Origin of the sequence: Thermanaerosceptrum fracticalcis (assembly GCF_000746025.2) — a bacterium.
Lineage (GTDB): Bacteria > Bacillota > Peptococcia > DRI-13 > DRI-13 > Thermanaerosceptrum > Thermanaerosceptrum fracticalcis.
This window is the reverse complement of the sequence record NZ_CP045798.1, coordinates 885,510-943,180: the sequence shown is the minus strand read 5'-3', so window position 1 is coordinate 943,180 and position 57,671 is coordinate 885,510. Positions and strand designations below refer to the sequence as shown.

The following is a 57,671-nucleotide window of genomic DNA, read 5'->3' as shown; positions in this document are numbered from 1 at the left end:
TTAACTGGTTTGAAACCATTGGGGGTCCAAGTTAATGATGATCTTCTGTCCATTATCGAAACAGCACAACCCGATGTCATTATCGACTTTACCCATAAAGAAGCTGCCAAAAAGAATATTACCCTTGCCTTAAAGCAGGGTATTGCTGTTGTGGTGGGGACCACTGGATTTTCTAAAGAAGAAATGAGTGAGATTGACAGCTTGGCTCAAGCCAGCAGTACAGGGGCTTTTTTGGCACCTAATTTCTCCCTGGGTGCTGTCATTATGATGAAATGGGCGAGAGATGCTGCCAGGTATTTCTCCCAGGCTGAAATTATTGAATATCACAATGACAAAAAAGTTGATAGCCCCTCGGGCACAGCCATTGCTACAGCTTGTGCCATGAGATATACCAATTCTCCCATATGCGAAACCGTGCAAATGGATAACTGCAGCCGGGGTGGACAATTTTACGGTGTAAACATTCATAGTGTCCGTTTAAAGAGCCTGGTGGCCCATCAAGAAGTATTATTTGCCGGTATAGGTGAACTCTTGACTATACGTCACGATTCATTTTCGAGAGAGTCCTTTATTCCTGGCATTCTTTTGGCCGTCAGAAAGGTGAAATGCCTGAGGGGGCTGAAAATCGGGCTGGAAAATATCCTGGATTAATTGCTTTTACGCGACGGCTCCTCATCGATGAGAAGTTTAGCAATATCGAATAATTCATATTGTTATTTATAACCATAATATTTATTGATGTTCACGTGGCGTAGACAATTGTCCTTGACGTATACACGAAGGGTGATACAATAGTAGTTAAATATCAAAACCTATATAAGATTTGCCAGGAGCCGGACTTCGGCATACGTCAATCTTTCGGGAAAGCTTCAAAAATACTTAATAAATGGAGGTATGCAAAAATGAAGAAATTGAACATAGCAGTTGTTGGCGCCACCGGTGCTGTAGGTACTGAAATATTAAAAATTTTAGAAACAAGACCTTATATACAACATATAAAATTGTTCGCTACAGAGCGTTCTAAAGGCACAAGAATTCGCTTTCAAGGCAAAGAACATCAGGTTGAAACTATCAACAGCCAGGCTTTTAAGGGAGTGGACGTGGCACTGTTCGCCGGCGGGAAAGCCAGTCAGGAGTACGCCACTGAAGCCCTCCGGCAAGGTGCAGTAGTCATCGACAATAGCAGCACCTACCGTTTACATGATGATGTTCCCCTGGTGATACCTGAAGTAAATCCCCATGCTCTAAATAACCACAAAGGGCTTATTGCCAATCCTAATTGCTCAACGATTATTATGTGCATGGCCCTAAAACCCATCCATAATATCTCACCGATAAAACGCATCATTGTCTCCACTTATCAGGCAGTTTCCGGAGCAGGAAAAGAAGCCATTGATGAATTATATGAACAGATAAATGATTCCTCCAACATTCAGCCCAAAGTATTTCCCCATCAAATCGCTTATAATTTGATCCCTCATATTGATGTCTTCCAGGATAATGGCTTCACCAAAGAGGAAATGAAAATGGTAAAAGAAACCCATAAAATTTTCGATGACAAAAACATTGCCATCACGGCCACAACCGTACGGGTTCCGGTCATTAGAAGCCACTCTGAATCTATTTATATTGAAACAGAGGAAAAAATACCGCTGCCCCTTGTGCGAAAAGTTCTGGCGGATAGTCCAGGTGTCATCCTAATGGATGAACCTGATAAGAACATCTATCCCATGCCCCTTAAGGCTTCAGACCACGATGAAGTATTTGTGGGCCGCCTAAGAGAGGATATCTATAATCCCCGGGGCTTAAACATGTGGGTTGTGGGTGATCAACTGCGCAAAGGGGCAGCCACCAATGCAGTACAAATTCTTGATGAGTTGCTAAAACGAAACCTGCTTTACAGCAGCCATTACCTCTGCGGATAATATATTTGATTATACGCTGAAAGAGATGCTATGAGCCTGTGCTTACAGCATCTCTTTTGCTTTTTGCACCACAGGCACAAGTGCAACTAAGGCTTCCAACAGCGTTACACTTGTTGGAAGTCAAGTTTTCTTTGTATGAGAAGGAATTATTTGGGTGATAATAGAAAGGAAGATAGTTGCACGGTGTCTCTTGTACCCGCGTCTAAAATATCTTATAATACACATGTAAGATAGGGGACGGTTTGGTTTATCTTATGAATGATAAAACCTTCTGTATGGGACGGATAGGAGAAGGTTTTTTTTTATGCAATAGCAAAAAGGAGGTCTGCAATGCCAGAAAACGACAATAAGCTTCTCTTGATACCACTGGGTGGTTTGGGAGAAATAGGTAATAACATGATGGTCCTGCGTTACAACAACGAAATCATCGTTGTGGACGCCGGTCTCATGTTTCCGGAAGATGAAATGCTGGGAATTGATATCGTCATTCCCGATACCACTTATCTCATAGAAAATAAAGAAATGATAAAAGCAATCATCTTAACTCACGGACATGAAGACCATATCGGAGCCATGCCCTATGTCTTAAAAGAGATAAATGTTCCTGTGTACGGAACAAAACTAACTTTAGGCCTGTTACAGGCCAAATTAAAAGAAAACAATGTAGCAAATGCAAAACTTATCCCTATTCGTCCCAGGGAATCTGTAAAATTAGGTGCGTACTTTACCGCCGAATTTTTTAAGGTAAGCCACAGTATACCTGACGCCATTGGCTCCGCTTTTTACACACCAGAAGGTATAGTACTGCACACCGGTGATTTTAAATTAGACCAAACTCCCGTCGATGGTGCTGTCACCGACTTCACACGTATCGCCGAATTAAGCCAAAAAGGAATTCTAGTCATGCTATCCGACAGTACCAACGTGGAAAGACCCGGCTTTACCATGTCCGAACGTGTCGTTGGGCAAACTTTTGAAGAAACTTTTCGCCAGGCAAAAGAAAGAATTATCGTTGCCACTTTTGCCTCCAATGTCCACCGTATCCAACAAGCCATTAATGCAGCTTACAAGTACAACAAAAAAATTGCCATCGCCGGACGAAGCATGGTAAACGTGGTCAGCATTGCCCAGGAAACAGGTTATCTGGATATTCCCGACGATACCTTAATTGAGCTGGATGATATTTCTTCCTATCCGCGCAATAGAGTTGTGGTCCTCACCACGGGAAGCCAAGGGGAGCCCATGTCGGCCCTGACACGTATAGCTATGTCTGACCACCGCAGGGTGGAAATCGTACCCGGTGACACCGTGATCATCTCGGCCACTCCCATACCTGGTAATGAAAAACTGGTGGCCAGAACAATTAACCAGCTTTTCCGCCAGGGTGCGGAAGTTATTTATGAATCAGTAAGCGGGATCCATGTTTCAGGTCACGCCAGCCAGGAAGAATTAAAATTAATGCTAAACTTTGTAAAACCTAAATTCTTTGTTCCTGTTCACGGCGAGTACCGTCATCTTGTTAAACATTCCCATTTGGCCCAGGCCGTAGGTATTCCCAAAGAAAACATCTTTGTGGTTGAAAACGGCCAGGTTCTGGAATTTGCCCAGCAAAAAGGAACAATTGCCGGCAGAGTGACAGCAGGGAGAGTTTTGATTGACGGGCTGGGAGTTGGCGACGTTGGCAACATTGTGTTACGTGACAGAAAACAGCTTTCCCAGGACGGTATTTTGATTGTCGTTGTCACAATCAATAAGGAAGAAAATCTGGTTGTCGCCGGTCCTGATATTGTCTCCCGGGGTTTTGTCTATGTAAGAGAATCGGAAGAATTAATGGAAGAAGCCAAAGAAAAAGTTAAAGGTGTACTGGACAAGTGTTTTGAAAAACGGATAACCGACTGGACCACCTTGAAGTCACAAATCCGAGATACTTTAGGTAAATATCTCTACGAGAAAATGAGACGTCGCCCTATGATCATCCCTATCATCATGGAAGTTTAGGAAGATGCGTCCTCCGGGACGCATCTTTTCTTTTATTAATACACATCCTAGTTTTAGCCTATGTAAGGAGTGTGATCCTTTTTGGTAAAATATCACCCGTTAAAACCTGGAAAGATCGGCGACGATGCACCTGGCGGTCTGGCCAATGAGAATAATACCAGACCAAGCGCCGTAACGGAGGCTAGAATCGAAAACAAAGAAATTCAAAGTATAAAAGAGCTTGGCGTAACTCAGGTGCCGGAATCCCCGGCTACCAACATTCATTGTCTCACCATTGTAGGCCAGGTAGAAGGGCACATGATTCTGCCGCCGCAAAATAAAACCACCAAATATGAACACGTTATACCCCAGTTAGTTGCTGTCGAACAAAACCCGCAAATAGACGGCATGTTAATTATCCTCAATACGGTAGGCGGGGATGTAGAAGCAGGTTTGGCCATCGCCGAGATGATTGACGGTTTATCGAAGCCCACGGTTACCATTGTCCTGGGAGGCGGACACAGTATTGGTGTACCTATTGCCGTTTCGGCAGATTATTCTTTCATTGCCGAAACTGCTACCATGACCATTCATCCTATCCGTCTTACCGGTTTAGTCATTGGCGTACCCCAGACTTATGAGTACTTAGACAAAATGCAGGATCGTGTTATTAAATTTATTGAGAAGCACTCCAAGATAAGTGACAGCAAAATACGCGAGCTGATGTTTCGTACTGGTGAACTGGCCCGGGACATCGGTACGGTTCTGGTAGGTAAAGACGCCGTGGAGGTAGGATTGATTAATGAGGTGGGCAGTTTATCCCAGGCTGTGAAAAAGTTAAATGAATTGATTAAGGAGAAAAATCAAAGGAGACAGTTGCAATGATTCTCTATACGCCTGTGCCTCCGGAGGTTATCTGGCAATCCGTTAATGAAGAAACTCAGCCAAGATTAGAAGAAGTAGTAATAGATCAAATACAGGTACAAGTGTCAAGAACTAAGAACAATGAAATCATGATTGAAAGAATTTTAAGCACTGATCCACAAGTATATCTGGATAAACGTTTCCAACCCGGCATGTCAGTGTTTGTTGAACCAGTGATTAAAAAGTAAGATTTTAAAAAACCTCGCTTGAGGTTTTTTCTTTCTTTGTAGAAATTAGTTCATAGTACGCAATTTCTAAAGCAATTTCCGGAAAATCCATTGCTCAGGAACATGGGTAATAGTACACTTATATATAGAGGTGAAAATATGCCAAAAGCCAAGACATTAAAAGAAGAAATCAAACAGGAATTATGGGGGATCACGCTTTTAACTTTTAGTTTTTTTATAGCTTTCTGTTTATGGCAGGGGCTTTCTAATAATACAACCAGTACCATCGGCGCCATAGGAAATTTTATTTTTAGGGTTATTACCACCTTCCTGGGTTCAGGAAAGTATCTTCTACCTTTAGTTCTCTTTATCATGGGTATCTCTAAAATATGGTACAGGACAGCCTGGGATAAATTATTTATCATATCCTGGGTTTCCCTGCTTTTAACTCTCCTTACCTTTTTACATATTAATTTGCCTGTGGAAAAACACACTTTTTCCGTCAGTTGGGAAGGAGCAGGTGGGGGAATTACCGGTTATTTTTTCGCCAAACTAACACTGGCCCTTTTTGGGAAAGGCGGTTCCTATATTTTTCTGGGGACGTGCATGCTCATCTCCGTGATGGGCATTGCCAAAAAAACTCTGGGGGAACTGGTCAGGCAGTTTTCAGCTTTTTTTAGCCATTTTGGCGCCAACACAAGACAGGCGCTGATTGATTTTATTTTCGAAAAAGTAGAGGAAGAAAAAGGGGAACAGAAAAAAAACATTAAAGCCGGCCCTTCCTTAGCTCAGGAAAATCCCCTGCCTAATCCCGTTATCATCGATCATATCGAGAATAACCAAGTATTTCAGGGCGTCTCCCCATCCTCGCCGGCCCTGGTAAAGGTTATACCTAAACCAGTGAAAGGGAAAGACATTTTACCCAAACCCGTTGAGCATAAAGTAGTTACTCACCGTGAGAATGACGATTTTAAACTCCCCCCCATAGATTTATTGCAAATTCCCACAAAAATAAAAAGCCAGCGCTTGAATAAAGATATTACGGATAACGTGCGTATTTTGGAAGAAACCCTCGAAAACTTTGGTGTAAAGGCACGTGTTACCCAGGTAAGCCGGGGGCCGGCCATTACACGTTACGAAATCCAACCACCGCCCGGCGTGAAAGTAAGCCGTATTGTCAATCTAGCCGACGATATTGCCCTTTCTTTAGCGGCACCACAGGTCCGTATTGAAGCCCCCATACCCGGAAAGGCCGCTGTCGGGATTGAAGTACCCAACGAGGAAATCGCCACCGTTAGCCTGCGGGAAGTATTAGAAACCACTCTTTTTCAAGACTCCCAATCAAAACTTACCGTAGCCCTTGGTAAAGATATTGCCGGCAATCCTATCGTTGCCGATCTTGGGAAAATGCCCCATCTCCTCATTGCGGGCGCTACCGGTTCAGGAAAAAGTGTCTGTATGAACGCCCTCATTGCCAGCATTTTATTTAAATCTAAGCCTGATGAAGTGAAGTTGTTAATGATCGACCCCAAAGTCGTAGAGCTTTCCACTTTTAACGGTATACCACATTTAATATCTCCGGTGGTTACCGATCCAAAGAAAGCCGCCACTGCCCTGCGCTGGGCCGTTCATGAAATGGAAAACAGGTACGAACTTTTTGCGGGCCTGGGTGTTAAGGATATTACCCGCTATAACCTGGTGAAAAAAGAAGAAGACCCCACATCAACATCTCCTGCATTACCCTATGTTGTCGTTCTCATTGACGAATTGGCTGACCTGATGATGGTAGCCCCTGCCGATGTAGAAGATGCCATTTGCCGTTTGGCCCAGATGGCCAGAGCCGCAGGCATACATCTGGTTGTTGCTACACAAAGACCCTCCGTTGACGTCATCACCGGTGTGATTAAAGCCAATATTCCATCTCGTATCGCCTTTGCCGTCTCATCCCAGACAGATTCACGAACCATACTGGACATGGGGGGAGCAGAACGCCTGCTGGGACGGGGTGATATGTTGTTTTATCCTACAGGTATGGCCAAGCCCATCCGTGTACAGGGTGTCTATGTCTCTGATCAGGAGATTGAATCCCTGGTAGAATATCTAAAAATACAGAAGAACCCGGAATATTTAGCAGAGCCCTGGCAGAATTCAGAAAACGAAATAACGGAAATGACTGAGGAAGATGAATTACTGGCTGAAGCTGCCAAAATATTTATCGAAAGCGGACAAGCATCCATTTCCCTGCTGCAGCGCCGCCTGAGAATTGGTTATACTAGAGCTGCCCGCATTATTGACCAGTTGGAAGAAAGAGGAATTGTTGGCGGGTATGAAGGCAGCAAACCCAGGGCCGTCCGGATGACGTGGGAGGAATACGAAAAAACCTTTGGCATATAATGCCACCTGCGCCAGCATTATGAACTTGCTCAGTTCACCTTCAAATGATTATACTGAAATTTAGAGATTGCCTTTGCTAAGGTTGTCTTAAAGAGGGACGAGGTTTTTCATGGAAAACTTAATAAATATAGAGGAAGCGTTAGGTTTAGACAATGTCCTTTTTATCGACCTGCGTTCGCCTTGTGAATACGAGGAGGCCCATATACCGGGAGCTCTCAATTTACCACTGATGGAAGATGACGAGCGGGCCATGGTAGGTACCATCTATAAGCAAGAATCACCGGAAAAAGCTGTAGATAGGGGTTTTGCCATTATTGCTCCTAAGCTGCCCCGTTTAACCCAGCAACTGAAACAGTTGACAAAGGAGAGAACACTGGTTTTGTACTGCTGGCGAGGCGGTATGCGCAGCAAGTCTCTTTGCCAGGTACTCCATATCCTGGGTATCAAACATTATCGCCTGATCGGCGGTTATAAAGCCTTTCGTCATTATGTCAATGATTTCTTTGCCAAACCTTTCGAAAAAGAAATTGTGGTTTTACATGGCCTTACCGGAGTAGGTAAGACAGAAATCTTACAACATCTCATTGACGCCAGCCTTCCCGCTATTGACCTGGAAGGTTTGGCCAATAACCGAGGGTCTGTTTTCGGACATATCGGTATGAGAAGACCACCCAGCCAAAAACAATTTGAGGGTATGCTTTTTTGCACCTGCCGGAAACTACAAGGCTTTCCACGTATAGCTGTAGAATGCGAGAGCCGGCGCATAGGATCTATTTTCATACCCTTAAGTTTCTTTCAGGCTATGCAAAAGGGCCGTAAAGTTTTAATTTATGATTCCTTAGAAAATCGGATTACCCGTTTAATCAACACTTATCTTGACGAGAAAAGTACCTTTAACGAAGAGCAGTTAGCTGCGGCCATCAACAATTTAAGAAAAAGACTAGGGTCTGCTAAAGTTGAACAATTATTGGCTCTTTTAAAAACTAAGGATTATCACGATGTGGTAGAGGCCTTACTTCTGGATTATTATGATCCTCTGTACAAATATCCGGACCAACCTTCGGAAGCTTATGAGTTAAATCTTAATGCTGCTTACCCAGAAATGGTCCTGGAGAAACTTAAAGAGTTCCTTATAAGATGAAAAAGTGAAGGAGGTGACCTATGAGTCTGATTGGTGAATCTTTACGTAAAGCCCGCCTGGAAAAAGGTTTGTCCTTGGAAGTCATTGAAAAGGATACTAAAATCCGCCGGCGTTATCTAGAGGCACTGGAAAATGAGCACTGGGATGTCATACCTGGCCGGGTCTACTTGAGAGGATTCTTGAAAACCTACAGCCGTTATCTTGGTCTCGATGATGTGAGCCTCCTTGCAGCCCTCAATGACGTCATAACTCACCAGGAAATGCCTGAAAAGGAACCACATTTACAAAAAATAGATTTACCAACGCGGCCGCCCCGCAGGCTTGGTATGATCTTGGGGCTTTTAGCCATAGCTTTATTATTGGGTTCACAATATTTATATGAGCACTACTTCACTGCCAAACCGTCGGTTATTAACACACCGGGTGTAAAACCACCTGAAGTAAACACACCCGGGGAAAATAATCCTAATAACTCTCCCAACAATGAAAACCCGTCTCCTTCCAACGGAGATTCACAATTACCTCCCCCATTACAAGAGGATATTAACTTAACACTTACAATAGTCGATGCTACATGCTGGGTACAAGTCAAGGATGATAAAAATATAATTTTTGAAGGAACCATGAAAAAAGGTGAGGAAAAATCTTTTACCGCCAAAAATAAAATAACCTTTATTTTAGGCAATGCAGGTGTGGTTAATGTAAAAATTAACAGCTCCCAATTGGGAATACTGGGTAACAAAGGTAAAGTCATAAATAAAACATATATTTTGGAAGACAATGAACTTAAGGAAATAAAAGTTTAAAGGACTTTTTAACAACATAGTGCTCTCATTGGCGACTGAAAACCCTTTTTAGGAAGGCTCCGGTCGCCTTTAGTTTGTTTTCCTTTTCTTGTTTTATGTCGCTCCATTTATATGTAGAAAAATAGGTATTTAAATTATTTGTTAAAGTGGTAAGATAAGAAAAGGTTAAATAGTTACTAGTTACCAGTTCCTAGTTACTAGTAGTTTTCAGAGGGACTTGGGAAGTCAGAAATCGAAAAGGGCAGGAATGTCCCAATATATGGTGTGGTGATAGTAGTGGCGGTTCCTTTTTTACCCATTTCCAGAGAAGATATGGAGCAACTGAACTGGAATTATCTTGATTTTTTAATTATAACGGGTGATGCTTATGTTGATCACCCCAGTTTTGGTACAGCCATCATCGGGCGTTATTTGGAGTATCTGGGGTTTAAAGTAGGTATTATCCCCCAGCCCGACTGGCGTGATCCCCAGTCCCTGCTGAAATTGGGTACTCCAGGTTTAGGCGTCCTAATCACGGCGGGTAATCTTGATTCTATGCTCAACCATTATACATCCCGGAAGAAAAAAAGATCCCGGGATCTTTATTCTCCCGGAGGTCAAAGGGGTTTACGCCCCGACAGGGCAACCATTGTTTATACCAACCTGGCCAGGCAGGTATTCAGGAGTAAACCAATTATTATCGGCGGTATAGAAGCATCCCTTCGTCGTTTTGCCCATTATGATTACTGGGATAATAAGGTAAGACGTTCCATTCTTTTTGACAGTAAGGCAGACCTTTTAGTTTATGGGATGGCCGAATATCAGATTAAACACATTGCCGAGGGTCTAAAGGAAGGCAAAACCTGGTCAGAATTAACTGCTTTACCCGGAATATGCTATATTTCCGAGAATAAGCCTGAAAAATATTTGGAAATGCCCTCCTTTGAGGAGTGTACAGCTTCCAAAGAAGCCTTTGCCCAGGCCTTTAAAATCTCCTATTTGGAGCAAGATCCTATTCGCGGCAGAGGTTTGGCCCAGTTCCACCAGGACAACAGGTACTTAATACAGAATCCTCCAGCGCCACCCTTGACCCAGGAAGAAATGGACAGGATTTATAACCTTCCCTACAGCAGAACATACCACCCGATCTATAAAAACACTCCCGTACCGGCTTTGGAAGAGATTAAATTCAGCATCACCAGTCATCGTGGCTGTTTTGGGGCTTGTGCCTTCTGTGCCCTGCATTTTCACCAGGGGCGGATTATTCAAAACAGGTCCCACCAGTCTATCTTGCAGGAAGCCCATGAGATGACCTTGGCCCCGGATTTCAAAGGATATATCCATGATGTGGGGGGGCCTACGGCCAACTTTCGTCAACCGTCCTGCAAGAAACAGTTAAAGTATGGTACCTGCCGCGACAGGCAGTGTTTAGTTCCCAAACCCTGTCCCCAGTTGGAAGTGGACCATACGGATTATTTGCACTTGTTACGATCACTTAGGAAAATACCCAAAATAAAGAAGGTCTTTGTGCGCTCAGGTCTCCGCTATGATTATTTATTGTTGGATAAAAAGTCCCCTTTTTTGCTGGAATTATGTGAACATCATATCAGCGGACAGTTGAAAGTAGCACCGGAACATGCCGCACCCAAGGTGACATCCATTATGGGAAAATCCCCCATCACCGTTTTTGACCAGTTTCATCAGGCCTATCATGCCACAAATAAACGGCTCAAGAAAAAACAGTATCTCATCCCGTACTTCATGTCCGGGCATCCCGGTACAACATTGACAGATGCCATCTATTTAGCCGAGTACCTGCGGGATTTTGGTTTTCAGCCTGATCAGGTCCAGGAGTTTATCCCTACTCCCGGCAGCCTGTCTACCTGTATGTATTACACCGGTCTTGATCCCTTTACCTATCAGAAGGTTCACGTGCCTGATCCAGAAGAAAGAATTCTGCAAAGGGCACTCTTACAGTATAAAAAGCCCGAGAATTATCCTCTTGTCCTGTCTGCTCTAAAAAAAGCGGGACGACAGGATTTAATCGGTACCGGAAAAGAGTGCCTCATTCCGCCGCCACGCAATGTTAATAACCGGACGGTCAATTTAACTAAATCGACGTCGGGTATAAATAAAAAGCGGTACTAGTTATTTTTTGACAGGGGAGAGAATCCTAAGATATACTTAAACAATATGCAAAATCGGAGGCTAGCTATGTCCTATCTTGTAAAAATCGTAACCTTAGGCTGTCCCAAAAATACAGTAGACAGCGAACAAATCCTGGGACAGCTTTTTCGCCATGGCCATCAACCGGTAGATGACCCTTCAAAAGCTGATGTTATTGTGATTAATACCTGCGGTTTTATTGAAAGCGCCAAACGGGAATCTATCGAAACCATTCTTGAACTGGCCCAGCAGAAAATTGAGGGAAAATGCCAGTACCTCATTGTTACAGGCTGCCTGGTGCAAAAATATGCCGATGAACTAAAGGCAGAACTTCCGGAAGTTGATTTGTTTTTAGGAACAGGGGATATTCACTTGTTGCCGCAACTCCTGGCTTCTCTAAAACCTGGTGTCCGTATAGCCCAGGTGGGTGACCCTGACAATTATCTTTTTGATGATGAAATTCCCCTGGTCCCCGGCCATATTAAACACTATGCCTATGTGAAGATTGCGGAAGGGTGTAACAATTGCTGTACTTACTGTGTCATCCCGTCCATGCGGGGAAAATACCGCAGCCGTTCCCTGGAGTCCATTGTTCATGAGGTTTCTAAACTTACTGAAAATGGTGTCAAAGAAGCTATTTTAGTAGCACAAGATATCACTTTGTACGGTTATGACAAATATGGCAAGTATATGCTGCCTGCCCTCCTGCAAGAATTGGTTAAGTTAAAAAATCTGCAGTGGATAAGGCTTCTTTATTGCTATCCTAACCGCCTTACCGATGAACTGCTTTTAACCATAAAAGAAGAACACAAAATCTGCCGATACCTGGACATTCCTTTACAACACATTTCAGACCCCGTGTTAAAGGCCATGGGACGCCCCATGGGCAAACAAGACACCATAGATTTACTGAAAAAAATCCGTAAGTTGCTGCCCGGTGTCACACTTCGTTCTACTTTTATCATTGGTTTCCCCGGGGAGAGTGAGGAGGATTTTGCACAGTTACTGGCTTTTCTGGAAGATATGCAGTTTGAAAGGGCCGGCTTTTTTACTTACTCACCTGAACCCGGTACAAAAGCTGCCGGTCTGCCGTTGCAAATTCCCGAGGAAGTCAAGGAACGGCGCTTACAACAGGCCTTAGCCGTACAGGAAAAAATACTTGCCGCCAAACAAGCCCAACAAGTAGGAATGATTATCCCTGTGATTGTTGATGGACCAAGCCCAGAATATGAGGGGTTATGGGAGGGACGCACTCAGGGAGACGCACCTGAAATAGACGGGGTCGTTTATATTAAACCTGCACCAAATCTTAGACAAGGTGATATAATAAATATCAAGATTACTCACAGCCAAGATTTTGCCTTAATGGGAGAGGTCAACGATGAACCTGGCCAATAAGCTAACTTTATCCCGGATATTTCTTATCCCGGTCTTCATGCTGGTCTTATTAATCCGCATTCCCTTTGGTGAATATATGGCCGCGCTCATCTTCATCATTGCGGCCAGTACTGACGGTTTAGACGGTTACATTGCCCGCAAACGTAAACAGATAACAAATTTGGGGAAACTAATGGACCCTCTGGCTGATAAATTATTAATCTCGGCAGCCTTAATTTCTTTAGTGGAACTGGGGAAAATCTCCGGATGGATTGCTGTAGTAATTATTGGCCGGGAATTTTTCGTTACAGGACTGCGCGCCATTGCTGCCGCCGAAGGTGTAGTGATTGCTGCGAGTCCACTGGGGAAAATTAAAACAATTAGCCAAATTGTAGCGATTTCGGCTATCCTTCTCAACAATTTTCCTTTAAGCCTGATCACAGATCTTCCTTTTGGCGAATATGCCATGTATGTCGCAGTTTTCTTTACCATCTGGTCAGGCGTTGATTATTATTTGAAAGCCCGTAAAAGTTCGAGGCTGAAGTTGGAATGACGACTGTTATCAGAATCATCGCTACCGGCTTTGGCACCGGATATTCCCCGTGGCTTCCCGGGACCGCAGGTAGTACCCTTGCTGCCGTTATCGCCTGGTTTATACCTCTTAACATCTGGCATATTGTTTTTTTATGCCTGGCCGGCATCTTTATCTGTGCAAAAGGGGAAATTCTCTTAAATGAGCATGATAGCCCCCATATTGTTTTTGATGAATTCTGCGGCATCTTTATTGCCACCTGGGGTTTAAGTTCACTACCAAGCTTTTTCTTGGCGTTTATCCTTTTTCGTTTTTTTGACATGGTAAAACCTTACCCCATTTCTAAATTACAGGAACTCCCAGGCGGGTGGGGGGTTATGGCTGATGACCTGGCCGCCGGTTTAATTGCCCGCTTTCTTGTTCATTTGTCTATCATATTTTTTTAACGAAGTAAGCCCTGCTTTTATGCAGGGCTTACTCTCTTTCCAGCCTTTCTCTAAGGAGGAAATAGTACTTTTGTGCTATAATAATCAAGAAGAGAGGAGGTAAGTCATGTCACAAAAATTACTGCGTTTCTTTACTACCATATTGATCGGCTTTATAACCCTTGCTGTGTTAGTCGGTGGGACTTACTTCTATAATAAATTAGTCTTTACCGAACCTCTGGAAGCGGCTGTGACCAAGCTGCCTTCGGTCAGTGCTTTTAAATTCGAACAGGTCAACTCCCGCTCAAAAATTACAGTACAGTTTAAAGACTCCCAGAGATTGCGAGACAGTTTTTATCAGCTCCTGGACCAAATGGAGAAACAATCTCCTAAAAACCTGGCTCACCTCACCGTAGAGATCGCCAATACGCCTAATGCTGCTCTGGAGAAGTTTTTGACGGACAGCCGTTTACCCATTTTTGAAGCACTAAGTACGGGAAAATTTACGGAACTCCCTAACCATTTGACATCTTTAGCCCAAAAAAACTCAGTGACCTATATGTTAGACCTTGATAACAACTTTATTTTTCTAACTGCAAAAGATGAGCAGCAAACTGCTCATATTATCATTAATAGGGGAAGTTCACCCATACAGATTATTAATACCATGGGAGGGAACTATTTATAATGAAAAAAGAAATACTATTCGGAATACTGGCAGGGTTCCTCTCCTTCCTGGTATATCTGGGATATGATATCACACCTGTCATCATCCTGGGAGCCCTGGGCTTTATGCTTTATATCGTGATGCAGAAAAAAGGACTTCTCAAATTAGATTCCTATCAAAAAGTCATCCAAAATAAAGCATTTCATTTTGAAGATATTGGCGGGCAGGAGACTGCCAAGCAAGAACTTAAAGAAGCTTTAGAATTCCTTATTAAAGCTGATAAAGTGAACCGCATGGGAATTAGACCCCTTAAAGGCATCCTCTTAACAGGCCCGCCCGGTACCGGTAAAACACTGTTGGCCCGGGCGGCCGCCGGTTATTCCGATGCTGTCTTCCTGGCCACTTCAGGAAGTGAGTTTATCGAAATGTATGCCGGTGTAGGTGCGCAAAGAGTAAGAGGCTTGTTCCAGTCAGCCAGGGAGATGGCCAAAAAGCAAAAGAAAAATAGGGCCATCATCTTTATTGATGAAATAGACGTTCTAGGTGGTAAAAGAGGAAGTCATTCCAGCCACTTGGAATATGACCAGACCCTCAACCAGCTCCTGGTAGAAATGGATGGTCTCGGGTATGACCAGGAAGTCCAGATTCTTTTGATCGCCGCTACCAACAGGCCTGATTTGTTAGACCCGGCTCTTTTACGCCCTGGCCGTTTTGACAGGCAGGTGAAAGTTGATTTACCCGATAAAGAGGGACGTTTGGCTATTCTTAAACTCCACTGCCGCAATAAACCCCTGGCCGATGATGTCTGTATCGAGGAAATTGCCAACGGCACCTTCGGTTTTTCCGGGGCCCATCTGGAAAATGTAACCAACGAAGCAGCTATCCTGGCCCTGCGGGATAAGAGTCCTTTTATTAAGCAGACACATCTGAGAGAAGCCGTGGACAAAGTGATTCTCGGCGAAAAACTGGGTAACCGGGCAAGCAGCACTACCTTGCACAGAGTGGCCATTCACGAAGCAGGGCATGCTTTAATGAGTGAATTCTTAAAACCCGGCTCGGTAGACCAGGTAACAGTAACCTCTCGCGGCAATGCACTGGGTTATGTTCGTCATACCCAGGAAGAAGACGAACCTCTTTATACAAAAACAGCACTGGAAAACCAGATCATGATTCTCCTGGCCGGGGCCCTGAGCGAAGAAATTCATTTAGGCGAAAAAAGTACAGGGGCCACCAATGACTTTCAACGGGCTCTGGAATTAACGCAAAAAATTGTTTCCAGTGGCTTATCAAGGCTTGGTGTAGTATCCCCGGATCATTTACCGGAAAATGAATTCTATCAAGTTTGCCAGGAAATCCTGCGCCAACAGGAAAATAATGTATTAGAAATACTGAATGAAAATAAAGAGATGATTTTATGCATAGTGAAACACCTCAAAGAGAAAGAAAAAATCTCAGGAACTGAACTGCGTTCCCTGATACAGCAAGGAACTAAGAGCACAGCTATGTCCGCATAGCGGTGCTCTTTTTATTTAAAAAAATGATTGAAATTGCGAAAACAATCAAATATAATCATAATTAAGCAAAAACGTTCAGGAATAATTAATGAAACACTCAAATATACGCAAGTAGCCGTGTACCAACTGGCTAATTATTAGTTTCCAATGCTCAAGGAAAGGGGGTGTCATATTGTACGGTGAAGAGCGAAAGGAAAAAATTTTAGACTACGTTCAAAGTCACGGCAGAGCTTCGGTACAGGAATTGAGTGAAATTTTCCAGGCGTCCGAGTCAACGATTCGCCGGGATCTTAAAGAACTGGAAGATGTAAAACTGTTAAAGCGGACACATGGTGGCGCTATATCTTTACGCAGTGTGAAATTTGAACCTACCTTTGGTGAAAAGAAGGTTGCTTATTTAAAAGAAAAACGGGCCATCGCCCAAAAAACTGTTGAACTGATTGAAGAAGGAGACACCATTTTTATTGATGCCGGTACAACAACTTTTGAGCTGGTTAAAGAATTAAAATCATTTTCCAAATTAACGGTTGTCACCAACGCTTTCAATCATGTGCAAAAACTGTTAACTTATCCGGGAATTGAAGTGTTGGTAACAGGAGGGATGCTCAGAAAAGAGACACTTGCCATGGTAGGGCCCATGGCGGAACAATCCCTAAGCATGATTCGCGTTGACAAAGCTTTTTTAGCTACCAACGGATTAGATGTGGAGGAAGGATTGACAACACCCAATTTAACAGAAGCAGCCATCAAGCGGCGGATGATCAAATCGGCAAAACAAGTCATCTTATTAGCAGACCATAGTAAAGTTGGGAAAGTATCTTTTGCTAAAATAGCTGATCTGGCTGAAATCGACCAAATTGTGATGGATGATGCAGTCGATGAAAGTATCGTTGCTAAACTGGAAACAATAGGTGTCAGAGTACACATTGTCCACCCCTAGGAGGAAGCTATGCAGTCCAAAGTTGTAACAGTCACACTAAACCCTGCCTTGGATAAAACGATCACCATTCCCCGTTTGGAAGTTGGCGGCCTGAATCGCGTCATGCAAACACGATTAGATCCCGGGGGAAAAGGCATTAACGTGGCCAAGGTGCTGCAAAAATTTTCTGTTGATGTAATTGCCACAGGATTTATTGGTCGTTACCAAGGGGAAGTTGTTCAAAGGGCTTTAAAGGATATGGGGATAAAAACAGGGTTTGTCAAGGTCCGAGGCGTTACGCGTACCAATTTAAAAATTGTTGATAATGAAAGAAAAGTGACAACGGAAATTAATGAGCCGGGTTTTGAAGTACTCCCCGAAGATTTAGTAAAGTTAGGCCACAAACTGTCTTACTTTTTACAGCATACTTCCGTGCTGGTGCTGGGAGGAAGTTTGCCCCAGGGGGTTTCAGAGGATATATATTATCACTATATCGAGCTGGCCAAAAAGCAGAATGTTAAGACTATTCTTGATGCTGAAGGTCTGGCCTTAAAAGAAGGCATTAAAGCCCGGCCCTTTGCGGTAAAGCCCAATATCCACGAGCTTGAACAGTTAGCAGAAAGTCCACTCTCAACAGAAAAGGATATAATTGCCGCCGGGCGGGAGCTGCTCAAAAAAGGTGTTACAGTTGTAGTTATTTCTATGGGAAGTCGAGGAGCCATTGTTCTGAGCAATGATGAAGTTTACCTGGTAACACCTTTCCCCATTATTCCCAATAGCACTGTGGGAGCGGGAGATTCAATGGTAGCTGCTATGGCTTATGCCTTTCTGGAAAATAAACCGCTGCATGAAGTGGCACGTTGGGCTGCTGCTGCAGGTACGGTGACGGCTTCCAAACCGGGAACGGAAGTTTGTTCCCTGGCTGAAGTACAGGGGTTATTACATGAAGTACGTGTTGTACGTATCTAGCTTAAAATTGCAAGCTTGTAAGTAAGGGAGGAAAGAAACATGAAAAAAATTTTAGCTGTTACCGCGTGCCCTACTGGTATCGCCCATACCTATATGGCTGCCGAAGCGATTAAAAAAGCAGCTGAGGGGAAAAATGTTGAGGTGAAGGTTGAAACCCGCGGCGCTGTTGGTGTTGAAAATGCTTTAACAACAGAGGAAATCGCCGAGGCCCATGCTATCATTATTGCCGCAGATACCGATGTTGATGAGGGGCGTTTCCATGGAAAACCTGTAATTAAGGCGTCCGTCAACGAGGCTATTAAAAATCCCGGTAAATTATTGGATGAGGCGGTAAACACAAAGCCAACAGCCCAGGATTACATTGCGCAGGTGCAAAAAACAAAAGCGGAGCGCAGTGCCCAGCGTACAGGTATTTACAAGCATTTGATGAACGGCGTTTCCTTTATGATTCCTTTGGTAGTTGCCGGCGGTCTGATTATTGCTATCTCTTTTATCTTTGGGATTGAAGCATTTAAACAACAAGGTACTTTAGCTGCCGCTTTAATGGACATCGGAGGCGGTGCAGCTTTTGCCTTGATGGTGCCGATTCTGGCCGGTTTCATTGCTTACTCCATTGCCGAAAAACCCGGTCTTGCACCTGGATTAGTAGGCGGCATGCTGGCCTCAAAAATTGGTGCCGGTTTTCTTGGTGGGATTTTGGCCGGTTTTATCGCCGGTTATATCGCCAAATGGCTGAAAGATTCCATTAAGCTTCCCAAAAACCTGGAGGGTTTAAAACCCATCTTAATCATACCTTTCCTAGCAACATTAGTAACTGGTTTACTGATGGTTTACGTTGTTGGTAACCCTGTGAAAGTTATCATGGATGCTCTGACCAATTGGCTGTCGGGCTTAAGTAGCACTAATGCCGTTGTTCTTGGTCTGATTTTAGGGGCCATGATGGCCTTTGATATGGGCGGCCCGGTAAACAAAGCTGCCTACACTTTTGGTGTTGGACTTTTAGGAAATGGAATTTATGAACCAATGGCTGCCGTCATGGCTGCCGGTATGACACCGCCTTTAGGTTTGTGGCTGGCAACGCTGCTTGCTCCCAAGAAATATACTGTGGAAGAAAGAGAAGCGGGGAAAGCAGCCGCTGTCCTTGGGATCTCCTTTATCACAGAAGGAGCCATACCCTTTGCTGCTGCCGACCCGTTCCGTGTGATTCCGGCTATCATGACCGGTTCCGCAGTAACAGGAGCACTTTCCATGTTATTCAAAGCAACTTTACGTGCTCCCCATGGTGGCATTTTTGTCTTACCCATTCCAAATGCTGTAGGCAATTTATTCATGTACACCATTGCCATAATCGCAGGAACCGTGATTACTGCCCTAATGGTCAACTTGCTCAAACACAGTAAAGCTGTGGCTGAAAAATAAAATTTTAAACGAAAGGATATACCCCATGAAGCTGGCGAAAATCATTAACAAGGACAGAATCCAGTTATCCCTTGAAGTTCAAACTAAAGAAGAATGCATTGAAAAAATGGTCGAACAAATGGTGAAAACCGGTGTTGTTACCAATAAAGAAGCTTATGTGCAGGCGGTGAAAAAACGTGAACAAGAGGGAACCACCGCTGTGGGATTTGGGGTTGCTATTCCACATGGTAAATCCTGGGGGGTAGTAGCGCCGGCCTTAGGATTTGCTAAGCTGGCCCGGCCTATCGATTGGCAGTCTCTTGACGGCGGACCTGTTTCCGTGGTGTTTTTAATTGCTGTTCCGGAAGAACAGGCGGAAAATGAGCACCTGCAGATTTTAGCTGCGATAGCCCGTAAACTTATGCACGAAAAATTTCGCAACCAGTTACAGGAAGCTAAGTCGCCGGAAGACGTTATGCAGGTTTTGGAAACAGTTTAAGGGAGGTCTTATTAGTGGTCAGAAAAGAGCTAACTATTGCAAATGAAACCGGCCTGCATGCCAGGCCCGCGCAGCTATTCGTGCAAAAAGCCAGCGAATTCGAAGCGGAAATTAAAGTAAAAAAAGAAGACGGAGCCGAAGCAAACGCGAAAAGCATCCTGGGAGTGATGGCTCTGGCTTTGACCTGCGGCACGAAAATTACTATCGAGGCTGACGGAAAGGATGCAGGAAAGGCTGTACAAGCACTGGTGGAATTGGTAGAACAAAGGTTTGGTGAATCCTAATGGCGGGTATAACCCTCAGGGGTACAGGCGTATCGGAAGGGATACGTTTAGGCAAAGTCCTTCTTTACAAGCCCTTTGATAATCAAATGAGGTCTGTACGTGAAACAATAGCGGCAGCCGAAATCAATTTTGAGCTTGGGCGACTGCAGCTGGCTAAAGAGAAATCCTACCAGGAACTGGCTGAACTTATTGAGCTGACAAGAAGAGAGCTTGGCAAAGATAAAGCTGCTATTTTGATAGCACAGCAAGCTTTTCTAAATGACCCGGCTTTTTGTCCTGAAATGGAAAAAAAGATTCAGCAACAAAGATATCCCGCTGAAAAAGCAGTAAATGAAGTGGTCGAACAGTTTGCCAGCTTATTTGCAGGAATGAACGATGAATATTTACGGGAAAGGGCGGCAGATGTGCGGGATGTAGGGAAGCGGCTTATTTCCCATCTTCAGGGAAAAAAAGGCTTACAGCTGGCCGACATCCAAGAAGAAGTTATTTTGGCAGCTGAGGATTTGGCTCCTTCCGATACTGTGCAATTAAACAAAAAATACGTTTTAGGTTTTGTCACCAAAACAGGTGGTAAGACCTCCCATACCGCCATCTTGTCCCGTTCCCTTGGCATTCCTGCTGTGGTCGGTTTGGGTGAAAACTTTGACCAAATTACTGACGGAGTTTTTTTGATTATTGACGGCGGCACGGGAGAGTGCATCGTTAATCCCCATGAAGAAATTATTAAAGAATATAAGGCGAAAAGAAAAAGAGAAGAGGAAGCTTTATGTGAACTTGAACAGTTTACGTTTAAGCCCGCAGTAACAACTGACGGGTTCCGGGTGGAAATTGCCGCCAACATCGGAACCCCGGCCGAGGCGAAAACAGCCCTGGAACACGGCGCTGAGGGTATTGGTTTATACCGCACAGAATTTTTATTTATGAATGAAACCCAAATGCCCTCGGAAGAAAAGCAATTCCAGGCCTATAAAGAGGTCGTTTCCACTATGGGAGGTAAACCAGTTATCATCCGTACGCTGGATATTGGAGGAGATAAAGAACTTCCCTACCTCTCCTTGCCGAAAGAAATGAATCCCTTTCTCGGCTACCGGGCCATCCGCCTTAGTCTTGACCGGAAGGAACTGCTTATTACCCAGTTGCGGGCTATTTTGCGGGCCAGCAGCTACGGCAAAGTAAAAATCATGTTTCCAATGATTTCGAGTTTGGAAGAATGGAGACAGGCTAAAGCCATCTTTGAAGAAGTCAAGAATCAGCTGGCAAAAGAAGGAATCCTTTTTGACTCTTCCGTTGAGGTAGGGATTATGGTGGAAGTACCTTCCACAGCCATTTTGGCTGACCAATTTGCCAAAGAAGTTGATTTCTTCAGTATCGGGACAAATGATCTGGTGCAATATACGCTGGCTGTTGACCGCATGAATGAAAAAGTTGGCTATTTATACGACCACTTTCACCCGGCGGTCATCCGGCTCGTCAAACAGGTTATCGAGGCCTCTCACCAGGAAGGGAAGTGGACCGGAATGTGCGGCGGAATGGTGGGAGATCCGCTGGCAGCTCCTTTGCTCATAGGGTTGGGCCTTGATGAATGGAGTATGGTGGCGGGAGCCATAAAAAAAGTGAAGCAGATTATTATCCAGAGTAAACGCGAGGAATGCGAGAAACTGATAGAAGGGATTCTTGAACTGGGTACAACGGGTGAAGTTCGTCAGAGGCTGGAAGAATTTTTAAAGGGGCTTTTTTAGCCTCTTTTTTTTAACCAAATTTGCAAATACTTCAAAAACAACAGTCCTTTTTTATTACCCTGAATAACTACTTAGAATATGGACCTGCCATAGCCGTTCCATATGGGAGCATAGCTAAACAGACTTGGTGAAGTGGGGTTGAAAGGCGTCTTAACTTAATATTGTCTGGCAACATTGATTTATAGAGTAATTTTGGTTACAATGAAGCAAGCAAGAGAAGGCGGGAGAGTAATGATCTTATGAATGGGGAAATTATTTCTATAGGAACAGAATTGTTACTGGGTCAAATAATTAATACTAATACCAGGTATCTTTCAGAGAAATTAGCCGGCCTGGGAATTAATGTTTATTATCACACCTCTGTCGGCGATAATAAAAAACGGATTATGGATGCCTTAACCATAGCCCGTTCCCGTGCACAGCTGATTATTCTGACGGGGGGGCTTGGCCCTACGGATGACGATCTCACCAAAGAAACTTTGGCGGAATTTCTAAATTTATCCCTGGAGATAAATCCGGAGGAATTAGCTAAACTGAAGGAATTTTTTGCCAGAAGAAACAGTGAAATGACAGAGAATAACATCAAACAGGCGGCGTTTGTGCCGGGTGCAACCATTTTAGTCAATGACAGGGGAACAGCCCCGGGTATGGCCCTGCAGCATGAAGGGTGTGCTTATCTTATCCTTCCCGGTCCCCCGGTGGAGATGGAACATATGTTTTCCCAATACGCTGTTCCCTGGCTTCGAGAAAATGTGATTCCTCCGGGGACTAAAGGTTTGTTTTCTCATGTCTTGAAATTTGTGGGTATTGGGGAATCCAAATTGGAATGGATGCTCAAAGACCTTTTTGTCCGGCAAACCGAACCCACTTTGGCCTTACTTGCCAAAAGCGGTGAAGTTCACCTGCGTTTAACGGCCCGGGCCCGGGACAAGGAGGAGTTTCTCCAAATCATCTTCCCGTTAGTGAGAGAAATTCGAGAACGTGTAGGGGAATATTTATTTGCCACAGATGAGGTATCACTGGTGGACAGCATTGCAGAAGAGCTAAAGGCGCAGAACTTGACTGTCAGTACCGCCGAATCATGTACCGGCGGCATGCTGAGTCAGGTTTTAACCTCGGTACCGGGTTCATCCCTTTATTTTCTCGGTTCCATTACAGCTTACAGCAATGACATTAAGACGAAAATATTAGGGGTTCCGGAAGAGGTTATTGCCGCTCACGGCGCGGTAAGCCAGGAGACCGCAAGTTTTATGGCCAATAGAATCAGAGAACTTACCGGAAGTATGCTGGGCATTGGCATTACCGGCATTGCCGGACCCGGAGGAGGCAGCAGCGACAAACCTGTGGGTTTAGTTTACATAGCCCTTGCTGCCTCCGATCTTCACTGGTCCTCCGGTTATCACTTTACCGGAGACAGGGATACCATTCGCCAGCGGGCTACTATAACTGCCCTCAATCTCATCCGTAAATATTTAGGTGTCAGTAAAAGATGACAAAAACAATGATTTATGTTAAGGTTGTCCTCTTATCTTTATTCCTTGCCTTATTATTCATTTCCGTTTTTGGTTCCATGTCCTTTCACCTGAAAGCTTTGGAATGGCGTATTTCTTTACAGGTACTGGACCATGGTCTAACAGAATTCAGGCTCCCTCCCGTGGGTACCATCTCAGCCAAAACCCATCTCAGCCCCTTAAAAATTAGTCTGGAATTGCTTAATATTGACCTGGACAGCTTACAGCAACTGCTTTCCGCCCGAGTGGGGTCAAAACAGTTATGGACAGAGCTTAGGTCGGAAGCCATAAGAATAGGTATTCTTTATATACTGCGTCTCTCAATTCTGGCCATCTTAGGCGGCATCATAGGTGCCATCCTCATTACGGGTAAACAGGTTAAACCGGCGCTCTTAGGAACTGTAGCCAGTTTGCTCCTTTGTTTTACCCTCCTGGGTTTAACTTATGCCACTTATGATAAGGAAAAGTTTCGTTCCCCCGAATTCCAGGGGGCTTTGAAAGCAGCTCCCTGGGCTGTGAACATGGTGGAAACGGCCCTGCACAAGTTTAATCTTTTAGGTGAACAAATGAAGATCATGGCCGCCAATCTTAACAGTCTCTACGAAAGAATTAATGAAGTCAGTCCTGTCTTAGAAAAAGAGGACGATCTTCTGGTTCTTCATGTCAGTGATATGCATAACAACCCTGTGGCCCACCAATTTTTACAGCAGATCGTCACCAGTTTTTCGGTGGATATGGTCATTGATACGGGTGATATCACAGATTTTGGCACCCCCGTAGAAGGCCTTTTACTCAAAGGATTGATGGATTTTAAAATCCCCTATGTATTTATTCCGGGTAACCATGATTCACCGGACATTGTGAAACAACTTTCCCGCTATCCTCAAGTACAGGTTCTTACGGGTGGGATCGTAGACGTACAGGGCTTACGTATCCTGGCCATGGCTGACCCCTCCTCAACTTCCAGGAAAATCGCACCCTCCGACAATGAAGTGGTAGAGCGGTATAGGGCCAAGTTACTACAGTTATGGAACGAAGCGGTGAAAAAGCCCCATCTCATTGCTGTGCATAATTTTAATATTACCGAACCTTTGCTGGGACAAACCCCTTTGATTTTATTCGGACACACCCACCAGTATTCCATTAGCCAGGAGAAAGGAACGGTTCTGATCAACGCGGGGACCACAGGGGCGGCCGGTTTAAGAGGGTTGCAGGCCACCAAAGAAATACCCTATTCTGTGGTGCTCTTACATTTTCGGAGAAACTCCCAAAATGAACCGGAACTGGTGGCTGCCGATACGATCCGGGTGTACAACCTGGAACGGGGCTTTACCCTGGAAAGGAAACTATTTAAGACAAGTGGAGTGAATACGGGAAAAATATAATTATTATTATCGTTTTTGAAAGGAGTCTTTTCATGCAAGAGAAATTCGGACAGCTTTCTTTATCAAGGAAGGTGGTGGCTGCCCTTTCCGATATGGGTTTTGAGGAACCTACCCCCATACAGGCCCAGGCTATTCCCCTGGTTATGGAAAACCAAGACGTTATTGGCCAGGCCCAAACTGGAACCGGTAAAACCGCAGCCTTCGGTATCCCTATTGTAGAAAAAATCAATCCCAAATGGTTTGCGGTACAGGCTTTAATCTTAACACCCACCCGGGAGTTAGCCATCCAGGTAGCAGGAGAAATCGCCAGTATCGGCAAACATAAACAGGTGAAGGTCTTACCCATTTACGGGGGCCAGTCCATAGAGCGCCAGATACGTTCCCTGCGTTTTGGCGTCCACGTAGTCATTGGTACCCCTGGCAGGATCCTGGATCACCTGGAACGGAGAACCCTGAATTTAGAAAACGTAAAAATTTTCGTCCTCGATGAAGCCGATGAAATGCTGGACATGGGTTTCATTGAAGACATTGAAAACATCTTACAGAAAACACCCGTGGAGAGGCAAACCCTCTTGTTCTCAGCCACCATGCCCTTGCCCATCCAGCGTTTAGCTGAGAAATATTTGAAAAATCCTCGCCTTATTACCATCAACAAAGACACTCTGACCGTACCCCTCATTCAACAGTATTATTTTGAAGTTGCCCAGGGTTCCAAGGTGGATGCCCTCTGTCGTATCCTCGATTATGAAAACTATGAATCGGCCCTTATTTTTTGCCGTACCAAACGGGGTGTGGATGAACTGGTAGCCAGCCTGCAAACCAGAGGTTATTTTGCCGAGGGTTTACACGGTGATTTAACACAAGCCCAGCGGGATAAAACCATGAAAAGTTTTCGCCAGGGTGAAGTTGATCTATTGGTAGCTACTGATGTGGCCGCCCGGGGCCTGGATATAGATAAAATCACCCATGTCATTAATTTTGATATACCCCAGGATCCCGAATCTTACGTACACCGTATTGGCAGGACGGGGAGAGCGGGAAGAGAAGGGAAGGCCTTAACACTGATTACGCCCCCGGAATATCGTCAGTTAAGACTTATTGAAAAATTAGTAAAAGCCAAGATTACCAGGGCCTCTTTACCGTCTTTGCAGGAAGTGGTGGAACAGCAGAAAGAAGTTATCTTTCAATCCCTGCAAAATATTGTACAGGAAGGCAACCTGGGGACTTATCAATCCATTGCCCTGGATATGATGTCCCGTTTTGATCCCGTGGATTTAACGGCGGCAGCCCTCAAATATGCCTTTACCCTGAGGGGAGTTGAATTAAGTGAAGTAGACTTTAGTGCCGATTTTGGGAATACCGGTGCCAAACCCGGTATGGTCAGGCTGTTTATGACCATCGGCCGGCAGCAGAAAATACGGCCTGCAGACCTGGTTAACCTCGTGGCCAACGAAACGGGAATATCTCCTAAAGCCGTAGGGGATATCGATATCTACGATAAATTTACTTTTATGGAGGTCCCGGAGGATGTGGCCCACAGGGTCATTCATATTATGGACCGGCAGTTTATTAACGGGAAGAGAATCTCCGTACAGCCGGCACGGGCCAAATAGGAGGGAGATTATTAAGTGGTCCAAACAATACGGGCTTTTTGGGCCTTTGAATTACCTGAACCGGTAGTGGAAGCTGTCACGCAGTTACAAACTGAACTGGCCCGTATTTTTCCACACTTAAGATGGGTTAACTCAGCTAATCTTCATCTTACTTTACATTTTCTGGGAGATATTCATCCTTCTTTAGTGGAAAAAATGCTGCGTGAGTTTACCCCCATATTGCAGAAAACCCCGGCTCCCTTCATGTCCCTGGGGAAAATTGGCGCTTTTCCCCGTTGGTCTGAACCTAGAGTTATCTGGCTGTCCCTTACCGGCAATCACACCATTTTACGAAAAATTTATGGCGATACAGCCGCAGCCATAGGTAAATTAGGAATTCCTGTTGATGCTGCCAGGCCCTATACCCCCCACATCACTTTAGCCCGCATTAACACCAAACTAAAACCTAACTTCTCGGGATTTGCCACCATGAAAGACCATCCCCTGCCTAACCTTCCCGGCTTCTACCTGGGCAAACTTACCCTTTATGCCAGCAAACTTACGCCGGCAGGGCCCATCTATACACCGCTCCATAGCTATCATTTGAAATAATCGTAATTGACAAAGCATACTATAAATTCTATAATTGGCTTATCGAACACATGTTTTGTGCAAGGAGGGTTTACATGTCAGATAAGAAAAAGGCTTTGGAAATAGCGCTTTCTTCCATAGAAAAACAGTTTGGTAAAGGTTCGATTATGCGCCTGGGTGAAGCCTCAGGCAAGCTGCAGGTTGATGTCATTTCTACCGGGGTTCTCACCCTGGATATGGCCTTAGGTGTAGGCGGGGTGCCGCGGGGAAGAGTGGTGGAAATCTATGGACCGGAATCTTCCGGTAAAACCACCGTGGCCCTTCATGTCATTGCCGAAGCTCAGAAAAACGGGGGCACGGCGGCCTTTATCGACGCTGAACATGCTCTAGACCCGATTTACGCAAAAAATCTTGGCGTGGATATAGACAATCTCCTCATCTCCCAGCCTGATACGGGTGAACAGGCCCTGGAAATTGCCGAAGCTTTGGTAAGAAGCGGCGCCATCGACGTCATCGTTGTAGACTCGGTAGCTGCTCTGGTTCCCCGGGCGGAGATAGAAGGGGAAATGGGTGACGCCCATGTGGGATTGCAGGCCCGTTTAATGTCTCAGGCCCTGCGCAAATTAACAGGGGCTATCAGCAAATCCCGTACAACAGCCATTTTCATCAATCAGATTCGCGAAAAAGTGGGTGTGATGTTTGGTAATCCGGAGACTACTCCCGGGGGACGTGCCCTTAAATTTTATGCCTCTGTGCGGATGGAAGTCAGAAAAATTGAAACGCTAAAGCAAGGTGCGGAGATCGTCGGCAGCCGTACGCGGGTCAAAGTGGTAAAAAACAAAGTGGCACCTCCTTTTAAACAAGCCGATTTTGACATTATGTACGGTGAGGGGATTTCCCGGGAAGGCAGCATTATCGATTTAGCCACTGAGCTTGATATTATGAATAAAAGCGGCGCCTGGTATTCTTATAACGATAATCGTTTAGGCCAGGGCAGGGAAAACGTAAAACAGTACTTAAAAGATAATCCCCAAATTGCTAAGGAAATAGAAAATAAAATCAGGGCTAATTTTAATATAAGTTTGCTCAAATCCTCGGGCACCGACGAGGACTACGCGGTGGAATAAATGATGAAGGATCCCCTGGCGCTGGCCTTAAAAAAACTTGCAAATAAAGTCTACAGTTTCCGGGAAATGCAACAAATCCTGACTTCGTGTGGCTACGATCAAGAGGAAATAACTAACGTTTTGCAAAGACTTGTTAGCTGGGGTTATTTAAATGACGAGAAATTAGCGGAGAGTATTTATTCATACCATGTAAATTATAAACCCTGTGGCAGGAGCCTGCTCCTGAGGAAAATGCTTTATAAAGGTATTCCCACTGATATAGCTGCCTCGGTGTTAAATCACTTAGATGAAGAAAAAGAATTGTCTTTGGCTCATAAGCTAACCAATAAATACACAGCAAATAAAAAAGGATTTACCCGTCGGCAACTGGCTGTAAAAACGGCCCATTATCTTAAAACAAAAGGTTTTTCCACAAAAACAATCCGGAGGATTATGGAAAACCTCCATGTCTTTGAGGACCAGTTTGATTAATTTAAGAAAGTATACCTTATCCTGGACAGGGGTATTAGGGACATCCAGTCTTAACTTGACAGGTTTTGTAATAACAATTACAATAATTACGAGAGAAACGAGGTATGAATATTTCTGCCATAATGGATTTTAGCATAGATATTTCGCTTTAAATCCCATATACGGGTATTATCATATATACAAGTGAATACTAGGCCCCAAGCCAAAGTATATGCTTTGTAACCCGTTTACAAATAATGGTAGTTATGGATATATCATAACCGAGTTTCCCTCGGTTATATTTTTTTATATAGGAGGTGAGCACGATTTTTCTATATTATCTTATTACCGCTTTATTAGCAGGACTAGCCGGTATTTCCGCAGGTTATATAATACGTAAGAATATTGCTGAAGCGAAAATCGCTTCTGCTGAAGAAGCCGCAGCCAAGATCTTAGAGGATGCGGAAAAAGAGGCAGAGGCCAAAAAGAAGGAAGCCATTTTAGAAGCGAAAGAAGAAGTCCATAAATTACGTAATGAGGTCGAGAGAGAAAACAGGGAAAGACGTAATGAAATGCAGCGTATTGAACGTAGATTGCTGCAAAAGGAGGAGTCCTTAGACCGTAAAGCTGAGGCTATGGACCGTAAAGAAGAAAACCTCCATAAATTGGAGCAAGAAATCAGTACCCTGAAGAAAGGCGTTACTGAACTTTATCAAAAGCAGTTATCTGAACTGGAGAGAATTTCTAACCTGTCTTTCGAACAAGCCCGCGAACTCCTGTTGTCAAGGGTTGAAGATGAGATTAAACATGAGACGGCCATGATGATCAAGGAACTGGAAAATCAGGCCAAAGAAGAGGCTGAAAAAAAGGCACGGGAAATTATATCCCTGGCTATTCAGCGCTGTGCTGCCGACCATGTAGCCGAAACTACAGTATCGGTAGTAGCCCTCCCCAACGACGAAATGAAGGGCCGTATCATTGGCCGCGAAGGCCGTAATATCAGAACTTTAGAGACACTGACAGGCATTGATCTCATTATTGATGATACGCCGGAAGCAGTGATCCTTTCCGGATTTGATCCCATTAGACGTGAAGTGGCCAGGACAGCTCTGGAGAAATTAATCCTGGATGGTCGTATCCATCCGGCCCGTATCGAAGAAATGGTGGAAAAAGCTCAGAAAGAAGTAGACCAGAAAATACGGGAGGAAGGCGAACAAGCTACCTTTGAAACAGGCGTCAATGGTCTTCATCCCGAACTCATAAAATTATTAGGTCGCCTGAAATTTAGGACAAGTTATGGTCAAAGCGTCTTAAAGCATTCCATTGAAGTATCTCATTTAGCCGGCATTATGGCCGCGGAAATTGGAGCCGATGTGGCCCTGGCCAAACGGGCCGGTCTCTTGCATGACATAGGTAAAGCAGTGGACCATGAGGTAGAAGGGCCTCATGTAGCCATAGGGGCGGACCTGGCTAAAAAGTACCGGGAAAGTCCTGAAGTGATTCATGCTATTGCTGCCCACCACGGCGATGAGGAGTTTAAATCAGTGGAGGCTGTTTTAGTGGCCGCAGCTGATGCTATTTCTGCCGCACGCCCCGGGGCCAGACGCGAAACCCTGGAAAATTATATTAAGCGCTTGGAAAAATTGGAGGAGATTGCCAATTCCTTCGAGGGTGTGGATAAATCCTTTGCGATACAAGCGGGAAGAGAGATTAGAATCATTGTTAAACCAGAAAAGGTCGATGACGCTACTGCAGTAAGAATGGCCCGCGACATTGTGAAAAGGATTGAGAATGAGTTGGAATATCCGGGACAAATCAAAATTGTCGTGGTAAGAGAAACTCGTGCTGTTGATTATGCTAAATAAGCGACCTTAAAGGTCGCTTTTTCCATTTATCCCATTTAATAATTGTGGGTTGACATCTTTAAATTAGAGGATTTTCCCCGGGGGATGACGAAATAGAGATTTTGTATGTCAGCAAAGGATGGTGTAAAACATGCAACTGAAAAAGAAGCTCGATGATGAGGAAAGCATTAGTCTCCTTACATCATTACTGGTTCGTTACCCGGAAGTAGGTTCCATCAATTATTCTCCCAGGGGGCATTTACTGAAACTAAAGTTTATCTTAAAAGAGGAGCTTGATAAAAAAACCATACAGCAAATCAGTGAAGAGCTAGAGAATTGTATTTATACATACATGTACTACGAGAGTAAGTCAGAACCCAAATATCTTAAAACAAAATATAATGTTGGTTCAGGTATCACTATTTTCGAAATAACCAGAGATGCCGGTACATTAACACAAAAAGAAATAGGATTAATCATCTGTCTACTCAGAGAACGTCTTAACCACAGCCTGGTAACAGATGGTTATTTTGCCCAGGATGATGAACTCATGGAACAGGACGATTTTATCCGCCACATGCTGGATAACCTGCGCGGGAAAAATTTAAAAAATGGCTTAATCGCAGTTAGAGAAGAGGGCAGAGTCCTAATCTTTACAAGATAGTTACCGGATAGAAATTGGCAATAATAGTTTTCAGTATACTACCTCTTTTGGTCATATGGAGGCTTTTTATGTTACGTATTTTAATGGTCGGCGATATTGTGGGCCGTCCTGGGCGTATGGCTGTTAAACAACTGATTCATCCCTTAAAAAAGAAATACGGCATAGATTTCGTCATCGCCAACGGGGAAAATGCTGCGGGTGGTAATGGTCTTACCCAGGAGATTGCCGACGAACTCCTGAACGATGGTATAGATTTTATCACCATGGGTAACCACACGTGGGATAAAAAAGAGATCTTGGAATTTATCGATTTGGAACCTCGCCTGATCAGGCCTGCCAACTACCCCCCGGGTACTCCCGGCAGGGGCAGCGCCGTGGTTAGAGTTACCAAAGATATAAAAGTAGGTATTGTAAATTTATCGGGCCGTGTTTTCTTACCCCCCCTGGATTGCCCTTTTCGTACCGCCGAGACTATCATGAACACTTTATTAAAAGAAACCAAAATCATTATTATAGATTTTCACGCCGAAGCTACCTCTGAGAAAATAGCCTTTGGCTGGTTTATGGATGGAAAGGCCTCAGCTGTGCTGGGGACTCATACACACGTACCGACAGCCGATGAACGCATCCTGCCCCAGGGTACCGGTTACATTACCGATGTAGGCATGACAGGGCCCCGGGACTCTGTACTCGGCGTAAAGGCAGATATCGTAATCAGTAAATTCATAACACAGTTACCTGTCCGTTTCGAAGTAGCAGCAGGCCCAGCTCAGTTAAACGGCGTCCTCCTGCACATTAACGAGACAACCGGGAAAACCGAACATATTGTACGCATCCAGGAAACAGTGACAACCTAACGGCCCTTTCCCCCATTGTATAGAAAATTTTCATATTTCCATTGGGTTTTAAAGGAATTTTTTTTATTATGTAGAATAGTTTCTTAACACGAAAAATCTATTATAAGAGTCGAGGGAGGTAACAAGGTTGGAAGTATTGAAAGTTTCAGCAAAGTCGAGCCCAAACGCTGTTGCGGGTGCATTAGCCGGCGTTATTCGTGAAAGAGGATGTGCAGAAATTCAAGCAATTGGTGCTGGTGCTCTCAACCAATCCGTTAAAGCAGTTGCCATCGCCAGAGGGTTTGTAGCTCCCAGCGGAATCGATTTAATTTGTATCCCCGCTTTTACGGACATTGTTATTGACGGGGAAGAAAGGACTGCCATTAAACTTATTGTAGAGCCGAGATAATCTTGCTAAGCCTGTTCGTGAAACAGGCTTTTTTTGTTGTTTCTGTTACATATATTAATATTGTTATGTTGAAGATAGAAGGTGTCTTCATGAATGAGTACAATTTAAATCTCCATCATCAATCCCTTGTGGTCGACGGCCATTGTGACAGCATCTTAGAATGTTATAAAGAAAAGCGGGATTTTATTAAGAGCGGTCTCAAAGGACACCTGGATTTATCCCGTTTAAAACAAGGTGGGGTAAACTTACAATTCCTGGCCTTGTTTATAGAAGCCAAGTATAAGCCTTACGGGGCCCTCTGTCGTGTTTTAGAACTCTTAGATTTCTTCTACAGCCTGAAAAACGAGAGGGGAGAATCGTTACAAATTATTAAAGAACAGAAAGATTTACTCTCTCTTAATGCAGAAACCGTAAAATTTCTTTTAACGGTGGAAGGGGGCGAAGCCCTGGAGGGTCAACTGAGCACCTTAAGAATCCTTTTCCGTTTGGGCATACGCAGTGTGACGCTGACCTGGAACCAAAGAAATCAATTGGGAGACGGTGTTTGGGAAAGAGAAAGCGGGGGAGGGTTAACCACATTTGGTAAAGCCGTGATTAAAGAAATGAATGACCTGGGGATGCTGGTCGATGTTTCCCATCTTTCGGAAGGGGGATTCTGGGATGTAATTTCCTACACCACCAAACCCATTGCTGCCACCCACTCCTGCTGCCGGGCCCTCCATGACCATCCGCGAAATTTGCGGAACGAACAACTGGAAGCCCTCCAAAAAAACCAGGGCATCATCGGCATTAACTTTTATCCCGAATTTTTGGGGAGGGAAATGGTAACCGCGGAAACTGTTATTGAACATATTGAATATGCCGCCGGTGTTGCCGGAGTCGACCATGTAGGGCTGGGTTCTGATTTTGACGGCATAGAGACAACACCTGCCGGTCTGGAGGATGTGAGCAAAATGCCCCTGCTTACCGAACTCCTTTTACAAAGGGGATGGAAAGAAGAGGAAGTGAGAAAGGTCTTAGGAGGTAATTATATTCGTGTACTCCAGCAAGTCTTGCCCCCTGCTCAAAGTTGATCTGCACGTACACACAACTGCTTCTGACGGGGCTTACAGGCCCAGTGAAGTGATAAGACTCGCCAGGGAAAAGGAAATAGAGTATATAGCTATTACCGATCATGATACTACAGAGGGACTGGCGGAAGCCCTCAGGGAAGGCGATGTGCAGAAGATCAAAGTGTTCCCCGGTGTAGAAATCAGCACCGTCTATGAGGAAGAAGAGATTCATATTCTGGGGTATTTCATTAATACGACCAATAAAGCATTACAGTTAACCTTAAGAAAATTGACCGAGGCCAGGCACAATCGTGCCCGGGCCATGGTGAAAAAACTGCAAGAACTGGGATACAACGTAGCCCTGGAAGAAGTTTTAGCCAGGGCAGGACCGGGTGCGGTGGGCCGGCCTCATATCGCCCTGGTCCTCATGGAAAAGGGCTATTTTACAAGGGTGGAAGAAGTTTTTGCCCAGCTCCTTAACCCGGGCTGCCCGGCCTATGTTCCACGCTTTAAGATCTCTCCCTACAAAGCCGTTGCCTTAATCAAAGGAGCTGAGGGTGTACCGGTTTTAGCCCATCCCGGTGAAAATTTCCCCGCCGGGTTACTGACGGAACTAATAGAAACAGGGCTGTCCGGAATCGAAGTCTATCATCCCCATCACCCACCCCATTTAGAAAAATTTTATTATGAACTTGCTCTGCAGTACGGGCTGCTGGTTACCGGCGGTTCAGACTTTCACGGGCACGATCCTGAAGAACTTAATGGATTTGGCTCTGTGCTGCTGCCTTCCTCCTTTATAACAAGGCTTTTGACAGCACAAAGAAGCAAGGACGGGAATCTTGACCGGTAAGTAAATTGTGTGTTAATATAAATGGGTAAAATTCCATATTAATCACAGGTGCATCGCTTAAAAGAGAAGACCGGTGTGAATCCGGCGCGGTCCCGCCGCTGTAATCGGTAACAAATCTCACATACAGCCACTTATGCTTCATCATAGGGAAGGCGTGAGAGGAGAATGACCCGAGAGCCAGAAGACCTGCCTGGTGATTGTAATCAGACCCCGGTGTAGGGTCTATGGTTACCTTTGGATTAAGAAGCAGGGTGCAGTCCTTTGGTATAACCAGAGGACTTTTTCTATTTCTACTACTCAACTTCCATCTTTTTTATCCCCTCCGGGGGAACTTTTAAAAATTACGTCACCGGACGTTTTCATAAATTGGGAAAGACTAGGAATATCCCCTTGGGAATATAATACTAGAAAGTGCATGTTTTCCAAGGGGGATACGACAATGGTCAATGAGCAGGAATTCATCCGCTTAAAAAACCGTATTAAGGAACTTGAGAACCAGGTGGAACATTTAAGAATCAGCCGCAGGGTTTTAATGAATCTGATTGAAAAAATCGAAAAAGAAAAAAGAACGATTCTTAGCCAGTTGGAAAAAGAAAATAAAAGGCTGCAGCATAATAATCAGCGTTATGCCCAGTGGTTGATGAAAAAGAACCGCAAAATTGTAGAGTTGGAAGCCATTTTTAAGAATGGTACCACACATATGATTTCGGAGGAGTTATGGGAAAAGGACACCTAATTCTGGTCACGGGTGCTGCCCGCAGCGGTAAGAGTTCTTACGCCGAATACCTGGCTAATTTGGCTTCCGAAGAGGTAGCTTACCTGGCTACAGCCCAAGCCCTGGATGAGGAAATGGAGGAACGTATTAGACTACATACGGAAAGACGTTCTCATACCTGGCAAACTTTTGAAGAACCTTTTAATCCGGGGAAAGTTATTTTAAACCATTACCGGGAATACAAGGTATGGCTCCTGGATTGTATCACGCTCCTGGTGGCCAATCATTTGCTTTCTAAAGTCCAACCTCAGGATGCTGTATTTATTTCCACTGAAATAGAAGAGTTTATAACCAGGGAAATAGAAAATTTAATCAACGTTGTCCATACTACGGATATCACCCTGATCGCTGTTACCAATGAAGTAGGCTGGGGGCTGGTTCCCCCGGATCCTCTCAGCAGGGCCTACAGAGATATTGTAGGAAGAGCTAACCAGAAACTGGCTCAGGCCGCAGATGATGTATATTTAGTAACAGTAGGTATACCCATGAAACTCAAATCAGCAGCAAACGGAAGTGGGTCGTAAATGCAGGAGAAGAAACTAAGGCCGGGTTTTACCACAGGCAGTGCAGCCACGGCGGCTGCCCTTGCCGCTGCTTTGACGGCTTTAAACGGCATGGAATATGAGAAGGTTACCATTACCACGCCCCTTGGTACACCCCTCCATATACCGGTACAATTTAAGGGTGTAGCGGATGGGCTTGTGACTTACAGTGTCATCAAAGACGGTGGGGACGATCCCGATGTCACCAATGGCTGCGAGATTCAAGCTGCGGTGGCTTTAACAACGGATGAGAGAATCACGATAAAAGGCGGGAAAGGCGTAGGTATTGTGACCAAGCCCGGCCTTTCCACCCCTGTGGGAGAACCGGCCATCAATCCTGTGCCGCGGCAGATGATTATAGATTCTGTAAAAAAATGTTTGCCGCCTGACAAGGGGGCCATCATTACCATTAGTGTACCTTTGGGTGAAAGTATTGCGAAAAAAACATTAAACAGCCACCTGGGAATTATCGGTGGCATCTCCATCCTGGGAACCACAGGTATCGTATATCCCATGTCTGAAGAAGCTTATAAAACTTCCTTAACTCCCCAGCTCGACGTGATTAAAGCCTTAGGTTATGAAACCCTGGTCTTGACGCCTGGACGAATTGGACAAAGGTGCGCTGAACAGTTTGGTTTTTCTGGGGAGTACATTTGCCTCACTAGCAATTATCTTGGCTACATGCTGGAACAAGCAGTGGAGAAAGGATTCCGAAAGCTCATACTTGCCGGACACCCCGGAAAATTAGTAAAACTGGCGGCGGGAGTTTTTCATACCCACAACCGCATGGGAGACGGGCGCCTGGAAGCCATGGCTGCCGCCGCTGCCGTCTTAGATGCTCCGGCAGCGCTGGTTAAAGATATTTTTTACAGCTTGACCACCGAGGCCGCCATACAGTTAATCGATCAGTGGGAAAAAAGAAATGAATTCTGGACGCTCCTGGCCCACAGAGCAATTGAAAAAGTTGGGAAATATCTTTTCCAGGAAGCATCCGTATCTCTTATCTTTTTTAATTACCAGGGACAGGTGCTGGGCTCAGCGGACCCCGGCAACCTGATAGGAGGATTATTAAATGAATAGTCGCTTACATGTGGTTGGCACTGGTTCCGGTTACCCGGACTATACTTTGCCCCTGGGCTTGAAGATTATCAAAAAATGTCAGGTTTTAGTGGGTGGTCAACGCTTTATACATAACTTTGCCGAAGCCCATCATGAGATATTTTATGTGAAAAATAATTTGCCTGATGTTGTGGCGTATTTGAAAAGTATTTATAAAGAAAAAGAAACATGTGTCCTGGTTTCCGGTGATCCGGGTTTTTATAGTTTTTTGGGGTATCTCCGTCAACATTTTGCTGCCGGAGAACTAAACGTGATACCCGGAATCAGTTCTATCTCCCTGGCCTTTGCCAAACTTGCCGAATCGTGGCACGATGCCCGTTTAATCAGTCTCCATGGCCGTTCCCTGGATGCTTTATCCTGCCTGACCCCCGGCCAGAAAATCGCTATTTTAACGGACAATAAAAACACGCCTTCTCTAGTGGCCCAAAAACTATCCACCGTTTTGGGGAATGACTGCCGGGTTACGGTATGTGAGGCTCTGGGTACGCCCCAGGAACGGTTAACCACCACCACCTTAGACAAAGTGTGTGATTCCGATTCTGTGAGCTTGCTGGTGATTTCTCATGTTTAAGCAATTAGTACCGGGGCTGCCCGATGACAGTTTCGAACGTAGTAAGGTTCCTATGACGAAAAGGGAGATACGTATCCTCACCTTAACCCTGGCCCGGATTAAACCTGACAGTGTTATCTGGGACATTGGCGCCGGTACGGGCAGCCTTAGCGTGGAATCAGCTTTAATGGCCCCTTTGGGAATGGTCTATGCCATTGAAAAAAATCCTGAAGCCTGTGGGCTCATTGCCAAAAACAGGCAGCGTTTTTCCCTGGAAAATCTCAAAATCATCGAAGGCACCGCACCGGAAGTCCTTTCCCCCTTGCCCCAACCCGATGTCTGTATCGTTGGTGGGAGCGGTGGTAATCTAAAGACAATTCTTTCCCAGGCTTGGCAAAAACTTAAGGAGGAAGGAAGATTCCTCATCACGGCGGTGACCATGGAAACTGCCCTGACAGCTATTCATTTCTTAGAGGGTTCCGGAGCCGTGAACCTCGATGTCAACCTGGTCAGTGTAAGCAAAATACAAAAGCTCACTAATATTCATATGTTTGCTGCACAAAACCCTGTTTTTATCATCTCTGCCTGGAAAGGAAGAAACTGATGCTAGGTAAATTTTATATTATGGGTGTGGGCCCGGGAGACCCCAAACTCCTGACCATAAAAGCTTACGAAATCCTGCAAAAAGCCGCCGTAGTAGCCATTCCTTATTCCAAACAAGAAAAAGACAGTGTGGCTTTCAACATTGTGAAAGAGTATGTACCTCCATCCTGCCAGATCCTATCCTTGCTGATGCCCATGACCCGCAATCAGGAGCTGTTAAAAAAAGCCTGGCAAGAGGCGGCCGCACAAGTAGCTGCTCCCTTAAAAAAGGGATTAGACGTAGTTTTCATTACGATAGGTGACCCTGCTATTTACAGTACCGGCATGTACATTTATCAGGAACTCAAAACTTTAGTATCTGAACTGAGGTGTGAAACAGTTCCCGGGATAACTTCCTTTACGGCCAGTGCCGCCAGTCTGAATTTACCCCTGGCCCTCGGTACTGAACCCCTGCTGGTTGTTCCCCATGTGGTAAGTAAAGAAAGGTTAAAAGGGATTCTAGCCCAATATCCCAACGTGGTCCTGCTGAAAGTAACGGCTAATTTTCCGGAAATCGTGACAGGTCTGGAGGAAATGGGTTTACTTAATAAAGCCGTGTTTGTTTCACGCTGCGGCCAGGCCGGGGAATTTATCAGCTTTGACCTGAAGTCCCTGGACCCCCGGTCCCTGGACTATTTATCCCTGGTTATCATCAGGAAGGAGGGAGTGCGGTGAAAGTATATTTTATCGGCGCCGGGCCTGGTGACCCTAAGCTGATTACCGTAAAAGGGCAGGAAATCATTGCCCAGGCTGATGTGATTATTTATGCGGGCTCCCTGGTCAACCCGGAAGTGCTGAACCACAGAAAACCTGAGGCCATAGTATATAATAGCGCTGCCATGACCCTGCCGGAGGTCCTGGCGGTGATGGAAGAAGCTGTAGCCAATAACCAAACGGTAGCCCGTGTCCATACGGGGGATCCCAGTATTTACGGGGCCATTAAGGAACAGATGGACGCCCTGGAAACAAAAAATATCCCTTATGAGATCATTCCCGGGGTTAGTTCTTTTTTGGCTGCTGCCGCCAGTCTCAAAAGTGAATATACCTTACCCGGGATTTCCCAGACCGTAATTTTAACACGCCTGGAAGGACGTACCCCCGTACCGGAAAAAGAAAAGCTGGCCGGCTTAGCAACACATCAGGCTTCCATGTGCATTTTCTTAAGCAGCGGCATGATCAAAGAGGTGGTGGCTCAATTATTAACGGCCTACCCACCCGCCACACCGGTGGCCGTGGTCTATAAAGCTTCCTGGCCGGAAGAACTGATTATCCGGGGGACCCTTGCCACCATCGAAGAGGAAGTCAAAAAGCAAGGTGTCAATAAAACAGCCCTGATTCTGGTAGGTTCCTTTTTGGATAGTGAGTATGAACTCTCGCGCCTCTATGACCCCAGCTTCTCCCATGAATACAGAAGGGCTTCCTCATGAAGAAAATAGCTGTGCTTGCCATAACCCCCAACGGAGCCAGGCTGGGCTTAAACTTAGCCGGGCAATACCCCGAAATCATGGAATTGTATGTAAAGAATTCTCTAAGGAACATCATTGGCAGTACAACTTCCACCATATCCTTTTATGAGCAGAATTTTTCAGAACAAATACAGTGCTTATGGTCTCGCTACCAGGGTATCATTTTTATCATGGCCGCAGGTATTGTAGTCCGGACTGTGGCCCCCTTCCTAAAAGACAAAAGCCGGGACCCGGCGATAGTTGTTGTCGATGAGCAAGGGCGTTTTGCCATCAGCTTACTGAGCGGCCATCTGGGCAGAGCCAATGAGTTATGTAAGGAAGTGGCCGGTATCCTGGGGGCTGTCCCCGTGATTACTACGGCCACTGATGCAGCTTCCCTTGAAGCCATTGATATCTGGGCAGCCCGCTATTCCTTGTCCATAGAACCTCTTCCTCATATCAAGCATTTCAATATGCACTTACTCAAAGGTTATCCATGCCTTATCTGGCATGAATCCTATCTCAACATAGAAACTTCAACCAACCCCCAAATCATCATGCAAAAGCTTCCTTATACAGGCCAGGCCCAAAACTGCTGTCATGGTGTGGTCACACCCCAGCAGGTCCTGCCCGGCATACCGGAACCGGTTCTCTATTTGCGGCCGAAAATTTTAAGTATCGGCGTTGGCTGTAAGCGGGGAACACCTGCTGATCAAATCATAGAGGCCATCAACGAGGTCTTAAAGGAAAACAACCTAAGTCCCCGCTGCATCAAGCATTTGGCCTCACTGGACATAAAGAAAGATGAGCCCGGTCTCCTGGAGGCAGCGAAAAGAATAGGCTGCCCAGTCCATTTTGTTAACCGGGAAGATGTCATAAACGTTACCAGGGAGCGCAATCTTAAAGTCTCTCCCTTTGTTCAAAAAAAAATCGGGGTTCCCGGAGTTGCCGAACAAGCAGCCTTATTGACAACAGAGGAGGGTGAAATCCTTTGTCCCAAAACTATCAAGAAATCTGTGACCATAGCTGTAGCCAGGGAAAAATCTATATCATTGGTACCGGCCCGGGGGACCTGGCTCACCTAACCCCCCATGCTAAGAAAGCTTTAGAGGAGTCAGAGGTGGTCGTGGGCTATAACTATTACCTCACACTTCTGAAACCACTTTTAGAGAATAAAAAAATCCTGGGATCCGGCATGAAAAGAGAAATAGAGAGGGGCCACATGGCCCTGAAAGAAGCAAATACAGGAAAAACTGTGGCTGTTATTTCCAGTGGAGACCCCGGGGTTTACGGTATGGCCGGTGTTATTTGGGAACTCATAAAAACGACGGGAAGTTCCCTGGAGGTGGAAGTCGTCCCCGGCGTTACAGCAGCTACTGCTGCGGCGGCCTTGCTGGGGGCGCCTTTGATGCATGATTTTGCTGTCATTAGTTTAAGTGACCTTTTAACGCCCTGGGAAACCATCAAAAAAAGGATTGAAGCCGCAGCCGTAGCTGATTTCGTTACGGTAATCTACAATCCCAAGAGTATCAAAAGGACTCACCAGATTGAGTTTTTACGGGAAACTTTCTTGAAACACAGAGATCCCCACACACCCGTAGGTATCGTTAAAAATGCCTACCGCCCAGAGCAGGAAATTATTTTGGCCAATCTCCACAATTTTACCCAACAAAACATTGATATGTTCAGTATTGTCGTTATCGGTAATGCCCAGACTTATCAGTTTAATGATAAGTTAATTACTCCGAGGGGATATCGCTTATGATCCTTATCTTAGGTGGAACATCCGACGGGCGTAAGCTGGGGCGTTTTCTGCAAGAAAACCAGTACAGCGTCCTGATCACCACAGTTTCCGAATATGGTAAAAGCCTGGTGGAGAAGGACGAAGCCGCCGATGTAGTCATGGGTCCCCTTACAGAAAGGAGTTTGCAAGAGATGATAGAGACTTATCATGTTTCTCATCTCATCGATGCTACCCATCCCTATGCCCAGGTAATTTCCCAACTGGCCAGGACTGTAGCCGCTGCAATCCCAATCCCCTATATCCGTTATCAACGCCCCGCTACCGATTATCACGCCCATCCTTTAATTCAGAGAGTGCCGGATTTGGACGCAGCTTTACAGCTGGCGGGCAGCCTGGGGGAAAATATCTTCTGTACCCTGGGAATTAAGATGCTGCCCCAGGTAAAGACACACCCTGCGCTCCAGGGGAAACGCCTGGTCGTTCGCGTCCTTCCGGATGTAAATTCACTAAAGTGTTGTAAGGATTTAGGTCTAAAACCCCCGGAAATTGTGGCCATGCAAGGCCCCTTTTCCCACGAACTGAACAAGGCTTTATTGGAACACTATCAAAGCCATGTGTTGCTCACCAAGGACAGCGGTGCTGCCGGAGGGACAGACACCAAAATAAGCGCAGCCCTTGACCTGGGTATTCATGTGATTATGCTAGCCCGGCCCGACAAAAACAAAGGTATAGTTTGTCATGATTTTCCTGAAATATTAAATCACCTTGCTTAAGGAGGATTAATAGTATGTTAGGCATACTCGTTCTGTCACACGGCAGCCGTCGTAAAGAATATAATGAACTTTTAAAAGAATTCGCAGTGAAACTGAAGGAAAAGCACAGCTATTCCCTGGTGACCACTGCTTATATGGAATTTGATACACCAACACTTGCTGAGGGAGTCAGGGAATTAATCAACAGAGGTGCCGGGAGGATTATTGTGGTGCCCCTGTTTCTGGCGCCGGGCAACCACATGGTCAGAGATATTCCGGAAGAAATTGAGAAGGTTAAAAGCCTCATGGGAAAAGAAATTGACATCCAGTTGGCCAGTTACATTGGCGTGGACGAAAGAGTTGTAGAAATATTACACGAACGTATCCAGGAGGCTATCTAGCAGTATGAAGTATTTAACGAATCCCCGGCAGATTGAAGCCCAGAGCATGAAAATCATCGAAGGCCTGGCCAAAAACCTACCCGCGGACCCTTTAGCCCGTGCTGTGGTCAAACGGATTATTCACACAACCGGTGACCCTCAATATGCAGAGCTGGTCCTTTTCAGCGGGGGGGCTTTAGAAGCGGGACAAAAGGCTCTCCGACAGGGGGCCAATATCATTACCGATGTGAACCTGGTAAAAACAGGGATCAGTGCCGCCAGGTTAAACACTTTGGGCGGACAGATTTTCTGCTATCTGAGCCACCCCGAAGTTGTTAAAAGGGCCCAGTTAACCGGTAAGACCCGGGCCATGACCGCCATGGAATACGCGGAAACTCACCTGGCCAACAGTATTGTGGCCATTGGCAATGCGCCTACAGCCCTGTTCAGGTTACTGGAGATTATGGAAGAAAAACCCCAGCTCCGACCGGCCCTCATCGTAGGCACACCTGTGGGCTTTGTAGGGGCATCGGAGTCTAAAGAATTACTGGCAAAAATGCCCTATCCCTTCATTACCGTACAGGGAAATAAGGGTGGGAGCATGGTAGCCGCCAGTATTATCAATGCCTTACTATACTCATTGTCATAAAGGGGAAGAATGAGCATGGCTAAAGCCATTATGTTTCAGGGCACCAGTTCCCATGTGGGCAAAAGCATATTAACGGCAGCCCTCTGTCGTATCCTGGCCCAGGACGGCTACAAAGTAGCGCCTTTTAAGGCCCAAAATATGGCCCTTAATTCTTTTGTCACCAAAAGCGGGGGAGAGATGGGCAGGGCCCAGGTGGTACAAGCCCATGCCGCTTTTCTGGAGCCGGAAGTTATTATGAATCCCGTCCTTTTAAAGCCCACACGCGACCAGGCTTCCCAAGTCATTGTCCTGGGAAAACCCGTGGGCAATTTTAGTGCCCGGGATTATCATCAGGGTTTTAAGGAGAAGGCTTTAGAGGCTATCACCTTTAGCCTGTCTGAATTATATCAACGTTTTGAAATATTGGTCATCGAAGGTGCAGGCAGTCCTGCGGAAGTTAACCTGAAAGCCAACGACATCGTCAACATGAAGATTGCCAAACTTACCCAGGCCCCGGTACTTTTGGTGGCTGACATCGACAGGGGTGGAGCCTTGGCTTCCATCGTAGGAACCTTAGAACTATTGGAGCCCGAAGAAAGGGATTTGGTCAAAGGGATTGTTATCAATAAATTCCGTGGTGATATTTCTTTACTGGAACCGGCCCTGACCTTCCTGGAACAAAAAACAGGTAAGCCTGTTTTGGGTGTTATTCCATACTTTAAAGATTTTATCATCCCGGAGGAAGACTCCGTAGCCACCGAAGGCATGACCACCGCCAAAGGAAGGGGACCCCTGAACATTGCCGTGATTGCCCTTCCTCATTTGTCAAATTTTACCGATTTTGATGCCCTGACCCTGGAACCCGACGTAACCCTTACTTATGTCAAGCTGAATATGGACCTGGGAGACCCTGATTTAATTATCCTCCCGGGCACAAAAAATACCATTGAAGATATGCTGGCCCTGGAAGCCTCGGGTTTGGCCGCCCAAATTAAAAAGGCCTCGGAAAAAGGCACACCCGTTATTGGTATTTGCGGCGGCTTCCAGATGCTAGGCCAGGAAATTCTCGATCCTTTATATACGGAAGCCAGTATTCCCCGGACCAGGGGTTTGGGCCTCCTGGATACGTCAACAACCTTTGAACCCACTAAGGTAACCACACAGGTTACCGCTTTTCCCGTTGGTTTCCCGGCTTTGGAAGGAGAGGTCAGGGATTTGACGGGATACGAAATACACATGGGACGTACGGTATTGGGCCCTAAGGCCAAACCGGCTTTTATTTTTAAGACACGCTGTGACGGTGACGTCAATCTCCCTGACGGAGCTGTACGCGAGGACGGTCTGGTTTGGGGTACGTATATGCATGGTATTTTTGATAACGATGATTTCCGGCGCTTCCTTTTAAACCAGCTGCGCCAGAAAAAAGGACTATCACCTTTACTGCCTAACCTTACAGGTGCTGCTCAACAGTATGAAGAAGGATTAAACCGCCTGGCGGAAACAGTACGGACTAATCTCAACATGGCTAAAATTTACGAACTGCTGGGAGTTTAACACATGTGGTACCATCCTTTATGCGCCCTGGTACTGGACTTTATCATCGGTGACCCGCCGAAGATTCCCCATCCGGTCATTGGCATGGGGCATCTCATTCATTCAGGGGAAAAGCTCTTGTATCCCCAAAAGCCCGAACATAAAATGCTGACCATAACCAGAGGCGCTGTCTTAGCCGGCAGTATGGTCATCTTTATCTTTGTCTTAAGTTTTATGCTGTTAAATTGGTTAAGGCAATTACAGCCTCTTTTGGCTGACCTGGTGGAAATCTGGTTCATTGCCACGACCATAGCCAGTAAAGGCTTAGCCCAGGCGGGCCGGGATATCTACATCCTTCTTAAGGCGGGAAAAATCCTAGAGGCCAGGCAAAAGGTGGGTTGGATTGTAGGCAGGGATACGGATAAGCTGGACGAAGGGGAGATCTCCCGGGCTGCCATTGAAACCATTGCCGAAAACACTGTAGACGGTGTAATTGCCCCTTTATTTTATGCTTTTCTCGGAGGGGCGCCCTTAGCCCTGACTTACCGTGTTATCAATACCATGGATTCCATGCTGGGATATAAAAACGAGCGTTATCTCTATTTCGGCCGGGCGGCGGCCCGTCTCGACGACGCAGCCAATTTAATCCCCGCACGCCTCACGGGATTCTTTCTCCTCGTGGTGATGTTGCTATCACCTAGACTCAACTTCTCCAGGGCTCTACACTCCTGGAAAAAGGAGGCCTGCTTGCACCCCAGTCCCAACAGCGGCATTCCTGAAGCAGTAGTAGCCGGCGGTTTAGGGATACGCCTGGGCGGCTTAAATTATTATGGCGGTATGCCCCACTTTAGGGACCACTTGGGTCCGGGTCTTCTCCCCATAGCGCCGGAACACATCCAGGACACCATCAAGATCATGTATAGGACTTCACTTTTAGCGGCAGTTGTTTTTACAGCGATTTTTTACCTGATAAAATAAACCCTGGGTCATGAGGAGGGCGTATGAGATTACCGCGTCTCGTTATAGGTGGTACCCAAAGCGGAGTAGGCAAGACTACCATTACCACCGGCATTTTAGGAACACTTACTAAACATGGACTGCGTGTGCAAGCCTATAAAGTAGGCCCCGATTATATTGACCCTGGTTACCATACCCTGGTTACCGGCATTCCTTCACGGAATCTGGACGGCTGGATGGTAGATGACATCTCCATCCTGCAATTATTTAAAAAAGCCTCCAGCCAGGCTCAGTTCAGCCTGGTAGAAGGGGTCATGGGCCTTTATGACGGAGTAAAAGGGGAAAAACACCTGGCCAGCACTGCGGCCATAGCTAAACTCCTGCAGGCCCCGGTAATCTTAATTGTGGACGCCCATGGTGCTGCTACCAGTGTGGCTGCCATGGTCTTAGGGTTTAAAGTCTTTGACCCGGAGGTAAACATAGCCGGCGTTTTCTTGAACAGGGTTGGTTCGGTCAGACACCTGGATATGATTCAGAATGCCTTAGACACGTACTGTCCTCTTCCTGTCATCGGTTTTTTGGAAAAGGATGTGGCCTTGAAAATGCCGGAAAGACACCTGGGCCTTGTACCTGCCGGGGAAGACAGTACGGTAAAAGAGGTTTTAGCCCAGATAACCGACAGGATAGCCCGTAATCTCGATTTGGAAACCCTGCTAAAAATTGCCCATGGGGCACCACCCCTGCCCCATGTACCGGAAATTACGGTGGGCGAAGCTATTTCCGGCCATAATCTGCAGGTTGCCGTAGCCTATGATGATGCTTTCAATTTTTACTACCAGGACAATTTTGATCTCCTGGAGTCATATGGTATCAAGATTCTGAAATTTAGTCCTCTGCAAGACAAAGCCCTGCCCCCCAACATTCACGGCATAATTTTAGGTGGAGGCTACCCCGAAGTATTCCTGACAAGGCTTTCTGCAAACCAAGCTATGCTGCAAGAACTGCGGAATGCCTGCATCAGGGGTGTACCAATCTATGCAGAGTGTGGGGGTTATATGTACCTTACCGAGGGAGTTATCGATTTTTCCGGCGCATTTTACCCCCTGGCCGGTATCATACCCGGAAAAAGCCAAATGAATCAACGCCTCAGTATGCTGGGATACGCGGAAGGAACCTTAATGACAGATTGTCTTTTGGGGGAAAGGGGAACCAAATTAAAGGGCCATGAATTTCATTACAGCACCATGTTAGAAATCGATGATAAGGCCCGACCGCTCTACATTACTTACACCCGTAAAAAGGAACCTGTATACGCCGGTTATGCCGCAGGCAATGTATTTGCTTCTTATCTTCACCTGCATTTTGCGGGAAACAGAAGAGCCCTGCATCATTTAATCAAAGCCTGGCGGCTGTTTCAGGAAAAAGGCGCAGGAGTTGAGCAAACATAGATGAAAATTCCCAATCTTATCATTTACACTGGTCCAGGTAAGGGTAAAACAACAGCAGCCCTGGGTTTGGCTTTAAAATACGCAGTCCGGGGTAAAAAAGTGAAAATCATTCAATATTTAAAGGGCAGCACTTACAGTGGAGAACTGTACTCATCCCGCTTATACTATCCCCATTTGGAAATCTACCAGTTTGGTTATGGCTGCCCCTGGAGCAGTATGATTAAAAGCGGTTTTTTAAAGTGTCGTTCCTGCGGCGAGTGCTTCCGGCGAAACAGGGATCCTAAAGAAGGCTACGCCCAGACGGCTTGGACTTTTACCAAAGAGATCATTACAAATTCTCACACACAACTCCTGGTACTGGATGAATTTAATCATGCTGTACGTTATGGTTTCATCCCCCAAGAGGAGATCAGAGAAACCTTTACGCATATACCTTCTCCTTTAACGGTAATTTGTACAGGAAGGAATGCCCCCCGGGATTTAGTGGATCTTGCCGGTAAGGTAATGGTTTTCGAAGCGGTAAAACACCCCTACCAGGCCGGAATCTCCAGCAGGAGAGGGATTGAATATTAAAGCAGGTGTTATATGTGATGAATGATTTTCTAATCGCTCTGCAGTTTCTCACCAGGATAACCATAAAAAAAGATCTGATCATCACCGAGGACAATTTTGGCAAATCTTCTTTTTATTTTCCCTTAGTCGGCTTCTTTTTAGGCTGTATCTTAGCCCTTATCGGTTATGTCGCCTCCAGACTATTCCAACCCTTTACCACAGTTATTTTTTTAATTGCCGCCGAGGTTATCCTCACGGGAGGACTGCATCTTGACGGCTATATGGATACCTGTGACGGCATTTTTTCCGGGAGACAGCGGGAACGCATGCTGGAAATCATGAAAGATAGCCGGGTAGGAGCTAATAGTGTCATCGGACTGTTCATTTTAATATTATTAAAAATAGGGTTACTGTTAGAGTTAATGACAACCCTTAACATCATCCCCATACTTTTCATCATGCCCCTGATGGGAAGATGGGCCATGGTTTATATCATTGCCTTTTTCCCCTATGCCCGTAAGGCTGGCCTCGGTTCTTATTTTTCGCAAAGCATATCTAAAAGGCAGTTTATACACATCACTTTATACAGCGTTTTCATCGCTTTAGTTATGCTGCCTGTTAAACTTTACCTGGTTCTGGTCCTGACAGCTTTTTTTGTCCATCTCATTGCTCATAAAATAAATAAGATACTGCTGGGGCACACGGGAGATACTTACGGCGCTGTCAATGAAATGACAGAAACCCTTTATTTACTGGGCTGTGTTGTGATCAGCAAATTATAGGAGGTGAAAGTATGCAGGCCACCGTATTTGCACCGGCTACCTGTGGTGAAATCGTCCAGGGCACATTTAACGATATTAATATGCATATTACCTGCCCCATTAACTACTACAGCAAAGTAACAGCTTGTCGCAAGGGTTCACCGGGTGTGAATATTTACCCGGAAAATCGTTACAAAGCCCAAAGGGCGTCGGAATTGACTCTAGAATATCTGAACGTAAACGCCGGCATGGAAATAATTATTGAGAGTGATATCCCTGTGGGCAAAGGGATGGCCAGCAGTACAGCGGATATTGCCGCTTCCGCCCAGGCTACGGCTTTGGCCCTGGGTCATTACTTATCACCCCATGTCATCAGCGAGATTGCTTTAGCTATAGAACCAAGCGACGGTCTTTTTTATCCAGGAATTGTCGCCTTTGATCATGTAAGAGGCAGGTATTACCAGCATTTGGGCAATTCGGTAGACCTGACTATTATTGCTTTTGATTACGGAGGAGAGATTGATACCATTGCCTTTAACAAACGTCCCGACTTACCGCAAAAAAACCGGGACAAGGAACACATTATCCGTAAAGCTTACTCCCTGGTAAAACAGGGGCTAAAGGGCAATAATTTAAAGCTGATTGGCGAAGGGGCATCGTTGAGCGCTCTGGCCAATCAAACCATCATTTATAAACCCTATCTGGAAGAAATCATAGAAATGGCCACGAAAATGGGGGCTTATGGGGTGAATACAGCCCACAGCGGTACGCTCATCGGGATTTTTACTAAGTCTCAAAGTCCCTTAAGCAATAGCTTGACGGAGGAAATCCTGAAACATTTTCCATTTCTTGAACTGCGCGGAAAATTCTCCTTAGTGAACGGCGGCTTTGCTAAAGAAATAAGAACTAAAGCAGCAGGGGAGGCCAATCCTTAACATGGGTACAATCAATCGTCAGCACGGCGGTAATCTTTTTAAAGCGTCCCAGGAGTACCAGAGAAGCCAATTTCTTGACTTTAGTGCCAACATCAATCCCCTGGGACCCCCAACTTCTGTCTTAAAAGCTGTAGAAAAGAATCTGGCGCCTTTAATCGCTAATTATCCAGACCCTGACTGTGTCCAGCTAAAAACCGTCCTTGCTCATTACCTGGAAGTACGTAAAGAACATATTCTCGTGGGCAACGGCGCTTCCGAGCTGATTTTTCTTTTGCTGAAAGATTTGCTGCCTAAAAAAGTATTTATTCCTGTACCTACTTTTTCCGAATATAGCAACGCTGCCCTGGCCTCTAAAGCGAAGATCGTCCAGGTCCCCTTAAAGGGGGAGGATTTTTCCATACTAAATGATGATTTTCTGGCTGAAGCAGGAAAAGGGGACCTGGTGATTATCTGTAACCCCAATAATCCTACCGGACAGCTTTTCAGTAAAAGTGCCCTTGCCAAAATTCTTACCAAAGCGCATGAACGGGGATTTTATGTGTTACTTGATGAGTCCTTCATGGATTTTGTAGAGAACAAACCGGAGTTCTCTTTTGTAGAAGAGTTGGACAAACACCCGCAGCTTTTCATCCTGTATTCCCTGACTAAATTTTTTGCTCTCCCTGGTTTAAGAATAGGTGTTTTGCTTGGTGAGCCCCAAAAAATCGCAGAGCTGGAAGGAGTCAAAGATCCCTGGAACGTTAATGCTCTGGCCCAAATAGCGGGAACCGTAGCTTTACAGGACCGGGAGTATATGGATAAGACTTTTCACTATATCCAAAAAGCAAAAAAAATTTTATATAACGATCTGCAGAAAATACCGGGCCTCAAGCCTTTTTATCCCCGGGCTAATTACATTTTTTGCAAATTAACCAATGGCAGTACTTCTACGGAACTGGTACAATATTTGGGAAAAAGAGGAATACTGGTTCGCAACTGTAATACATACCCCTTGCTGGGCGAATCCTATATCAGGATTGCCGTAAAATCTCTGGAACATAATGAGGAGTTGATCAGAAATCTAATGACTTGGTCTCAGGAAATGGGAGGGAAACATGCCTAGCCGGCTGATTTTTGTCCGTCATGGACTTACCATCTGGAATTATGAATTCCGTTATCAGGGGCATACTGATATTGAACTGAGTGAGGAGGGCATAGCCCAGGCCCAAGCTCTGCAAAAGAGGTTAAGTACGGAAAAACCTTCCGCTATATACAGCAGCGACCTGCGCCGCGCCTGGCAAACGGCGCAAATCATCGCCGAAGCTTTCGGCCTGCCGGTGAATCTTCTCCCGGAACTCAGAGAAATCAATTTCGGTGTCTGGGAAGGACTCACTTATCGTGACCTGGAAAAAAACTATCCGGAGCTTCTGAAGACCTGGTTAGAAACTCCCGACCAACTGGTGATACCAGGGGGAGAAACCTTTGCCATGGTCCAGGAACGGGCTTTAAAGGCGGTAAAGGACATTGCTCAACAATATCCTGATGATACGGTAATCATGGTTACCCACGGGGGAACCATTGCCGCGATTTTATGTGGTCTTCAGGGCGAACATTTGAGCAGCATGTGGAAGTATAAGCATGGCAATACAGCGGTGACTATCCTGCGTGTCGACAAGAACCGGACAGTGGTAGAGATTTTAAACGATACCTCTCACTTGGTATGAAAACAGGAAGGTGGCACAAATGGTCAAGCATAGGAATAAATGGCACACCATCTGGAACCTGCCGCGTTTAGTGAGCAAAAGCTGGGCACTTTTTAAAAATCCCCATATTTCCAGGGAACGTAAACTGCTGGTGCTTTTACTGGGACTGGGTTATTTGGTCTGGCCCCTTGACCTGATCCCGGTTATTCCCCTCTTAGGGCAGATCGACGACCTGGGTGTGATTTTTTTCCTGCTCAACTGGTTTGTAAATAAATCGGAACCTGAGGCCATTGAGGCTGAATACTATTTTGCCGACGAAAAAGAGCCTAAAGGAAAATAAACGTGTAGTTAGCTACTACCCGTTTATTTTTTTTACTATAGCTATAATTTTAACCGAGCCGGTCAGGTGTTTCCTCTTCTTCCGCGGCTGGTACATCCAGGTTGATACTGGCATCCTCCATTTCTATGCCGTAAAGGGCATCACCGGAATAAACCGGTTCTACAAAATACTGGACAGTTTTGTTTTGGAACGGTTCATCGTATTTCTTTCTCATCTTCCATGACCTCGCTTTTTCTTTTTAATGTTTTCTTTTTTACTAACTTCAATACTTTTTTTATTACAATTCATTAACTAATCGATGACAAAAAATTTTTTTGTGATATAATGCCAATAATACAATTATACTGACGGTTACGCACGGTCAAGGAGGTAAAATAGTGATCACAGAAAAGTTTTCAATGGAAGGGTTAACTTTTGATGATGTTTTATTAGTCCCGGCAAAATCGGAAGTACTGCCAAGGGATGTTGATGTTACCACAAATCTGACTGCAAAAATCAAATTGAATATACCCATTATGAGTGCCGGAATGGACACGGTAACCGACTCCAGGATGGCCCGTGCCATGGCCCGGGAGGGTGGAATCGGCGTAATCCATAAAAATATGTCCATTGAGGATCAGGCCCTGGAAGTGGATAAAGTAAAGAGATCGGAACACGGAATTATCACAGACCCTGTTTTTTTGAGCAAAGACCACACCATTTACGAAGCCCTGGAAATCATGGAACGTTACCACATCTCAGGTGTTCCCATTACAGAGGGTCGTAAGCTTATTGGGATTTTAACCAACAGGGACCTGCGTTTTGAAACTGATTACACCCGCAAAATCGACGAAGTGATGACGAAAGACAACCTGATTACCGCGCCTGTGGACACTACCCTGGAAGAAGCCAAAGAAATACTGCGTAAACATAAGATTGAAAAGTTGCCCCTGGTGGATGAAGATTATAACTTGAAAGGCCTCATTACTATTAAAGATATTGAAAAGGCCATAAAATACCCTAATTCCGCCAAAGATGAAAACAGCCGCTTACTTGTGGCGGCGGCAGTAGGTGTTTCCTATGACACTATGGCTAGAGTTAAAGCCCTGGTTGAGGCCAAAGTCGATGTCATCGTAGTGGATACAGCCCATGGACATTCCCTAGGCGTTTTAAAAACTGTGGAGGAACTCCGAAAAATTTATCCCGACCTCCAGATCATTGCCGGTAATGTGGCTACGGCTGAGGCTACGCGGGATTTGATCCAGGCGGGGGCCAGTGCCGTCAAAGTGGGGATCGGCCCGGGTTCCATCTGCACGACCAGAGTAGTGGCAGGGATTGGCGTTCCCCAGTTAACAGCCATTTATGATTGTGCGCAAGAAGCGCAAAAATATAATATCCCCATCATCGCCGACGGCGGCATAAAATACTCGGGTGATATTACGAAGGCCATCGCGGCAGGGGCAGATGTGGTGATGATTGGCAGTCTCTTAGCCGGTACGGAAGAAAGTCCCGGAGAAATTGAAATCTACCAAGGAAGAAGCTACAAAGTATATCGTGGCATGGGTTCCCTGGGGGCCATGCGGGAAGGTTCCTGTGACCGTTATTTCCAGGAAAACATTCCTAAGCTTGTACCTGAAGGGGTTGAGGGTCGCGTACCCTACAAAGGACCGGCAGCGGAAACAATTTTCCAGCTGCTTGGCGGTCTTCGCGCCGGTATGGGCTACACCGGCTGCAAAAACATACATGAATTAAAGACGAAAGCCCGTTTTATCAGGCAAACTGCTGCAGGTTTAAAAGAAAGTCATCCCCATGATATCCAGATTACTAAGGAAGCACCCAATTATTCATTGTAGATAATCATACATGTGGACTGACTTAAAGGCCGGTACAAAGTACCGGCCTTTTTATTTCTTAGGAATTTATATATTCCTAAGAAATTCAGGGGTCATAGGGGAAGGTATTCCCCTATTTTCAATGAGGAGGGTAACAACGGAGTGTCATAGGGAACGCAGGGGTTCCCTTTGAAAGAACAAAAGCACAACAATTACTTTAGTGTACGTACGTGCTTTTGTTCTGTAGGTACATAAATAAATCAGGTATAGAAGATGTAGTTTAGAAATAAATATGTGTTAAAGAGAGGAAGGAGGGGATTCATATATCTGTGCTGGTCTTTTCGAGGCGTCGTCTTGCCCAGGTGTTTCTGGTTCTGATAATCGTCATTACCACTCTAGGGATTTTTCATACATCCCTCAAAAATACGGCTGAAGAGGTAGTCAGCGTCCTGGTTCCCAGTGTAAAACTGCATCCTATTTATGCTGTTGACATGCAAGACAAAAAAGTTGCCATATCTTTTGATGCTACCTGGGGAAACACACGCACTCCCCAACTATTGAGCATATTAGCAAAGTATAACTTAAAAACCACCTTCTTTTTAACTAACATCTGGCTCAAGCAGTATCCCGATTTAGCCAAGGAAATTGCAGTAGCAGGCCATGAAATCGGGCTGCACTCAGCCAATCACCCTAAACTTACTGATTTAAACGACGAAAAAATAAGACAAGAACTCTTAGACAATGCCAGGTTGGTAACTGAAATCACCGCTCAAAAACCCTATCTTTTTCGACCACCCTTCGGCGCTTATAACAACCGTGTTATCACCATTGCCCGCGAACTGAACATGGTGCCCATCCAGTGGAGCGTAGATTCCTTAGACTGGCAGAACCTGACGGCAAACCAGATCATCGAAAGGGTGACAAAAAGGATACACCCGGGAGCCATTGTGCTTTTTCACAATGACGGCACCAATACTCCCCAGGCCCTGGAGTCCATTATCCAGTATTTGCACAACCAGGGTTACAGTATTGTCCCCATCTCGGGACTGATTTACAAAGATAATTATTATATCGATGTCAATGGCATACAAAAGATTAAGAAGTGAAGGTATGGTTTGCGCCATACCTTTTTTATGGCTTGCTGGGAGAAGATGTGGTAAAATTTCATTTAAATAAGTAGGCGATTATTAGGAGGCTGTGCCATGCGTAAAAGCATTACCCATCTTACCCCTTACAATCCCGGCAAATCCCTGGAACAACTGGAACAAGAAATAGGGAAAAAGATAATTAAACTCTCGGCCAATGAAAGCCTGTGGGGACCCTCTCCGCGAGTTCAAAAAGTATTACAAGATGCCTTGAATTTGCTGCACTTATATCCCGACGGTATGGCGTTCCAATTGAAAGAAGCATTAGCTGCCCTCTGGGACTTGAAGATTTCCAACTTTATTCTGGGAAACGGGGCAGATGAGTTAATATTAATGACTGCCCTCGCTTTCCTTAATCCCGGGGACGAGGTAATCATACCAACGCCCACTTTTAGCGAGTATGAGACTGCCGTGACGATTGCAGGTGCTAAACCTCTTTTAATTAACCAGCCTGCTTTGCGGTTTGACCTTACGGAGCTAGCCAATTTCGTTTCAGAGAAAACCAAGCTGGTTTTTCTCTGCAATCCCAACAATCCCACAGGAACGTCTTTTACCCATGAAGAATTAAAAACTTTTTTAGAGAGTATTCCCAAGGATATTCTTATTATCCTCGATGAAGCTTACTGCCATTATGCGGCTGACCCCCATTTTCCCAGTTCCCGGGACCTTATCAAAGCGTTTCCCAATTTAATGGTTTTACGAACCTTTTCTAAAGTATTCGCTTTAGCTTCACTAAGGGTTGGTTATGCCGTTGGCCGGGAAGAGAACATAAAGATTATGGAAAAAGTTCGTCAGCCTTTTAATGTCAATACCCTGGGCCAATGTGCGGCACTGGCTGCCCTTCAAGATGAAACCTACACCGCACAAGTAATTACAGAGACGATAAAAGAAAGGACCTGGCTCACTGGAGAGTTAACCACACTCGGTCTTAATGTCTTGCCCTCCCAGGCTAATTTCATTCTGGTGGAATGGAAAAAGGATGCCTCATTAGCTGTGCAAAAGCTTTTACATGAAGGCATCCTGGTCCGAAACACCGCATCTTTCGGTCTCCCCGACTGGCTTAGAATAACCATCGGGCCCCATCCCCAGATGGAAGCACTTGTTCTTGCCCTGTCCAGGGTCTTATCCTAATTAACTTACCGCCAGCCGGCGGAGGAGTGTGATTTCCTCCAGTGCCCTTCCCGTACCCTTGGCTACACAGGCTAAGGGGTCATCGGCAATATGAACGGGCATATTGGTGGCGTGGGCAATTATCCTGTCAATATTTTTCAAAAGGGCTCCGCCTCCGGTTAACGTCATTCCCAATTCCATAATGTCTGCTGCCAGTTCCGGGGGAGTTTTCTCCAGGGTATTGCGGATAGCTTCAATAATGGCATTAATGGGTTCGGCCAGGGCATCGGAAATTTCCCGGGCTGATACCTCTATGCCGTTGGGAAGACCGGTGGCCAAATTTCTTCCTTTTACGAGATAGACTTCGGAAAGGGGGGGATCAGTGGCATAACCTATTTCCATCTTTGTTTTTTCGGCCGTGCGGTCACCCACATCCAAATTGTAAGCCCTGCGCATATAACGGATGATAGCTTGATTCATTTCATCACCCCCCACCCGTAGGGACTTGCCAACGACTACCCCCCCCAGCGAGATGATGGCTACTTCCGTAGTACCACCACCAATATCTACGACCATGCTTCCCCGGGGTTCTTCTACCGGCAAACCCGCGCCTATGGCGGCAGCCACTGGTTCCTCTATGAGATAGGCTTCTTTGGCTCCTGCCTGCTGGGCTGCTTCCAATACTGCTCTTTTCTCCACCTGGGTAATGCCGAGAGGAATACCTACGAGAACTCTGGGTTTTACCATTCCCATGCCTTTAAGGGCTTTTGTTATGAAATATTTGAGCATCAGCCTGGTAATGTTAAAATCGGCAATAACACCATCTTTGAGGGGACGAATGGCCATGATATTGGTTGGTGTCCTGCCAATCATCTCTTTGGCCTCATTGCCCACTGCCAGTAATTCTCCCGTCTGGGCATTTACGGCTACCACAGAGGGTTCTTTTATAATAATTCCTTTTCCTTTCATAAAAACCAGGGTATTGGCAGTACCTAAATCAATGCCAATGTCTTTATACAGGCGCAGATTAAATGTGAAGGGTTTCTTTGTCATCCCGCTAAACACCTCGTATACTTTATCTATTACTAGTATTTATTAAGCTAATTAATTCAATGCAGAGAAAAGGAATTTCCTTAAATAGAGAGAATATATGTCATGAAAAAGAACAGGAGGCAGAGAGATATGTGGTTTTTTATCTTGCTCGTTTTCTTCTTCCAAATACTATTTCTTGTACTGCTCTTAGATAAACTGGATAAAAGGAATCAGGTAGTGAAAGAAGAAATAAGCTGTGACCACCACCACTAAAAGCCCTGCAGGGCTTTTATTTTTTGTATAATCACGAATATTGGCAGGTAAATAAAATATTTTTATTCGATATTTTGCATAAATTTCTTGTATTTCACCTAAAAATGTGCTTAAATATTTTCATTGTGTTGTTTTTCATTGTGAGCAAAGAGGTGATCTCAAAATGAAACAAAACCGTTTTAACCAAAACCAAACACCTTTGTTTACGGCATTGATGAAATATGCCAAAGATGGTACAATTCCCTTTCATGTACCAGGTCATAAACAGGGAAGAGGCAATAGAGAACTCCAGTCCATCCTGGGAGAAACCTGTTTAAATATTGATTTGACCTGCATGGAAGATTTAGATAATATCTGCAATCCCGTCAGTGTCATCAAGGAGGCCCAGGCCCTGGCCGCCGAACTTTACGAGGCGGACAATGCTTTTTTCCTCGTAAATGGTACCACCAGCGGTATCCAGGCTATGATTATGAGTGTCTGCGAACCTGGTGATAAAATCATTATTCCCCGCAACGCCCACAAATCGGCAATCGGCGGCATCATTATGAGCGGGGCTGAACCCATTTATATTGAACCTGAGATAGATGAGTACCTGGGCATTGCCATGGGGGTAAAACCGGAAACGGTAGCCCAGGCTCTGGAAAGACACCCGGACGCTAAAGCTGTTTTTATAATTAATCCCACTTATTATGGTATTGCCTCCAACCTCAAGGCCATTGTCAATATAGCCCATGCTTATCATGTACCCGTGGTGGTAGATGAGGCCCATGGCGCCCATTTGTTATTCTCTGACAAGCTGCCCCTTTCCGCCATGCAGGCGGGGGCAGACCTTGCGGCCAGCAGTACACACAAACTGGGGGGTTCTTTGACCCAAAGTTCCATCTTGCTGCACCAGGGTTCGTTAATTAATCCTAAAAAGGTGAAAGCGGTGTTAAATCTTACCCAAACCACAAGCCCGTCCTATATCCTTTTAGCCTCTTTAGACATTGCCCGTAAACAGCTGGCCCAGCATGGCCGTGAAATGGTAAAAAGAACCTATGACCTGGCACTCTGGGCACGGGAACAAATCAGTAAAATTGACGGTCTTTATGTCATGGGGACAGAGGTAATCAGTGAACCTGGCGATTTCACCCTTGATCCTACGAAAATCGTGGTCAATGTACGCGCCCTCGGTTTATCCGGTTATGACGTAGAAAAAATCCTCCGCAAACAATACCGCATTCAATTAGAATTATCGGACCTGTTTAACATCATTGCACTGGTCAGTATAGGCGATGATGAAACCACCCTGGGACATTTGATTAAAGCCCTGGAGGAAATCGCCAACAGCCAGAAACTAAAGAATGTAGTAAAATACTTTATACCGTTACCTGCCATACCCGAAGCAGTTATTTCTCCCCGC

At 45.3% G+C, this 57,671-nt stretch carries 60 protein-coding genes and 1 riboswitch (2 of these 61 cut by a window edge); of the genes, 58 read left to right on the top strand and 2 right to left on the bottom strand.

Going from position 1 to position 57,671, the window contains the following annotated elements:
* The 53 genes from dapB to BR63_RS04685 form a co-directional block, all read left to right on the top strand.
* A protein-coding gene (gene dapB / locus BR63_RS04945; protein WP_034419783.1) for a 4-hydroxy-tetrahydrodipicolinate reductase crosses the window boundary here: on the top strand, positions 1-651 show its 3' portion. Its footprint begins 138 nt before the window's first position; the window shows 651 of its 789 coding nt (coding positions 139-789); the start codon falls outside the window, past its left edge; it ends in the stop codon at positions 649-651.
* A 251-nt stretch (positions 652-902) separates the two neighbouring features.
* A complete protein-coding gene (locus tag BR63_RS04940) occupies positions 903-1,925 on the top strand; it encodes an aspartate-semialdehyde dehydrogenase (RefSeq protein ID WP_034419784.1) in 1,023 nt (340 codons plus the stop codon).
* Positions 1,926-2,255: 330 nt separating this feature from the next.
* Positions 2,256-3,923 carry a ribonuclease J gene (locus BR63_RS04935; RefSeq protein WP_034419785.1) on the top strand — a complete coding sequence of 556 codons (1,668 nt, stop codon included), beginning with the start codon at positions 2,256-2,258 and terminating at the stop codon, positions 3,921-3,923.
* 81 nt (positions 3,924-4,004) lie between these two features.
* Positions 4,005-4,787 (top strand): ClpP family protease, encoded by a 783-nt coding sequence (locus BR63_RS04930; RefSeq protein ID WP_420825494.1) that lies wholly within the window; start codon positions 4,005-4,007, stop codon positions 4,785-4,787.
* On the top strand, positions 4,784-5,014 hold the full coding sequence (locus tag BR63_RS04925) for a YlzJ-like family protein (protein ID WP_034419786.1): 231 nt from the start codon (positions 4,784-4,786) through the stop codon (positions 5,012-5,014). Before BR63_RS04930 ends, BR63_RS04925 begins: the two co-directional genes overlap by 4 nt.
* A 138-nt stretch (positions 5,015-5,152) precedes the next feature.
* On the top strand, positions 5,153-7,387 hold the full coding sequence (locus BR63_RS04920) for an FtsK/SpoIIIE family DNA translocase (protein ID WP_034419787.1): 2,235 nt from the start codon (positions 5,153-5,155) through the stop codon (positions 7,385-7,387).
* Between the two features lie 109 nt (positions 7,388-7,496).
* Complete coding sequence (gene mnmH, locus BR63_RS04915) at positions 7,497-8,528, top strand: tRNA 2-selenouridine(34) synthase MnmH (protein WP_034419788.1); 1,032 nt, start codon at positions 7,497-7,499, stop codon at positions 8,526-8,528.
* A gap of 20 nt (positions 8,529-8,548) precedes the next feature.
* On the top strand, positions 8,549-9,334 hold the full coding sequence (locus BR63_RS04910) for a helix-turn-helix domain-containing protein (protein WP_034419789.1): 786 nt from the start codon (positions 8,549-8,551) through the stop codon (positions 9,332-9,334).
* A 276-nt stretch (positions 9,335-9,610) separates the two neighbouring features.
* Entirely contained in the window at positions 9,611-11,461 is a 1,851-nt protein-coding gene (locus tag BR63_RS04905) for a YgiQ family radical SAM protein (RefSeq protein ID WP_153801984.1), read from the top strand.
* Between the two features lie 66 nt (positions 11,462-11,527).
* Positions 11,528-12,877 carry a 30S ribosomal protein S12 methylthiotransferase RimO gene (gene rimO, locus BR63_RS04900; protein WP_034419791.1) on the top strand — a complete coding sequence of 450 codons (1,350 nt, stop codon included), beginning with the start codon at positions 11,528-11,530 and terminating at the stop codon, positions 12,875-12,877.
* Positions 12,861-13,409, top strand: a complete 549-nt coding sequence (gene pgsA / locus BR63_RS04895; RefSeq protein ID WP_034419793.1) for a CDP-diacylglycerol--glycerol-3-phosphate 3-phosphatidyltransferase — start codon at positions 12,861-12,863, stop codon at positions 13,407-13,409. Before rimO ends, pgsA begins: the two co-directional genes overlap by 17 nt.
* Entirely contained in the window at positions 13,406-13,834 is a 429-nt protein-coding gene (locus tag BR63_RS04890; RefSeq protein WP_034419795.1) for a phosphatidylglycerophosphatase A family protein, read from the top strand. The genes pgsA and BR63_RS04890 overlap by 4 nt, the downstream gene beginning before the upstream one ends.
* Before the next feature lie 106 nt (positions 13,835-13,940).
* Positions 13,941-14,501 carry a hypothetical protein gene (locus BR63_RS04885; RefSeq protein ID WP_034419797.1) on the top strand — a complete coding sequence of 187 codons (561 nt, stop codon included), beginning with the start codon at positions 13,941-13,943 and terminating at the stop codon, positions 14,499-14,501.
* Positions 14,501-15,994: an AAA family ATPase gene (locus BR63_RS04880; RefSeq protein WP_034419801.1), complete on the top strand. Its 1,494-nt coding sequence runs from the start codon at positions 14,501-14,503 to the stop codon at positions 15,992-15,994. The genes BR63_RS04885 and BR63_RS04880 overlap by 1 nt, the downstream gene beginning before the upstream one ends.
* A 172-nt stretch (positions 15,995-16,166) precedes the next feature.
* Entirely contained in the window at positions 16,167-16,934 is a 768-nt protein-coding gene (locus BR63_RS04875; RefSeq protein ID WP_081907977.1) for a DeoR/GlpR family DNA-binding transcription regulator, read from the top strand.
* A 9-nt stretch (positions 16,935-16,943) separates the two neighbouring features.
* A complete protein-coding gene (pfkB, locus tag BR63_RS04870; protein ID WP_034419817.1) occupies positions 16,944-17,882 on the top strand; it encodes a 1-phosphofructokinase in 939 nt (312 codons plus the stop codon).
* A gap of 39 nt (positions 17,883-17,921) precedes the next feature.
* Positions 17,922-19,301, top strand: coding sequence for a PTS fructose transporter subunit IIC (locus BR63_RS04865; protein WP_034419818.1), 1,380 nt, complete (start codon positions 17,922-17,924; stop codon positions 19,299-19,301).
* 25 nt (positions 19,302-19,326) lie between these two features.
* Positions 19,327-19,779 (top strand): PTS sugar transporter subunit IIA, encoded by a 453-nt coding sequence (locus tag BR63_RS04860; protein ID WP_034419819.1) that lies wholly within the window; start codon positions 19,327-19,329, stop codon positions 19,777-19,779.
* Positions 19,780-19,793: 14 nt separating this feature from the next.
* A complete protein-coding gene (locus tag BR63_RS04855) occupies positions 19,794-20,063 on the top strand; it encodes an HPr family phosphocarrier protein (RefSeq protein WP_034419820.1) in 270 nt (89 codons plus the stop codon).
* Positions 20,063-21,802 (top strand): phosphoenolpyruvate--protein phosphotransferase, encoded by a 1,740-nt coding sequence (gene ptsP, locus BR63_RS04850; protein WP_034419821.1) that lies wholly within the window; start codon positions 20,063-20,065, stop codon positions 21,800-21,802. Before BR63_RS04855 ends, ptsP begins: the two co-directional genes overlap by 1 nt.
* 239 nt (positions 21,803-22,041) lie before the next feature.
* Positions 22,042-23,295 (top strand): competence/damage-inducible protein A, encoded by a 1,254-nt coding sequence (locus BR63_RS04845; RefSeq protein ID WP_034419822.1) that lies wholly within the window; start codon positions 22,042-22,044, stop codon positions 23,293-23,295.
* Positions 23,292-24,698, top strand: a complete 1,407-nt coding sequence (locus tag BR63_RS04840; RefSeq protein ID WP_051965370.1) for a metallophosphoesterase family protein — start codon at positions 23,292-23,294, stop codon at positions 24,696-24,698. Before BR63_RS04845 ends, BR63_RS04840 begins: the two co-directional genes overlap by 4 nt.
* Positions 24,699-24,730: 32 nt before the next feature.
* Positions 24,731-26,311 (top strand): DEAD/DEAH box helicase, encoded by a 1,581-nt coding sequence (locus BR63_RS04835; RefSeq protein WP_034419823.1) that lies wholly within the window; start codon positions 24,731-24,733, stop codon positions 26,309-26,311.
* 15 nt (positions 26,312-26,326) lie between these two features.
* Entirely contained in the window at positions 26,327-26,902 is a 576-nt protein-coding gene (gene thpR, locus BR63_RS04830; RefSeq protein WP_034419824.1) for an RNA 2',3'-cyclic phosphodiesterase, read from the top strand.
* A 74-nt stretch (positions 26,903-26,976) separates the two neighbouring features.
* On the top strand, positions 26,977-28,008 hold the full coding sequence (recA, locus tag BR63_RS04825) for a recombinase RecA (RefSeq protein WP_034419825.1): 1,032 nt from the start codon (positions 26,977-26,979) through the stop codon (positions 28,006-28,008).
* On the top strand, positions 28,009-28,479 hold the full coding sequence (locus BR63_RS04820) for a regulatory protein RecX (protein ID WP_034419827.1): 471 nt from the start codon (positions 28,009-28,011) through the stop codon (positions 28,477-28,479).
* Positions 28,480-28,784: 305 nt separating this feature from the next.
* The gene (gene rny / locus BR63_RS04815; protein WP_081907990.1) at positions 28,785-30,323 is read left to right on the top strand and encodes a ribonuclease Y; all 1,539 of its coding nucleotides are present in this window, start codon (positions 28,785-28,787) and stop codon (positions 30,321-30,323) included.
* A 130-nt stretch (positions 30,324-30,453) separates the two neighbouring features.
* Positions 30,454-30,966, top strand: a complete 513-nt coding sequence (locus BR63_RS04810; protein WP_034419830.1) for a hypothetical protein — start codon at positions 30,454-30,456, stop codon at positions 30,964-30,966.
* A gap of 68 nt (positions 30,967-31,034) precedes the next feature.
* The gene (locus tag BR63_RS04805) at positions 31,035-31,823 is read left to right on the top strand and encodes a TIGR00282 family metallophosphoesterase (RefSeq protein WP_034419832.1); all 789 of its coding nucleotides are present in this window, start codon (positions 31,035-31,037) and stop codon (positions 31,821-31,823) included.
* Between the two features lie 127 nt (positions 31,824-31,950).
* On the top strand, positions 31,951-32,211 hold the full coding sequence (locus BR63_RS04800; RefSeq protein WP_034419834.1) for a stage V sporulation protein S: 261 nt from the start codon (positions 31,951-31,953) through the stop codon (positions 32,209-32,211).
* Positions 32,212-32,300: 89 nt separating this feature from the next.
* On the top strand, positions 32,301-33,284 hold the full coding sequence (locus BR63_RS04795) for a dipeptidase (RefSeq protein WP_161781845.1): 984 nt from the start codon (positions 32,301-32,303) through the stop codon (positions 33,282-33,284).
* Positions 33,247-34,113, top strand: coding sequence for a PHP domain-containing protein (locus tag BR63_RS04790; protein ID WP_161781846.1), 867 nt, complete (start codon positions 33,247-33,249; stop codon positions 34,111-34,113). The genes BR63_RS04795 and BR63_RS04790 overlap by 38 nt, the downstream gene beginning before the upstream one ends.
* 29 nt (positions 34,114-34,142) lie before the next feature.
* Positions 34,143-34,321, top strand: a riboswitch (cobalamin riboswitch).
* 231 nt (positions 34,322-34,552) lie between these two features.
* Positions 34,553-34,849 carry a hypothetical protein gene (locus tag BR63_RS04785; protein ID WP_034419836.1) on the top strand — a complete coding sequence of 99 codons (297 nt, stop codon included), beginning with the start codon at positions 34,553-34,555 and terminating at the stop codon, positions 34,847-34,849.
* Positions 34,831-35,412, top strand: a complete 582-nt coding sequence (cobU, locus tag BR63_RS04780) for a bifunctional adenosylcobinamide kinase/adenosylcobinamide-phosphate guanylyltransferase (RefSeq protein ID WP_034419837.1) — start codon at positions 34,831-34,833, stop codon at positions 35,410-35,412. The genes BR63_RS04785 and cobU overlap by 19 nt, the downstream gene beginning before the upstream one ends.
* On the top strand, positions 35,413-36,510 hold the full coding sequence (gene cbiD / locus BR63_RS04775; RefSeq protein ID WP_034419839.1) for a cobalt-precorrin-5B (C(1))-methyltransferase CbiD: 1,098 nt from the start codon (positions 35,413-35,415) through the stop codon (positions 36,508-36,510).
* The gene (gene cbiE, locus BR63_RS04770; RefSeq protein ID WP_051965372.1) at positions 36,503-37,120 is read left to right on the top strand and encodes a precorrin-6y C5,15-methyltransferase (decarboxylating) subunit CbiE; all 618 of its coding nucleotides are present in this window, start codon (positions 36,503-36,505) and stop codon (positions 37,118-37,120) included. Before cbiD ends, cbiE begins: the two co-directional genes overlap by 8 nt.
* Positions 37,113-37,703, top strand: coding sequence for a precorrin-6Y C5,15-methyltransferase (decarboxylating) subunit CbiT (gene cbiT, locus BR63_RS04765; RefSeq protein WP_034419840.1), 591 nt, complete (start codon positions 37,113-37,115; stop codon positions 37,701-37,703). Before cbiE ends, cbiT begins: the two co-directional genes overlap by 8 nt.
* Positions 37,703-38,416 (top strand): precorrin-2 C(20)-methyltransferase, encoded by a 714-nt coding sequence (gene cobI / locus BR63_RS04760; RefSeq protein WP_051965373.1) that lies wholly within the window; start codon positions 37,703-37,705, stop codon positions 38,414-38,416. The genes cbiT and cobI overlap by 1 nt, the downstream gene beginning before the upstream one ends.
* Positions 38,413-39,168, top strand: coding sequence for a precorrin-4 C(11)-methyltransferase (gene cobM, locus BR63_RS04755; protein ID WP_034419844.1), 756 nt, complete (start codon positions 38,413-38,415; stop codon positions 39,166-39,168). Before cobI ends, cobM begins: the two co-directional genes overlap by 4 nt.
* Positions 39,165-40,271 carry a cobalt-precorrin 5A hydrolase gene (locus BR63_RS04750; RefSeq protein WP_051965374.1) on the top strand — a complete coding sequence of 369 codons (1,107 nt, stop codon included), beginning with the start codon at positions 39,165-39,167 and terminating at the stop codon, positions 40,269-40,271. The genes cobM and BR63_RS04750 overlap by 4 nt, the downstream gene beginning before the upstream one ends.
* Entirely contained in the window at positions 40,178-40,951 is a 774-nt protein-coding gene (gene cobJ / locus BR63_RS04745; protein ID WP_243270067.1) for a precorrin-3B C(17)-methyltransferase, read from the top strand. The genes BR63_RS04750 and cobJ overlap by 94 nt, the downstream gene beginning before the upstream one ends.
* Complete coding sequence (gene cobK / locus BR63_RS04740; protein WP_034419845.1) at positions 40,948-41,703, top strand: precorrin-6A reductase; 756 nt, start codon at positions 40,948-40,950, stop codon at positions 41,701-41,703. The genes cobJ and cobK overlap by 4 nt, the downstream gene beginning before the upstream one ends.
* Before the next feature lie 14 nt (positions 41,704-41,717).
* Positions 41,718-42,083, top strand: coding sequence for a sirohydrochlorin chelatase (locus tag BR63_RS04735; protein WP_034419847.1), 366 nt, complete (start codon positions 41,718-41,720; stop codon positions 42,081-42,083).
* Between the two features lie 4 nt (positions 42,084-42,087).
* Entirely contained in the window at positions 42,088-42,711 is a 624-nt protein-coding gene (locus tag BR63_RS04730; RefSeq protein WP_034419849.1) for a precorrin-8X methylmutase, read from the top strand.
* A gap of 15 nt (positions 42,712-42,726) precedes the next feature.
* Positions 42,727-44,244, top strand: coding sequence for a cobyric acid synthase (locus BR63_RS04725; protein ID WP_034419851.1), 1,518 nt, complete (start codon positions 42,727-42,729; stop codon positions 44,242-44,244).
* Between the two features lie 3 nt (positions 44,245-44,247).
* A complete protein-coding gene (cbiB, locus tag BR63_RS04720) occupies positions 44,248-45,201 on the top strand; it encodes an adenosylcobinamide-phosphate synthase CbiB (RefSeq protein ID WP_034419853.1) in 954 nt (317 codons plus the stop codon).
* A 23-nt stretch (positions 45,202-45,224) separates the two neighbouring features.
* The gene (locus tag BR63_RS04715) at positions 45,225-46,628 is read left to right on the top strand and encodes a cobyrinic acid a,c-diamide synthase CobB (protein WP_034419855.1); all 1,404 of its coding nucleotides are present in this window, start codon (positions 45,225-45,227) and stop codon (positions 46,626-46,628) included.
* Entirely contained in the window at positions 46,629-47,201 is a 573-nt protein-coding gene (locus BR63_RS04710) for a cob(I)yrinic acid a,c-diamide adenosyltransferase (RefSeq protein ID WP_034419856.1), read from the top strand.
* Between the two features lie 17 nt (positions 47,202-47,218).
* Complete coding sequence (gene cobS, locus BR63_RS04705; protein WP_034419858.1) at positions 47,219-47,962, top strand: adenosylcobinamide-GDP ribazoletransferase; 744 nt, start codon at positions 47,219-47,221, stop codon at positions 47,960-47,962.
* Between the two features lie 11 nt (positions 47,963-47,973).
* The gene (locus tag BR63_RS04700) at positions 47,974-48,876 is read left to right on the top strand and encodes a GHMP family kinase ATP-binding protein (protein ID WP_034419860.1); all 903 of its coding nucleotides are present in this window, start codon (positions 47,974-47,976) and stop codon (positions 48,874-48,876) included.
* Between the two features lies 1 nt (position 48,877).
* Entirely contained in the window at positions 48,878-49,978 is a 1,101-nt protein-coding gene (gene cobD / locus BR63_RS04695) for a threonine-phosphate decarboxylase CobD (protein ID WP_034419861.1), read from the top strand.
* On the top strand, positions 49,971-50,579 hold the full coding sequence (gene cobC, locus BR63_RS04690; RefSeq protein ID WP_034419864.1) for an alpha-ribazole phosphatase: 609 nt from the start codon (positions 49,971-49,973) through the stop codon (positions 50,577-50,579). The genes cobD and cobC overlap by 8 nt, the downstream gene beginning before the upstream one ends.
* A gap of 19 nt (positions 50,580-50,598) precedes the next feature.
* On the top strand, positions 50,599-50,898 hold the full coding sequence (locus BR63_RS04685; RefSeq protein ID WP_034419867.1) for a DUF1232 domain-containing protein: 300 nt from the start codon (positions 50,599-50,601) through the stop codon (positions 50,896-50,898).
* Positions 50,899-50,947: 49 nt separating this feature from the next.
* Here BR63_RS04685 and BR63_RS04680 read toward each other — a convergent pair whose 3' ends face one another.
* The gene (locus tag BR63_RS04680; protein WP_153801986.1) at positions 50,948-51,112 is read right to left on the bottom strand and encodes a DNA/RNA non-specific endonuclease; all 165 of its coding nucleotides are present in this window, start codon (positions 51,110-51,112) and stop codon (positions 50,948-50,950) included.
* A 163-nt stretch (positions 51,113-51,275) separates the two neighbouring features.
* Here BR63_RS04680 and guaB point away from each other — a divergent pair, with 163 nt between their 5' ends.
* The 3 genes from guaB (at position 51,276) to hisC (ending at position 54,985) form a co-directional block, all read left to right on the top strand.
* Complete coding sequence (gene guaB, locus BR63_RS04675; protein ID WP_207724765.1) at positions 51,276-52,730, top strand: IMP dehydrogenase; 1,455 nt, start codon at positions 51,276-51,278, stop codon at positions 52,728-52,730.
* 308 nt (positions 52,731-53,038) lie between these two features.
* The gene (locus BR63_RS04670; protein ID WP_051965375.1) at positions 53,039-53,815 is read left to right on the top strand and encodes a polysaccharide deacetylase family protein; all 777 of its coding nucleotides are present in this window, start codon (positions 53,039-53,041) and stop codon (positions 53,813-53,815) included.
* A 96-nt stretch (positions 53,816-53,911) separates the two neighbouring features.
* A complete protein-coding gene (gene hisC, locus BR63_RS04665; protein WP_034419872.1) occupies positions 53,912-54,985 on the top strand; it encodes a histidinol-phosphate transaminase in 1,074 nt (357 codons plus the stop codon).
* Here hisC and BR63_RS04660 read toward each other — a convergent pair whose 3' ends face one another.
* On the bottom strand, positions 54,986-56,017 hold the full coding sequence (locus tag BR63_RS04660; protein WP_051965376.1) for a rod shape-determining protein: 1,032 nt from the start codon (positions 56,015-56,017) through the stop codon (positions 54,986-54,988).
* A 129-nt stretch (positions 56,018-56,146) separates the two neighbouring features.
* On the opposite strand from BR63_RS04660, the gene BR63_RS19725 reads away from it, so the two are divergent.
* On the top strand, positions 56,147-56,269 hold the full coding sequence (locus tag BR63_RS19725; protein ID WP_276568950.1) for a hypothetical protein: 123 nt from the start codon (positions 56,147-56,149) through the stop codon (positions 56,267-56,269).
* 163 nt (positions 56,270-56,432) lie between these two features.
* Positions 56,433-57,671, top strand: the 5' portion of a protein-coding gene (locus BR63_RS04655; RefSeq protein WP_034419875.1) for an aminotransferase class I/II-fold pyridoxal phosphate-dependent enzyme. 273 nt of this gene lie beyond the right edge of the window; the window shows 1,239 of its 1,512 coding nt (coding positions 1-1,239); the start codon lies at positions 56,433-56,435; its stop codon lies off the right edge, out of view.

Excerpts from the sequence above, each read along its gene's own strand:
- BR63_RS04660 (WP_051965376.1), bottom strand. The coding sequence starts at position 56,017 with ATGACAAAGAAACCCTTCACATTTAATCTGCGCCTGTATAAAGACATT.
- BR63_RS04940 (WP_034419784.1), top strand. The coding sequence starts at position 903 with ATGAAGAAATTGAACATAGCAGTTGTTGGCGCCACCGGTGCTGTAGGT.
- cbiE (WP_051965372.1), top strand. The coding sequence starts at position 36,503 with ATGAATAGTCGCTTACATGTGGTTGGCACTGGTTCCGGTTACCCGGAC.
- cobU (WP_034419837.1), top strand. The coding sequence starts at position 34,831 with ATGGGAAAAGGACACCTAATTCTGGTCACGGGTGCTGCCCGCAGCGGT.
- BR63_RS04785 (WP_034419836.1), top strand. The coding sequence starts at position 34,553 with ATGGTCAATGAGCAGGAATTCATCCGCTTAAAAAACCGTATTAAGGAA.
- BR63_RS19725 (WP_276568950.1), top strand. The coding sequence starts at position 56,147 with ATGTGGTTTTTTATCTTGCTCGTTTTCTTCTTCCAAATACTATTTCTT.
- BR63_RS04795 (WP_161781845.1), top strand. The coding sequence starts at position 32,301 with ATGAATGAGTACAATTTAAATCTCCATCATCAATCCCTTGTGGTCGAC.
- cobC (WP_034419864.1), top strand. The coding sequence starts at position 49,971 with ATGCCTAGCCGGCTGATTTTTGTCCGTCATGGACTTACCATCTGGAAT.
- BR63_RS04725 (WP_034419851.1), top strand. The coding sequence starts at position 42,727 with ATGGCTAAAGCCATTATGTTTCAGGGCACCAGTTCCCATGTGGGCAAA.
- BR63_RS04735 (WP_034419847.1), top strand. The coding sequence starts at position 41,718 with ATGTTAGGCATACTCGTTCTGTCACACGGCAGCCGTCGTAAAGAATAT.
- BR63_RS04715 (WP_034419855.1), top strand. The coding sequence starts at position 45,225 with ATGAGATTACCGCGTCTCGTTATAGGTGGTACCCAAAGCGGAGTAGGC.
- BR63_RS04685 (WP_034419867.1), top strand. The coding sequence starts at position 50,599 with ATGGTCAAGCATAGGAATAAATGGCACACCATCTGGAACCTGCCGCGT.
- cbiT (WP_034419840.1), top strand. The coding sequence starts at position 37,113 with ATGTTTAAGCAATTAGTACCGGGGCTGCCCGATGACAGTTTCGAACGT.
- rimO (WP_034419791.1), top strand. The coding sequence starts at position 11,528 with ATGTCCTATCTTGTAAAAATCGTAACCTTAGGCTGTCCCAAAAATACA.
- BR63_RS04885 (WP_034419797.1), top strand. The coding sequence starts at position 13,941 with ATGTCACAAAAATTACTGCGTTTCTTTACTACCATATTGATCGGCTTT.
- BR63_RS04920 (WP_034419787.1), top strand. The coding sequence starts at position 5,153 with ATGCCAAAAGCCAAGACATTAAAAGAAGAAATCAAACAGGAATTATGG.
- BR63_RS04680 (WP_153801986.1), bottom strand. The coding sequence starts at position 51,112 with ATGAGAAAGAAATACGATGAACCGTTCCAAAACAAAACTGTCCAGTAT.
- cbiD (WP_034419839.1), top strand. The coding sequence starts at position 35,413 with ATGCAGGAGAAGAAACTAAGGCCGGGTTTTACCACAGGCAGTGCAGCC.
- recA (WP_034419825.1), top strand. The coding sequence starts at position 26,977 with ATGTCAGATAAGAAAAAGGCTTTGGAAATAGCGCTTTCTTCCATAGAA.
- cobD (WP_034419861.1), top strand. The coding sequence starts at position 48,878 with ATGGGTACAATCAATCGTCAGCACGGCGGTAATCTTTTTAAAGCGTCC.
- pfkB (WP_034419817.1), top strand. The coding sequence starts at position 16,944 with ATGCAGTCCAAAGTTGTAACAGTCACACTAAACCCTGCCTTGGATAAA.
- cbiB (WP_034419853.1), top strand. The coding sequence starts at position 44,248 with ATGTGGTACCATCCTTTATGCGCCCTGGTACTGGACTTTATCATCGGT.
- BR63_RS04860 (WP_034419819.1), top strand. The coding sequence starts at position 19,327 with ATGAAGCTGGCGAAAATCATTAACAAGGACAGAATCCAGTTATCCCTT.
- cobI (WP_051965373.1), top strand. The coding sequence starts at position 37,703 with ATGCTAGGTAAATTTTATATTATGGGTGTGGGCCCGGGAGACCCCAAA.
- BR63_RS04710 (WP_034419856.1), top strand. The coding sequence starts at position 46,629 with ATGAAAATTCCCAATCTTATCATTTACACTGGTCCAGGTAAGGGTAAA.
- BR63_RS04730 (WP_034419849.1), top strand. The coding sequence starts at position 42,088 with ATGAAGTATTTAACGAATCCCCGGCAGATTGAAGCCCAGAGCATGAAA.
- BR63_RS04890 (WP_034419795.1), top strand. The coding sequence starts at position 13,406 with ATGACGACTGTTATCAGAATCATCGCTACCGGCTTTGGCACCGGATAT.
- BR63_RS04935 (WP_034419785.1), top strand. The coding sequence starts at position 2,256 with ATGCCAGAAAACGACAATAAGCTTCTCTTGATACCACTGGGTGGTTTG.
- pgsA (WP_034419793.1), top strand. The coding sequence starts at position 12,861 with ATGAACCTGGCCAATAAGCTAACTTTATCCCGGATATTTCTTATCCCG.
- BR63_RS04865 (WP_034419818.1), top strand. The coding sequence starts at position 17,922 with ATGAAAAAAATTTTAGCTGTTACCGCGTGCCCTACTGGTATCGCCCAT.
- BR63_RS04835 (WP_034419823.1), top strand. The coding sequence starts at position 24,731 with ATGCAAGAGAAATTCGGACAGCTTTCTTTATCAAGGAAGGTGGTGGCT.
- mnmH (WP_034419788.1), top strand. The coding sequence starts at position 7,497 with ATGGAAAACTTAATAAATATAGAGGAAGCGTTAGGTTTAGACAATGTC.
- BR63_RS04910 (WP_034419789.1), top strand. The coding sequence starts at position 8,549 with ATGAGTCTGATTGGTGAATCTTTACGTAAAGCCCGCCTGGAAAAAGGT.
- cobS (WP_034419858.1), top strand. The coding sequence starts at position 47,219 with ATGAATGATTTTCTAATCGCTCTGCAGTTTCTCACCAGGATAACCATA.
- ptsP (WP_034419821.1), top strand. The coding sequence starts at position 20,063 with ATGGCGGGTATAACCCTCAGGGGTACAGGCGTATCGGAAGGGATACGT.
- BR63_RS04810 (WP_034419830.1), top strand. The coding sequence starts at position 30,454 with ATGCAACTGAAAAAGAAGCTCGATGATGAGGAAAGCATTAGTCTCCTT.
- cobK (WP_034419845.1), top strand. The coding sequence starts at position 40,948 with ATGATCCTTATCTTAGGTGGAACATCCGACGGGCGTAAGCTGGGGCGT.
- BR63_RS04845 (WP_034419822.1), top strand. The coding sequence starts at position 22,042 with ATGAATGGGGAAATTATTTCTATAGGAACAGAATTGTTACTGGGTCAA.
- BR63_RS04880 (WP_034419801.1), top strand. The coding sequence starts at position 14,501 with ATGAAAAAAGAAATACTATTCGGAATACTGGCAGGGTTCCTCTCCTTC.
- BR63_RS04840 (WP_051965370.1), top strand. The coding sequence starts at position 23,292 with ATGACAAAAACAATGATTTATGTTAAGGTTGTCCTCTTATCTTTATTC.
- BR63_RS04820 (WP_034419827.1), top strand. The coding sequence starts at position 28,009 with ATGATGAAGGATCCCCTGGCGCTGGCCTTAAAAAAACTTGCAAATAAA.
- hisC (WP_034419872.1), top strand. The coding sequence starts at position 53,912 with ATGCGTAAAAGCATTACCCATCTTACCCCTTACAATCCCGGCAAATCC.
- BR63_RS04750 (WP_051965374.1), top strand. The coding sequence starts at position 39,165 with ATGAAGAAAATAGCTGTGCTTGCCATAACCCCCAACGGAGCCAGGCTG.
- BR63_RS04925 (WP_034419786.1), top strand. The coding sequence starts at position 4,784 with ATGATTCTCTATACGCCTGTGCCTCCGGAGGTTATCTGGCAATCCGTT.
- BR63_RS04805 (WP_034419832.1), top strand. The coding sequence starts at position 31,035 with ATGTTACGTATTTTAATGGTCGGCGATATTGTGGGCCGTCCTGGGCGT.
- BR63_RS04700 (WP_034419860.1), top strand. The coding sequence starts at position 47,974 with ATGCAGGCCACCGTATTTGCACCGGCTACCTGTGGTGAAATCGTCCAG.